Origin of the sequence: Actinoplanes campanulatus, assembly GCF_014647795.1 — a bacterium.
GTDB lineage: Bacteria > Actinomycetota > Actinomycetes > Mycobacteriales > Micromonosporaceae > Actinoplanes > Actinoplanes campanulatus.
The window spans coordinates 1-55977 of record NZ_BMPW01000014.1 but is presented as its reverse complement, the minus strand read 5'-3'; the positions used below and the strand labels follow the sequence as shown (position 1 = coordinate 55977).

Annotated in this window: 55 protein-coding genes (1 of these 55 only partly in view); 27 read left to right on the top strand and 28 right to left on the bottom strand. The window is 71.2% G+C overall.

Features of this window, described 5'->3' with window-relative positions; all coding sequences use genetic code 11:
* Both IEZ13_RS25865 and IEZ13_RS25860 read right to left on the bottom strand, forming a co-directional pair.
* Positions 1-36, bottom strand: partial view of an ABC transporter permease gene (locus IEZ13_RS25865; protein WP_183223639.1) — the beginning only. It extends 732 nt beyond the left edge of the window; only the first 36 of its 768 coding nucleotides appear in the window; it begins with the start codon at positions 34-36; its stop codon lies off the left edge, out of view.
* Complete coding sequence (locus IEZ13_RS25860; protein WP_203834093.1) at positions 33-959, bottom strand: ATP-binding cassette domain-containing protein; 927 nt, start codon at positions 957-959, stop codon at positions 33-35. The genes IEZ13_RS25865 and IEZ13_RS25860 overlap by 4 nt, the downstream gene beginning before the upstream one ends.
* Before the next feature lie 75 nt (positions 960-1034).
* Between IEZ13_RS25860 and IEZ13_RS25855 the strand changes: the two genes are divergently transcribed.
* A complete protein-coding gene (locus IEZ13_RS25855; RefSeq protein ID WP_183223637.1) occupies positions 1035-2159 on the top strand; it encodes a CaiB/BaiF CoA transferase family protein in 1125 nt (374 codons plus the stop codon).
* A gap of 13 nt (positions 2160-2172) precedes the next feature.
* Here the strand turns inward: IEZ13_RS25855 and IEZ13_RS25850 are convergent, their stop codons facing one another.
* Together IEZ13_RS25850 and IEZ13_RS25845 are read right to left on the bottom strand one after the other, a co-directional pair.
* Positions 2173-4275, bottom strand: coding sequence for a sensor histidine kinase (locus tag IEZ13_RS25850; RefSeq protein ID WP_183223635.1), 2103 nt, complete (start codon positions 4273-4275; stop codon positions 2173-2175).
* Between the two features lie 116 nt (positions 4276-4391).
* Positions 4392-5489, bottom strand: coding sequence for a TDT family transporter (locus IEZ13_RS25845; protein WP_183223633.1), 1098 nt, complete (start codon positions 5487-5489; stop codon positions 4392-4394).
* A gap of 112 nt (positions 5490-5601) precedes the next feature.
* On the opposite strand from IEZ13_RS25845, the gene IEZ13_RS25840 reads away from it, so the two are divergent.
* Positions 5602-6522, top strand: a complete 921-nt coding sequence (locus tag IEZ13_RS25840; RefSeq protein WP_221245858.1) for a LysR family transcriptional regulator — start codon at positions 5602-5604, stop codon at positions 6520-6522.
* Here the strand turns inward: IEZ13_RS25840 and IEZ13_RS25835 are convergent.
* Positions 6519-7040: a helix-turn-helix domain-containing protein gene (locus tag IEZ13_RS25835; protein ID WP_183223628.1), complete on the bottom strand. Its 522-nt coding sequence runs from the start codon at positions 7038-7040 to the stop codon at positions 6519-6521. The two genes, IEZ13_RS25840 and IEZ13_RS25835, sit on opposite strands and share 4 nt — an antisense overlap.
* A gap of 66 nt (positions 7041-7106) precedes the next feature.
* On the opposite strand from IEZ13_RS25835, the gene IEZ13_RS25830 reads away from it, so the two are divergent.
* Both IEZ13_RS25830 and IEZ13_RS46785 read left to right on the top strand, forming a co-directional pair.
* Positions 7107-7454: a hypothetical protein gene (locus IEZ13_RS25830; RefSeq protein WP_183223625.1), complete on the top strand. Its 348-nt coding sequence runs from the start codon at positions 7107-7109 to the stop codon at positions 7452-7454.
* Complete coding sequence (locus IEZ13_RS46785) at positions 7451-8671, top strand: alpha/beta hydrolase (RefSeq protein ID WP_203834092.1); 1221 nt, start codon at positions 7451-7453, stop codon at positions 8669-8671. Before IEZ13_RS25830 ends, IEZ13_RS46785 begins: the two co-directional genes overlap by 4 nt.
* A 266-nt stretch (positions 8672-8937) precedes the next feature.
* Here the strand turns inward: IEZ13_RS46785 and IEZ13_RS25820 are convergent, their stop codons facing one another.
* The 3 genes from IEZ13_RS25820 to IEZ13_RS25810 all read right to left on the bottom strand — a co-directional run bounded on the left by IEZ13_RS25820 (position 8938) and on the right by IEZ13_RS25810 (position 11607).
* Entirely contained in the window at positions 8938-9657 is a 720-nt protein-coding gene (locus IEZ13_RS25820; protein WP_183223624.1) for an endonuclease/exonuclease/phosphatase family protein, read from the bottom strand.
* A gap of 21 nt (positions 9658-9678) precedes the next feature.
* The gene (locus tag IEZ13_RS25815) at positions 9679-10353 is read right to left on the bottom strand and encodes a response regulator (RefSeq protein WP_183223622.1); all 675 of its coding nucleotides are present in this window, start codon (positions 10351-10353) and stop codon (positions 9679-9681) included.
* 84 nt (positions 10354-10437) lie between these two features.
* Positions 10438-11607, bottom strand: coding sequence for a sensor histidine kinase (locus tag IEZ13_RS25810; protein ID WP_229795070.1), 1170 nt, complete (start codon positions 11605-11607; stop codon positions 10438-10440).
* Between the two features lie 140 nt (positions 11608-11747).
* Between IEZ13_RS25810 and IEZ13_RS25805 the strand changes: the two genes are divergently transcribed.
* Positions 11748-13853, top strand: a complete 2106-nt coding sequence (locus IEZ13_RS25805) for an MMPL family transporter (RefSeq protein ID WP_183223619.1) — start codon at positions 11748-11750, stop codon at positions 13851-13853.
* A 180-nt stretch (positions 13854-14033) separates the two neighbouring features.
* Here IEZ13_RS25805 and IEZ13_RS25800 read toward each other — a convergent pair whose 3' ends face one another.
* On the bottom strand, positions 14034-15002 hold the full coding sequence (locus IEZ13_RS25800) for a DUF5937 family protein (RefSeq protein ID WP_183223617.1): 969 nt from the start codon (positions 15000-15002) through the stop codon (positions 14034-14036).
* Positions 15003-15068: 66 nt separating this feature from the next.
* On the opposite strand from IEZ13_RS25800, the gene IEZ13_RS25795 reads away from it, so the two are divergent.
* Positions 15069-16289: an MFS transporter gene (locus tag IEZ13_RS25795; protein WP_183223615.1), complete on the top strand. Its 1221-nt coding sequence runs from the start codon at positions 15069-15071 to the stop codon at positions 16287-16289.
* A 368-nt stretch (positions 16290-16657) separates the two neighbouring features.
* Here IEZ13_RS25795 and IEZ13_RS25790 read toward each other — a convergent pair whose 3' ends face one another.
* The 3 genes from IEZ13_RS25790 to IEZ13_RS25780 all read right to left on the bottom strand — a co-directional run bounded on the left by IEZ13_RS25790 (position 16658) and on the right by IEZ13_RS25780 (position 18851).
* Entirely contained in the window at positions 16658-16933 is a 276-nt protein-coding gene (locus IEZ13_RS25790) for a hypothetical protein (RefSeq protein ID WP_183223613.1), read from the bottom strand.
* A gap of 125 nt (positions 16934-17058) precedes the next feature.
* The gene (locus tag IEZ13_RS25785) at positions 17059-17640 is read right to left on the bottom strand and encodes a hypothetical protein (protein ID WP_183223610.1); all 582 of its coding nucleotides are present in this window, start codon (positions 17638-17640) and stop codon (positions 17059-17061) included.
* Between the two features lie 59 nt (positions 17641-17699).
* A complete protein-coding gene (locus IEZ13_RS25780) occupies positions 17700-18851 on the bottom strand; it encodes a hypothetical protein (RefSeq protein ID WP_203834091.1) in 1152 nt (383 codons plus the stop codon).
* Between the two features lie 77 nt (positions 18852-18928).
* Between IEZ13_RS25780 and IEZ13_RS25775 the strand changes: the two genes are divergently transcribed.
* The 8 genes from IEZ13_RS25775 (at position 18929) to IEZ13_RS25740 (ending at position 24801) form a co-directional block, all read left to right on the top strand.
* Positions 18929-19540 carry an alpha/beta fold hydrolase gene (locus IEZ13_RS25775; RefSeq protein WP_183223608.1) on the top strand — a complete coding sequence of 204 codons (612 nt, stop codon included), beginning with the start codon at positions 18929-18931 and terminating at the stop codon, positions 19538-19540.
* A gap of 100 nt (positions 19541-19640) precedes the next feature.
* Positions 19641-20381, top strand: coding sequence for a FadR/GntR family transcriptional regulator (locus tag IEZ13_RS25770; protein WP_183223606.1), 741 nt, complete (start codon positions 19641-19643; stop codon positions 20379-20381).
* A 256-nt stretch (positions 20382-20637) separates the two neighbouring features.
* Positions 20638-21465, top strand: coding sequence for a sterol desaturase family protein (locus IEZ13_RS25765; protein ID WP_183223604.1), 828 nt, complete (start codon positions 20638-20640; stop codon positions 21463-21465).
* A complete protein-coding gene (locus tag IEZ13_RS25760; RefSeq protein ID WP_183223602.1) occupies positions 21462-22097 on the top strand; it encodes a lysoplasmalogenase in 636 nt (211 codons plus the stop codon). The genes IEZ13_RS25765 and IEZ13_RS25760 overlap by 4 nt, the downstream gene beginning before the upstream one ends.
* A gap of 73 nt (positions 22098-22170) precedes the next feature.
* A complete protein-coding gene (locus tag IEZ13_RS25755; RefSeq protein WP_183223600.1) occupies positions 22171-22344 on the top strand; it encodes a hypothetical protein in 174 nt (57 codons plus the stop codon).
* A 98-nt stretch (positions 22345-22442) separates the two neighbouring features.
* Entirely contained in the window at positions 22443-22979 is a 537-nt protein-coding gene (locus IEZ13_RS25750) for a hypothetical protein (protein ID WP_183223598.1), read from the top strand.
* Positions 22976-23872, top strand: a complete 897-nt coding sequence (locus IEZ13_RS25745) for a DUF6895 family protein (protein ID WP_183223596.1) — start codon at positions 22976-22978, stop codon at positions 23870-23872. Before IEZ13_RS25750 ends, IEZ13_RS25745 begins: the two co-directional genes overlap by 4 nt.
* The gene (locus tag IEZ13_RS25740; RefSeq protein ID WP_183223594.1) at positions 23869-24801 is read left to right on the top strand and encodes a serine hydrolase domain-containing protein; all 933 of its coding nucleotides are present in this window, start codon (positions 23869-23871) and stop codon (positions 24799-24801) included. The genes IEZ13_RS25745 and IEZ13_RS25740 overlap by 4 nt, the downstream gene beginning before the upstream one ends.
* A gap of 15 nt (positions 24802-24816) precedes the next feature.
* On the opposite strand, the gene IEZ13_RS25735 is transcribed toward IEZ13_RS25740, so the two are convergent.
* Complete coding sequence (locus tag IEZ13_RS25735; RefSeq protein WP_372441928.1) at positions 24817-25317, bottom strand: GGDEF domain-containing protein; 501 nt, start codon at positions 25315-25317, stop codon at positions 24817-24819.
* Between the two features lie 258 nt (positions 25318-25575).
* Between IEZ13_RS25735 and IEZ13_RS25730 the strand changes: the two genes are divergently transcribed.
* Both IEZ13_RS25730 and IEZ13_RS25725 read left to right on the top strand, forming a co-directional pair.
* A complete protein-coding gene (locus tag IEZ13_RS25730; RefSeq protein ID WP_183223592.1) occupies positions 25576-26757 on the top strand; it encodes a zinc-dependent alcohol dehydrogenase in 1182 nt (393 codons plus the stop codon).
* Positions 26758-26851: 94 nt separating this feature from the next.
* Positions 26852-28480: a substrate-binding domain-containing protein gene (locus tag IEZ13_RS25725; protein WP_183223590.1), complete on the top strand. Its 1629-nt coding sequence runs from the start codon at positions 26852-26854 to the stop codon at positions 28478-28480.
* Here IEZ13_RS25725 and IEZ13_RS25720 read toward each other — a convergent pair.
* Both IEZ13_RS25720 and IEZ13_RS25715 read right to left on the bottom strand, forming a co-directional pair.
* Positions 28473-30110: a sodium:solute symporter family protein gene (locus IEZ13_RS25720; RefSeq protein WP_183223588.1), complete on the bottom strand. Its 1638-nt coding sequence runs from the start codon at positions 30108-30110 to the stop codon at positions 28473-28475. The two genes, IEZ13_RS25725 and IEZ13_RS25720, sit on opposite strands and share 8 nt — an antisense overlap.
* A complete protein-coding gene (locus IEZ13_RS25715) occupies positions 30103-30309 on the bottom strand; it encodes a DUF3311 domain-containing protein (protein ID WP_183223585.1) in 207 nt (68 codons plus the stop codon). Before IEZ13_RS25715 ends, IEZ13_RS25720 begins: the two co-directional genes overlap by 8 nt.
* A gap of 212 nt (positions 30310-30521) precedes the next feature.
* On the opposite strand from IEZ13_RS25715, the gene IEZ13_RS25710 reads away from it, so the two are divergent.
* Positions 30522-32432 (top strand): helix-turn-helix domain-containing protein, encoded by a 1911-nt coding sequence (locus IEZ13_RS25710; RefSeq protein ID WP_183223583.1) that lies wholly within the window; start codon positions 30522-30524, stop codon positions 32430-32432.
* A 98-nt stretch (positions 32433-32530) separates the two neighbouring features.
* Positions 32531-33865 carry an MFS transporter gene (locus IEZ13_RS25705; protein ID WP_183223581.1) on the top strand — a complete coding sequence of 445 codons (1335 nt, stop codon included), beginning with the start codon at positions 32531-32533 and terminating at the stop codon, positions 33863-33865.
* Between the two features lie 45 nt (positions 33866-33910).
* Here the strand turns inward: IEZ13_RS25705 and IEZ13_RS25700 are convergent, their stop codons facing one another.
* Complete coding sequence (locus IEZ13_RS25700; protein ID WP_183223579.1) at positions 33911-35563, bottom strand: DEAD/DEAH box helicase; 1653 nt, start codon at positions 35561-35563, stop codon at positions 33911-33913.
* A gap of 131 nt (positions 35564-35694) precedes the next feature.
* A complete protein-coding gene (locus IEZ13_RS25695; protein ID WP_183223577.1) occupies positions 35695-36210 on the bottom strand; it encodes a hypothetical protein in 516 nt (171 codons plus the stop codon).
* 299 nt (positions 36211-36509) lie between these two features.
* Between IEZ13_RS25695 and IEZ13_RS25690 the strand changes: the two genes are divergently transcribed.
* On the top strand, positions 36510-37034 hold the full coding sequence (locus IEZ13_RS25690; protein ID WP_183223575.1) for a DUF3592 domain-containing protein: 525 nt from the start codon (positions 36510-36512) through the stop codon (positions 37032-37034).
* Between the two features lie 9 nt (positions 37035-37043).
* Positions 37044-37211 carry a hypothetical protein gene (locus IEZ13_RS25685; RefSeq protein ID WP_183223573.1) on the top strand — a complete coding sequence of 56 codons (168 nt, stop codon included), beginning with the start codon at positions 37044-37046 and terminating at the stop codon, positions 37209-37211.
* Between the two features lie 132 nt (positions 37212-37343).
* Here IEZ13_RS25685 and IEZ13_RS25680 read toward each other — a convergent pair whose 3' ends face one another.
* From IEZ13_RS25680 to IEZ13_RS25665, 4 genes are read right to left on the bottom strand one after another with little or no spacing between them, the layout of a single operon-like run.
* Positions 37344-38057, bottom strand: a complete 714-nt coding sequence (locus IEZ13_RS25680; protein ID WP_183223968.1) for an ABC transporter ATP-binding protein — start codon at positions 38055-38057, stop codon at positions 37344-37346.
* Between the two features lie 5 nt (positions 38058-38062).
* A complete protein-coding gene (locus IEZ13_RS25675; protein ID WP_203834089.1) occupies positions 38063-38812 on the bottom strand; it encodes an ABC transporter ATP-binding protein in 750 nt (249 codons plus the stop codon).
* On the bottom strand, positions 38809-40749 hold the full coding sequence (locus IEZ13_RS25670; RefSeq protein ID WP_183223571.1) for an ABC transporter permease: 1941 nt from the start codon (positions 40747-40749) through the stop codon (positions 38809-38811). The genes IEZ13_RS25675 and IEZ13_RS25670 overlap by 4 nt, the downstream gene beginning before the upstream one ends.
* A 12-nt stretch (positions 40750-40761) precedes the next feature.
* Positions 40762-42006, bottom strand: coding sequence for an ABC transporter substrate-binding protein (locus tag IEZ13_RS25665; protein WP_183223569.1), 1245 nt, complete (start codon positions 42004-42006; stop codon positions 40762-40764).
* Positions 42007-42796: 790 nt separating this feature from the next.
* On the opposite strand from IEZ13_RS25665, the gene IEZ13_RS25660 reads away from it, so the two are divergent.
* Entirely contained in the window at positions 42797-42991 is a 195-nt protein-coding gene (locus IEZ13_RS25660; RefSeq protein WP_183223567.1) for a DUF4291 domain-containing protein, read from the top strand.
* 15 nt (positions 42992-43006) lie between these two features.
* On the opposite strand, the gene IEZ13_RS25655 is transcribed toward IEZ13_RS25660, so the two are convergent.
* Positions 43007-43555, bottom strand: coding sequence for a TIGR03668 family PPOX class F420-dependent oxidoreductase (locus tag IEZ13_RS25655; protein ID WP_229795025.1), 549 nt, complete (start codon positions 43553-43555; stop codon positions 43007-43009).
* A 2-nt stretch (positions 43556-43557) separates the two neighbouring features.
* Between IEZ13_RS25655 and IEZ13_RS25650 the strand changes: the two genes are divergently transcribed.
* Together IEZ13_RS25650 and IEZ13_RS25645 are read left to right on the top strand one after the other, a co-directional pair.
* A complete protein-coding gene (locus IEZ13_RS25650) occupies positions 43558-44928 on the top strand; it encodes a glycoside-pentoside-hexuronide (GPH):cation symporter (RefSeq protein WP_183223565.1) in 1371 nt (456 codons plus the stop codon).
* Positions 44929-44931: 3 nt separating this feature from the next.
* Positions 44932-45594 carry a TetR/AcrR family transcriptional regulator gene (locus IEZ13_RS25645; RefSeq protein ID WP_183223563.1) on the top strand — a complete coding sequence of 221 codons (663 nt, stop codon included), beginning with the start codon at positions 44932-44934 and terminating at the stop codon, positions 45592-45594.
* Here the strand turns inward: IEZ13_RS25645 and IEZ13_RS25640 are convergent.
* Positions 45588-46445: a DUF4394 domain-containing protein gene (locus IEZ13_RS25640; protein WP_183223561.1), complete on the bottom strand. Its 858-nt coding sequence runs from the start codon at positions 46443-46445 to the stop codon at positions 45588-45590. The two genes, IEZ13_RS25645 and IEZ13_RS25640, sit on opposite strands and share 7 nt — an antisense overlap.
* 96 nt (positions 46446-46541) lie before the next feature.
* The gene (locus IEZ13_RS25635; RefSeq protein ID WP_183223559.1) at positions 46542-49541 is read right to left on the bottom strand and encodes an AfsR/SARP family transcriptional regulator; all 3000 of its coding nucleotides are present in this window, start codon (positions 49539-49541) and stop codon (positions 46542-46544) included.
* Between the two features lie 96 nt (positions 49542-49637).
* Here IEZ13_RS25635 and IEZ13_RS25630 point away from each other — a divergent pair, with 96 nt between their 5' ends.
* Positions 49638-50084 carry a cellulose binding domain-containing protein gene (locus IEZ13_RS25630; protein ID WP_183223557.1) on the top strand — a complete coding sequence of 149 codons (447 nt, stop codon included), beginning with the start codon at positions 49638-49640 and terminating at the stop codon, positions 50082-50084.
* Positions 50085-50091: 7 nt separating this feature from the next.
* On the opposite strand, the gene IEZ13_RS25625 is transcribed toward IEZ13_RS25630, so the two are convergent.
* The 3 genes from IEZ13_RS25625 to IEZ13_RS25615 form a co-directional block, all read right to left on the bottom strand.
* On the bottom strand, positions 50092-51102 hold the full coding sequence (locus IEZ13_RS25625; RefSeq protein WP_183223555.1) for a zinc-dependent alcohol dehydrogenase: 1011 nt from the start codon (positions 51100-51102) through the stop codon (positions 50092-50094).
* Positions 51103-51241: 139 nt separating this feature from the next.
* Complete coding sequence (locus IEZ13_RS25620; protein ID WP_221245857.1) at positions 51242-51787, bottom strand: phospholipase; 546 nt, start codon at positions 51785-51787, stop codon at positions 51242-51244.
* Positions 51788-52016: 229 nt separating this feature from the next.
* Positions 52017-52973 carry a Gfo/Idh/MocA family protein gene (locus IEZ13_RS25615; protein ID WP_183223553.1) on the bottom strand — a complete coding sequence of 319 codons (957 nt, stop codon included), beginning with the start codon at positions 52971-52973 and terminating at the stop codon, positions 52017-52019.
* 90 nt (positions 52974-53063) lie between these two features.
* Between IEZ13_RS25615 and IEZ13_RS25610 the strand changes: the two genes are divergently transcribed.
* The 3 genes from IEZ13_RS25610 to IEZ13_RS25600 all read left to right on the top strand — a co-directional run bounded on the left by IEZ13_RS25610 (position 53064) and on the right by IEZ13_RS25600 (position 55144).
* Positions 53064-53852, top strand: coding sequence for an RNase H family protein (locus IEZ13_RS25610; protein ID WP_183223551.1), 789 nt, complete (start codon positions 53064-53066; stop codon positions 53850-53852).
* 57 nt (positions 53853-53909) lie between these two features.
* Entirely contained in the window at positions 53910-54485 is a 576-nt protein-coding gene (locus IEZ13_RS25605) for an MOSC domain-containing protein (RefSeq protein WP_183223549.1), read from the top strand.
* An 83-nt stretch (positions 54486-54568) separates the two neighbouring features.
* Complete coding sequence (locus IEZ13_RS25600) at positions 54569-55144, top strand: dihydrofolate reductase family protein (protein ID WP_183223547.1); 576 nt, start codon at positions 54569-54571, stop codon at positions 55142-55144.
* Here the strand turns inward: IEZ13_RS25600 and IEZ13_RS25595 are convergent.
* Positions 55126-55836, bottom strand: a complete 711-nt coding sequence (locus tag IEZ13_RS25595; RefSeq protein WP_183223545.1) for a helix-turn-helix domain-containing protein — start codon at positions 55834-55836, stop codon at positions 55126-55128. The genes IEZ13_RS25600 and IEZ13_RS25595 overlap by 19 nt on opposite strands.
* Positions 55837-55977 lie beyond the last annotated feature (141 nt).

Here is a 55977-nt window from a genome sequence, read left to right as displayed (position 1 = left end):
GAACTGGCGGCGCAGCATGATCAATCCATCGGTCATCGGCCCGCTCCCGTCACCGCGAAGAACACGTCGTCCAGGTCGGGCGTGTGCACGCTCAGCGCCTCCACCTCGACCGCCGCCGCGTCGAGCCGGCCCAGCAGGTTCCGCAGCGTCTGGATCCGGTTGTCGCCCGGCACCCGCAGCACCAGCGGTTCCCCGTCGGGCGGCACGTCCAGCGCCACGGCCGCTCTCTTCAGCGCTTGATCATCGGCGAACCGCAGCTCCACGTGCCCGCCCGGCACCAGCCGTTTGAGCTCCTCCGGGCTGCCCTCGGCGACCAGCCGCCCGTGGTCGAGCAGTGCGATCCGGTCGGCGAGCTGATCCGCCTCCTCCAGGTACTGGGTGGTGAGCAGGGCCGTCACGCCCTGCCCGGCCAGGTCGCGGACGATCTGCCACATGTCGCGCCGGCTGCGCGGGTCCAGGCCGGTCGTCGGCTCGTCCAGGAAGATCACTTTCGGGCGGCCCATCAGCCCCATGGCCAGATCCAGGCGGCGCCGCATGCCACCCGAGTAGGTCACCGCCGGCTTCCGCGCCGCCTCGGCCAGCCCGAACCGGTCCAGCAGATCCTTCGTACGCCGTCGGCGTTCCGTTCGGCCGAGATGGTTCAGATCGGCCATCAGCAGCAGGTTCTCCTCGCCGGTGAGATAGTCGTCGAGCGCCGAGAACTGGCCGGTCATGCCGATCACGGCCCGTACCCGGTCGGGTTCGCGGGCCACGTCGTGCCCACAGATCCGGGCCACGCCCTCGTCCGCGCGGATCAGGGTGGCGAGAATCCGCACCATGGTGGTCTTTCCGGCCCCGTTCGGGCCGAGCAGCGAGAACACGGACCCTTCGGGAACGTGCAGGTCGATGGCGTCGAGCACCACCTGATCGCCGTAGGAACGGCGCAGGCCGGTCACCTCGATCGCCGGGATGTCAGTCATAGTGGGGACCATGCGCACGGCCCGGATCACGGCGGTTTCACCGCGGTTTCACCGTCTCCACCGGGTGGCGCAGCGATGACCGCCCCGCTGTCCGGCCTGGTGGTCGCCGACTTCAGCCGGGTGCTGGCCGGCCCGCTCGCCACCATGACCCTCGCCGACCTGGGCGCCACGGTGGTCAAGGTCGAACGCCCCGGGACCGGTGACGACACCCGCTCCTGGGGCCCGCCGTGGGGCGCCGCCTCCTCCGCGTACTTCGAAGGCCTCAACCGCAGCAAATACAGCATCGCCCTGGATTTCGCCGACCCGGCCGACCGCGCCACCGCCCTGGCCCTGGCCACCCGCGCCGACGTGGTCGTGCAGAATCTGCGCCTGGCCGCCTTCGGCCTCGACCGCGCATCGGTGGCCGCCGTCAACCCCGGCGTCGTCTACTGCTCGATCACCGGCTTCGGCGACGCCGACCTGCCCGGCTACGACTTCCTGGTGCAGGCGGTCGGTGGCCTGATGAGCATCACCGGCGAGGCCGGCGGCGACCCGCTCAAGGTCGGCGTGGCCCTGGTGGACGTGCTGACCGCCAAGGACGCCACCATCGGCATTCTCGCCGCCCTCAACCATCGCCGGACCACCGGCCGCGGCGACCACGTCCAGGTGGATCTGCTGTCCAGCCTGCTCGGCGGCCTGGTCAACCAGGCGTCCGGCTACCTGGCCACCGGAATCGCGCCATCACGCATGGGCAACCGGCATCCGTCGATCGCCCCCTACGAGACGCTTCGCTGCGCCGACGCCCCGATCGCCGTGGCGTGCGGAAACGACCGTCAGTTCGCCCGCCTGTGCGCCGTCGTCGGCGCGCCGTCCCTGGCCGGGGACCCCCGTTTCGCCGACAATCCGTCCCGCGTGGCCAACCGGGAGGCGCTGGTCGAGGCCTTGGAGAAGGCCCTGGCCGCGGCGACCGCCGCCGAGTGGGAGAAGCGCCTGACCGCGGCCGGCCTCGCCGCCGGGGTGGTCCGCGACATCGGCCAGGCGATCGATCATGCCCGCGACCTGGGCCTGGATCCGTTGATCGAGACCGGTCAGACCCCACAGATAAGACACCCCATCCGGTACGCCCACGCGCACCCGAAACCGGCGACCCCACCCCCGGCCCTCGGCGAACACGGCGCCCTGATCCGCTCCTGGCTGTCCGGCGCCACCGACCTGCCGTAGGGGATCAGCCGGTTCAGGCCGCGGCGGGCAGGGTGAAGGTGAAGCGGGTGCCGCCGCCGGGGTTGCCGCTGGCGGTGATGGTGCCGCCGTGGCGCTCGACGGTGCGTTTGCAGATGGACAGGCCGAGGCCGGTGCCGGAGTAGGCCTGGCCGCGGTGGGCGCGGTGGAAGGTGTCGAAGACGGCGTCGTGCTGTCCGGCGGGGATGCCGATGCCGTTGTCGGCGATGGTGACCGCGACGGTGTCGTCCACCCGGGCGCTGGAGATCGTGATGTGCGGGGTCACGTCGGCGGCGGTGTATTTGACGGCGTTGCTGACGAGGTTGTCCAGCAACTGCCGCGTGAGTACCGGGTCGGCGTTCATGGGGTGCAGGTCGGCGGCGGTGATGGCGGGCACGGGTGTGCCGGCGGCGATGGCGGTGTCGACGCGTGCGTCGGCGATGTCGGTGACCATCTGGTTCAGGTCGATGACGGCCGGGGTGAGGGCGGCGTCGCGGGTGGTGGTGTAGGCGAGCAGGTCGTTGACCAGTCCGCGCATGCGGACCGCGGCGCGTTTGACCCGGACCAGGCCGCCGTGGGCGGTGGCCACGGCGGGGTGCTCGGGGATGTCGGCCAGGGCGTCGTCAGCTGTCTCGGTCCAACCCTCGATGGTGGTCAGCGGGTTGAGCAGGTCGTGAGCGACCACGCCGGCGAAACTGGCCAGCGCGTCACGGTGACGGGTTTCGGCGGTGACGTCACGCAGCAGTGAGACGACGCGGTCCATGTAGCCGTCCGGGCCGACCAGCGGGGCGGCGGTGGAACGCAGGATCCGGTCGTGCGGCAGGTCGGGGTTGCGCACGAGCATGTCCGCGACGTGTGGCTGCCCGTCCGCGGTGACCCGGTCCCAGGGCAGGTCGTGTTCGTTCATCGGGGTGCCGTCGAGGTTGCACAGCCCGTAGAAGGCGATGGGGTCGACCGCCTCGGGTGAGCGGATTCGGCCCAGCAGGGTCACCGTGGCGGGATTGTGCATGATCAGACGGCCGTCGCGGTCGTGGACGCCCAGGCCGTCGGACATGGAGTCGACGATCGCGTTCATCAGCTGTGCCTGCCGGGATGCCTGTTCCTTCTCGGCGGTCAGCGCGGTGGTCAGAGTGGCGCGTTCGTCGCGGATCAGGGCCAGGGTCAGGCCGATGAGGGTGGACATGGCGGCGTACACGTGCGCGATCAGCACCGCGGCCTGGGCTGAGCCGAGCGTCGCGAACGGCCCCGACTGGTACAGCGTCACCGCGCCCGCGGCGAGGGTGACGGCCGCGCTGAACATCAGGACGTAGGTGGTGGACAGCCGGACGGCGGCCCACACGGTCAGGGCGAGCAGCGGGAACACCATGGAGATGCCGGGAAGGGCGAACATGACGCCGTAGGCGGCCGCCGAGCATCCGATCACGGCCAGGTACTCGCCGATGCGAACGCCCGGCACCTCGCGCACCGCCTGCCGCCACGCCGCCCGCAAGGTTCCGTGCCGGGCCCGCAGGCCGGTCAGCACCGCCGCGACGTGCCGGGTCATCGCCTCGCAGATCAGCATGCTGGTGGCCGTACTGATCAGCACGGTCCCGGCCTGGCCCCACTGGAACGTGCCGGTGACCGCCCAAAGGGCCGGGAAGCCGACCACAGCGCCGGCGGTGGCGGCGCCGACGGCGGCGGCCAGCTGTGGCCACAGATCCGCGGGGCGGCGCAGCCGGGCACGGCCCACCACGCCGAGACGCTGCGGGTGCGCAAGCGCCAACAGCCGCATGTACACGCCGACCTGGAACGGGGCGAGCAGGGTGCACACCACGGCGACCGCCACGGTCTGGCCGGCGGCCAGGTTGATGCCCACGAGCGCCGCCACCAGCACCATCGGGTCGATCCACCGCGCCGGCGACCGAAGCTGCGCGACGAACCACATCACCGCGACGCCGACCGACGGCCACAGCGAATACAGGTCGGTGCTCTGGGTGAACGGCACCCGGCTCAGGACTTCCATCAGCACGAACAACGACGCGAAGCCGGCAGTGCGCAGCAACGACGCCCGGAGACCCGCCATCGGCTCTCCCGTCCCGGTCGCGCGGCTCGCCGCAGCCGACTCGTTGTGGACCGTCATCCCCCGCACCTCCCGCCGGACGTTGCTCACCAGTCATTTCGGCCGGCGGCTCCGGTCCACCGAGAACCGGTCCGCCCGTGTGCCCGGGTCCGAGGTCCCGAACCGGACATCACGTTTCACACGCCAGCGGGCAGTGGCCGCGGGGCCGGGGCGAACAGGGTGCCGCGGATGCTTCCACGGGCGGTGCGTGCCGCGACCACGGCCCAGGCGACCACCAGGGCGGCGTAGAGGGCGACGGCGCTGACACGGAACAGGGTGGCGCCGGTGTGCAGGGCCAGTCCTGACGTGCCGGTGACCACCGTGCCGACCGGGAAGGTGAACGACCACCAGGTCAGCGAGAAGGGCAGGTGCCGGCGGGCGGTGCGGATCGTGACGGCCGCGGCCAGGGCCGCCCACAGCAGCGTGAAACCCCAGACCGGTACGCCGTACAGCACCGCGAACGCCGCCATCGCCTCCGCGTACGGGGCGGGCAGAGCGGTGGAGGCCACTCCGCCGAGCAGGTTCGCGGCGGTGATCGACTGGCCGAGCGGGCCGAGAACGATCCACAGGGTGGGCACCATCCGGGCCGGCCCGATCTCGTGATGAACCAGCCGGGCCCAGATCATGCTGATGACCACCAGCGAGGCGAGCAGGCTGATCCCGAACATCGCGTAGCAGACCAGGATCATGGTGAGGCGAGGCTGACCCGCCGGCGTGTGCGGCACGAGCATCGCACCCGTCGACGCCGACACCATCGGGGGCACGACCGCCATCAGCCAGCCACCGAACGCGCTGCGCGGATCCACGCTCTCGTGCCGGGTGAACTGTAGGTACGGAATCGCCACCGCGGTGACCAGGCCCGCGAGCGTCCCGGCGGACCACAGCGCCCAGTCGACCGCGACGGCCGCCCGCGGCCCGATCACCTGCGGGCCGGCCAGCAATGTTCCCGCTCCGACCGTCATCAGCGCCATCGGTGGGGCGCCGTAGAAGTGCGCCATGACCGGGTCGAGGTGGTGGCCCCGTGCGGTCCGGGGATGACGGCGCCAATGCACCACCGTCGCCGCGGTCAGCACGATCAGCAGAAGCGCCGCGAGCGCCCACACGCCGGTGGCGAACAGATGCAGGCCGGCGGATTGCAGGGGCAGGCTCGTCGCGGCCGTGGCAACGATGCCGGTCCCCATGACCGAGGCGAACCAGTTCGGGGTCAGATTCCGCAGTACCGAGGTCGTGCTCATGGAAATCACGATTCCGGTCCGGTGAACCGGCCGGTAGCTGCCACGAGCTTGTGAAGTCACAAGCCAGATTTGTGGCTGTGTACGATTCCGGCTTGTGGCCTTGAGCGCGCGGATGCCGGATCTCTCTTCGCTGGAGCTGCTGCTCGCGATCGCGCGTACCGGGAGCCTGAGTGCTGCCGGACGTGACCTCGGCCTTACCCAGCAGGCCGTTTCCGCCCGCCTGGCCGGGCTGGAGGCCCGCACCGGGATCCGCCTCGCCGTGCGCACCACCCGCGGCGCCGTCCTCACCCCGGCCGGCACCGTGCTGGCCGGCTGGGCCGACCGCCTTCTCCAGGCCGCTCACGAGGTCGACACCGGGATCGCGTCACTGCGCGCCGACGCCCAGGGCCGGATGCGGATCGCGGCCAGCCTGACCATCGCCGAGCAGCTGCTTCCGGCCTGGCTGGTGACCATGCGAGCGCAGGCCCGCCACCAGGGGAAGGAGCCGATCGAGGTGGTGCTCCAGGCCACCAACAGCGACACCGTCGTCGATCAGATCCGGGCCGGGGACGCCGACCTCGGCTTCATCGAGGGATCCGGCACGCCGCGCGGGCTGCGCAGTCGTGTCGTCGCCCACGACGAGCTGGTCCTCGTCGTCCTGCCCGATCACCGCTGGACGCGCCGGAGCGCCGGGGTCACCGCCGAGGAACTCAACGACACACCCCTGGTCACCCGCGAGGCGGGCTCCGGGACCCGCGAATTTCTGGCGACCGCGCTCCGGAGCCGCCTGGGCGCGGGCGCCCGCCAGTCGAAACCGGCGCTCGAACTGTCCACCACCGCATCGGTGCGCGCCGCCGTCCTCGCCGGTGCCGGTCCCGCGGTCCTGAGCCGGCTGGCGGTCGCCGACGACCTGCGCGGCGATCGGTTGCACCATGTCGTGGTCGTCGACCTCGATCTGCGCCGCGAGCTGCGCGCGATCTGGAACGGGCCACGAACACCGCCGGCCGGAGCCGTCCGGACCTTCCTGGCCCACCTCGGCACCCGGACCGGTTAATCCGCCGGCATCAGGATGGTGGTCAGCAGCCGGCGGGTGCGGCCCTCGGGTGGCAGTGCCATGCGCCGGGCGAACACCCCGGCCAGCTCGGTGATCAGCTCGCCGAGCTCGTCGTCGGTGAGGTGCAGCGCCGCCTGCCGGTAGCCGACCAGATCGCGGCCGAGATCGATGTCGCCGCGTGCGAGGTAGCGGTCGTAGTCGGCGAGCAGCCCCGCCGCGAACGCGGCGAACGCGGCCCGGTGCTGCTCGACGGTCAGTTGAGCGGCCGCCGCAGCGTCGATGAGCGCGCTCCCGGTGCGTAGCCGGTAGGTGCGCTCGGCCGCGCCGCGCACCCGGCGCTCCTCGGCCACCTCCAGGACCCCGGCCTCAGCCAGGGTGGCCACCTGCCGATAGAGGGTTGCGGTCGCCACGTCGGGGAGCAGCTCCCGCAGGCGCAGCGTGGTGAGGGCGCGATCGCCGAGGAAGGCCTGCACGATCCGCAACCGGACCGGATGCAGCAGCAGCTCCGCCGTGGTCATCTCGGGCACGTCCCTAGACCATTCTCAAGCTTGACATCGTTCGCATGAATGAGAATAGTACAGGGTATGAGCGTTGTGTCCATGACCCCGTCCGCACTCACCATCAAGCTCACCGCCGCCGAGAAGGTCGCCGGGCTGCATGGCGACGTGACCATCCCGCTGACCGCGATCACCGCGGTCGAGGTGGTGCCGGACGCGCTGGCCGCCACGCACGGGCTGCGCGCTCCCGGCCTGTCACTGCCCGGCGTCCGGAAGATCGGCACCTGGCGCACCAGACACGGCGCGGAGTTCGTCGTCGCCGGGCGCGGCCAGGGCGGGGTCCGGCTCACCCTGACCGGCCAGAAGCTCGCCTCGGTGCTGCTCGGCGACGCCGACGCCGAGGCCCTCGCCGAACGGATCCGGGCCGCCCGATGACCGCCACGGTGCGCGAGGTCGAGCTGCGCTTCCCCGGCCCGGACCGGGACCTCGCCGGCACGCTGACACTGCCCGCCGGCGCCGGGCCCTTTCCGGCGGCCGTGCTGGTCAGCGGCTCCGGGCCGATCGACCGGGATTCGAACGCCCCGAGACTGCCGATCGACTCCACCCGGCAGTTGGCGCACGCCCTGGCACGCGCGGGCATCGCCTCGCTGCGCTACGACAAGCGCGGCGTGGGCGAAAGCCGGGTGCTGCGCGACGGCACCACCGAGGGTCGGAGCGGCTGGATGCGGGCCGGGCTGTTCGACAACGCCGACGACGTGGCCGCCGGGTATGCCGCGCTGGCGGCCCGCCCGGAAACCGACGCCGCCCGGGTCTCCCTCATCGGGCACAGCGAAGGCGCAACCCTGGCAGTCATCACCGCCGCCCGGCTGCTGACCCCGCCGGTCGCGGCGGTGCAGACCCCGTCGGCCGCGGCGCAGCAGACCTCGCCGGCCGCGGTGGTGCAGGTGCCGGCGGCTGCGGCGCTGCTGACCCCGCCGGCCACGGTGGTGCAAGTACCGGCGGCTGCGGTGGTGCAGGTACCGCCGGCCGCGGTGGTGCAGGTGCCGGCGGCTGTGGTGGTGCAGGCTCCGCGGGCTGCCATGGTGCAAGATCCGCCGGCTGCCGTGGTGCTGCTGGCCGGCGCCGCCAGGCGCGGGGACGCCCTGCTGCGCTGGCAGGCGAACACGCTCGCTCCGACGCTGCCGGCGCTTGTTCGTGGCCTGCTCAAGGTGCTGCGCACCGACCTGGTCCGCCAGGTCAGCCGCAATCATGACAAGATCCGCGCCACCACCACCGACGTCGCCCGCATCGGCGGCGTGAAGGTCAACGCCAAGTGGACCCGCGAATTCCTCGGCTACGACCCCCGCGACGACCTGGCCCGGCTGACCATGCCCGTCCTCGCCATCACCGGCGGCAAAGACCTCCAGGTCGACCCCGCCGACCTGACCGCGATCGCGCGGCTCGTGCCCGGCCCGGTACAGACCTGGCTCGCCCCCGACGTCACCCACATGCTGCGCACCCAGCACGGCCCGCCGTCGCTCCGCGCGTACAAGGAAGAGGTCCGCCGCCCGGTCGACCCCGCCATCCTCGACCGCGTCACCGACTGGCTGACCACCCAGATCCCAGCCGACAGCCACAGCGCGGCCACCGCGGCCGCCGACGTCTCGTCCTGATCGATGTAGACAATGCCGTAGCCATACCGGACCCGCCTCGGCGCGCCCGGATGCCCGCTCGGACCCATCGAACCGGCACCGGAACTTGTCGGCGGGCACCCGCCGGTCTGCGGCGTTGCTCCACCGGTCACCGGAATATGTCGGCGGGCACCCGCCGGTCTGCGGCGTTGCTTACCGGTCACGGGAATCTGTCGGCGGGCATCCGCCGGTTTGCGGCGATGCACCACTGGTGCCGGAGATCGATCGGCGGGCTCAGCCAGTCGGGGCTAAGGGATGAGGTCGGCCTCCACCCCGTAGTGGTCGGAGAGGTAGGCGCGCCGCCCGTCGGCGAGAGTGACCTCGTCCTGAAAGACCAGGCGGGCGGCCCCGGTCATCGGCGGGCGTACCAGGATGTGGTCGAAGGCGGGCGGGTTCGGCCACCCGGGCGTCGGCCGATAGGTCGGCCGGGTGTCACCGGCGAGCACATCCTGAAGTCCGGTGTCGTTCAGGAACTCCCGCAGCACGACGGAGCCACGTGGCACGTTGAGGTCACCGGTCACCACGACCGGCACCGCCGGGCCGACCGCTGCGACCTGCCGGGCCAGCACCCCGAGTTCCGTCCGCGCGATACCCGTGTACCGGTTCTCCGTCGACCAGTCGCCGTCCCGGTTGGCCGAGAGATGGGTATTGATCACGACCACTTCGCCGTCATCGGTATCGATGGTCACGACCAGTGCACCCTTGCGCATCAGATACTCCGGCCGGGCCGGCGCCGTCAACGGGAACCGGACGAACCGTGACCGCGTCACCGGCCACCGGGACAGCACCACCAGGCCACCCTTGAGCAGGACCGTTCCGGCCGAGACCCGATGTGGATACCGAGGGATCAGATGCCGGTACATGACCTCCTGCAGGCAGACGACGTCGTACCGGGACTTCTCAAGGATCTCGCCGAGCACCCGCAGCCGCGGCCGGACATCCCCTTTGAACAGTGCGTTCAACGTCAACAGTCGCAGTGTGATCCCACCTCATCGAGCGTTCTCCCCGGGACGGACCATACCGGTCTCGTAGGCGAGGATCACCGCCTGCACCCGATCGCGGAGCTTGAGTTTGGGCAGGATCCGCTTCATATGGGTCTTCACCGTCGACTCCTCGACGAACAGCTCCGTCGCGATCTCCGCATTCGACAGACCCCGCGCCACCAGCGTCAACACATCCCGTTCCCGGGCGGTCAGCACCCGCAGCCGCCGCGTTGTCTCCGGATCCGGCGGAGTGGCCGTCGTCATCCGGTCGATGACCGTTCGCGTCACCGACGGCGACAGCAGCGACTCCCCGGCCGCGACCGTGTGAATGGCTTCGATCAGCTGCTCCGGCCGCGTCCGCTTGAGCAGGAATCCGGACGCTCCCGCATTGAGCGCCCCGAACACGTAGTCATCGTCCTCGAACGTGGTCAGGATCAGCACCCGAACCTCAGGCACGACCGCACTCAGTTCCCGGGTGGCCGCTATCCCGTCCTGCTGCGGCATCCGCACGTCCATCAGCACCACGTCGGGCAGGAGCGCCCGAGCCCGCGTCACCGCCTCCCGCCCGTCGGCGGCCTCACCGACCACCGCGATCCGGTCGTCGCTGGAGAGAACGGCCCGCAGCCCGGCCCGCATCAGGTCATCGTCATCAACAACGAGCACCCGAAGGACCTCGCTCACCCTGCCACCCCCCCGTCCCGTCACGAAACCCCGCACCCGCCCGAGGCCCCTCACTCCGCGGAGGGCTGTACCACCACTTTCGCCCTATACAGCGGCCTCCGTGGCCGCGATCGGGAGGCGGGCGTGCAGCCGGAACAGGTTTGGTCCGGTTGTGTCCGCCTCCAGGGTGCCGTCCAGCAGGGCGACCCGCTCGCGCATGCCGACGATGCCCATCCCGCCGCCTGGCTGTGAGACCGAGCCGACCGGGTTACTCACCTCGATCTCCACCTCCGACCTCCCGTAGGCCATCCGAACATCGGCAGTCCCGGAACCGTGCCGGGCCGCGTTCGTCAGCGCCTCCTGCAGAATCCGGTAGGCCGCCCAGGCCACCCCACTCGGCAGGCCCCGTGGCGCCCCGTCGAACGTGGTCGACACCTGCAAACCACCGGCCCGGTGCCGATCCACCAATTGCTCCAGCGCCGCCGTGTCGGCGGGCGCGGGATCGGCCGGCCCCGACTCCTCCCGCAACGCGCGGACCAGCCGGTCGATGTCGGCGATGGTGCTCTGCGCGACCTCTTCGATGGTTTCGATGGCCTGCCGTGACCGCTGCGGATCGCGCTCGTGCAGCAGCCGCGCCGCACCCGCCTGCACCAGGATCACGTTGATCGCGTGCCCGGCCGAGTCGTGCAACTCCCGGGCGATCCGGGTGCGTTCCTGCGCCGCGGCGAGTCGCCGCTGCGCTGCGATGTCCAGCTCACGCAGCCGCGCGTGCTCCTCCAACTCGGCGATCCGCTCCTGCCGCAGCCGGTTGCGGTCACCGGCGACCCACACCAGCAGAACCATCGTGATCCACGCGGCGAAACCGGGAGCGATCGACAGCATGGACCGCGCCTGGTGGTTGACGGCCATCAGGGCGATCGACAGCGCGGGGAACAACATGACCGCTGCCCACGCCGCATATCTGGGGCCGCGGGACGCGCCACCGAACTTCTCGGCCATCGCATAGGTCGCGATCAGGGCGCCCGGCGGAACATCCAGCGGATAGTCGAGGGCGAGCAGGCACAGCGAGGCCACCGTGGCGATCGCGTAGACCGTGGCCGGGAACCGACGAGCGAAGACCAAGGGCAGCGTCGACGCGAGGGCCAGCACCACCCCGAGCACATCCAGCTGCCGGTAGACGCCCTCCTGGGATCCGAGACCGCCCTGCTGGAGCATCACCAGCGTGAACACGGCGGCGAACAACGCCACCGTGCTGTCGACCAACCACCGCCTCATCGTCACGCGACCAGCGTACGACCGCCCGACCGCCCGGCGGATCCTTCACGAGGGGCATCCGGTGTACCCCTCAAGGGGTACGAGCCATGCCCCCTCCGGAGCGATTCGGCCGAGCGTTCATCGTCCCTACCGTCTGCCGCATGACTTCGGTATCGGTGCGCAGAGCCAGCGTCTTCGAACGGCTGGCCGGATGGTCCTATCGGCATCGCTGGCTGGCGCTGCTGCTCTGGGTGCTGGTCCTGGCCGGCGTCACGGCCGGCGCGGGCATCGCCGGCGACGACTACCACAACGACTTCAGCCTGCCCGGGGCACAATCGCAGCAGGCGCAGGACGTGCTGGCCGACCGGGCGCCGACCCGCGCCGGCGCCACCCTGGAGATCGTCGTCCAGGACCCGGCGGGAGTGGAGCGGCCAGCCACCCGGGCCGCCGTTGACGACATGCTGGCCCGGATCCGAAGCCTGCCGCACGTCGCCGACGCGGCGAAACCGGAGGCGGTCTCCGCGGACGGCACGATCACGTACGCGACGGTCGCCCTCGACGTCACGGCCGAGGCGATGCCGGCCGAGGACACCCGGAAGATCATCGACGCGGCACAGGTTCCGGGCCTCACCGTCGAGGTGGGCGGGGAAGCGGCCCGCGCCGCCGAAGAGGCCGAGGGCGGCGCCGCGGAGGGTGCCGGCATGCTGGCCGCGCTGATCATCCTGGTGTTCCTGTTCGGTTCGCTGCTGGCCGCCAGCCTCCCGATCGTGATCGCGGTCTTCGCCGTGGGTTCGGCGATCGGCCTGGTCACCCTCGCCTCGCATCTGGCCACGGTCGCCGACTTCACGGCACCGCTGCTGATCCTGGTCGGCCTCGGCGTCGGCATCGACTACGCGCTGCTGGTCTTCTCCCGCTTCCGCAGTGAGCTGACCGCCGGAGCGGACCGGGAGACCGCGGTGCGCACCGCCCTCGACACGGCCGGGCGGACCGTCTTCTTCGCCGGCACCACGGTGATCATCGCCCTGCTCGGCCTCGTGTCGCTCGGGATCGGCGCGCTCCAGGGCGTCGCCGTTGCCCTGGCCGTCACCGTGCTGGTCACGATGCTGGCCGCGCTGACCCTGCTGCCGGCCCTGCTCGGCCTCTTCGGTGCACGGCTGGAGCGCACGCTGCGTAAACGGCGTCGGCCGGAAGGGCGGATCTGGCGGAGGTGGAGCGACGCCGTCGGCCGCCGCCCCTGGCCGATCGCGATCGTCACGCTGGGCGTTCTGCTGGTGCTGTCCGCGCCTGTGCTGGACATGCGGCTCGGCTTCGCCGACGCGGGCAACGACGCCGCGAGCAAGACCAGCACCAAAGCGTATGAGCTGCTCGCCGCCGGGTTCGGTCCCGGCTTCAACGGCCCGCTCGTGATCGTGGTCGACGCCGCCGGTCAGCCGGCCGAAGCCGCGGCACACGCGGTCCAGCGCGCGGTGACCACCACGCCCGGGATCGCGGCCACCCTGCCACCGATTCCCGCTCCGGGCGGTGACGTGGCCACGGTGATCGCCTACCCGGCGTCCGCTCCACAGGATGAGGCCACCGGCGAGCTGGTCGGCACACTGCGCGACGATGTGCTCCCGGCGATCGCGCGGGACAGTGGGGTGACCGTCCTGGTCGGCGGCCCCACCGCTGCCGTCATCGACTTCTCCGACGCCGTCGCCGCCCGGCTGCCCCTGTTCGTGGCCGTGGTGGTGGGCCTGTCCGCGCTGCTCCTGCTGCTGGTGTTCCGGTCACTGCTGATCCCGCTCAAGGCCGCCGTGCTCAACCTGCTCAGCGTCAGTGCCGCGCTCGGCGTCATCATCCTCGTGTTCCAGGAGGGCGCCTTCGGCGTCCAGCCCGGCCCGATCGAGGCGTATGTCCCGGTCATGATCTTCGCGATCATCTTCGGCCTGTCCATGGATTACGAGGTGTTCCTGCTGGCCCGCATGCACGAGGAGTGGGAGCGCACCCGCGACGCCGCCGGTGCGGTCCGGGAAGGCCTGGCCACCACCGGCCGGGTGGTGACCGCCGCGGCAGCCATCATGATCGTCGTCTTCGGCGCCTTCCTCATGTCCCCCGACCGCATGCTCCAGCAGTTCGGCCTGGGCCTGGCAGTGGCCGTCCTGGTCGACGCCGTGATCATCCGCTGCCTCCTCCTCCCCGCCCTCATGCACCTGTTCGGCCCCCGCGCCTGGTGGCTCCCGAGCCCGCTGGCCCGCCGCCTACCCCACCTGGCACTCGAACACCGGTGACACGCGGTGCCAGCGGCGAGCCCGCCGAGTGCCTGACGGCCGGGTAAGGCGGGTGATGTCGGCTGAGAGGCCGGTGTCGGCGGCGGGCTCGCAAGGTATCTGGTTTTGGGGCGGTGATGTTGGCTGGAGGCTGTGTTAGCGGACGCCGCAGCGCGCCTGTTGCCCTGGTGGAGCGCGATGTCATCCCACCAGGGCGTCGCCCAGGGGCGTTCGTCGGTAGAGCACGGATCGGCCTGCCCTGGCCCTCTCCACCACGCCGGACCGGAGGAGTACGCCGAGATGATCGCCCACCGCACCGACCGCCATTCCGAGGGCGCGGGCCAGCTGACTCGTGCTCGCGGGATCGGCCAGCATTATCAGGATCAGGGCGCGGGAGCGTCCGATCAGTGCGGCCAGGTGTTCCGGCGCCTCGGGTGGCCCCTGTTCGAGCAGGGTCGCCACACCGCGTACCGGATAGACGATGGCCTTCGGCCACGGCTCGTCGGCGAAGACGGCGAATTCCGGCCAGATGAACACCGACGGCACCAGCAACAGGCCCGCGCCGTCCAGCACCGTGGCGTGGCCGCGCCGGCCGATCAGGTCGATTCCGCCGTCCCGCCAGCGCAGCTTCGGGTGGAGGCCGGACAGGGCCGCCTCCCAGCCGGCGCGGCTCAGTTCGCCGGATCGGTGGACGACGTCACGCTCGCAGAGAAGGCGCAATTTCGGCCAGTCCTCGGCGAGCAGGACGGACCAGGCGGCGGCCAGGAAGACGGCCAGCCGGTCCAGGACGTCTGGAGCGGTCAGCACCTCACGAGCGGCCGCCGACGACGATGACCGTGCCAGGTAGTAGTCGATCTCCTCCCGGACGAGCGGGGGCGGGGCGGCTCGTAACGCCGCCAGGTCGTCCTCGATGGTCTGCCCGATCCGCTGCGGTGGGGGACAGATGAAGGTCGCCCCCGACGTGTCCAGGTGCAGCGCGTGAATCGCGTCGAGCACCGGATCGGCCTTCAACGGCTCGAACCGGGGGCGCAACCGGGCCAGCCACGACGCGGGAACACCCCGTCCGTGTGGACCGGCCACCGCGCGGATCAGATTGATCAGATCGAACACCGGCGACAGGGCGAACCGTGTCCGCAAAAGGTCCTCGGTGCCGACGACGAACCGCAACACCCCACGACCTTACGCCAGACGACGAAACATTGGTCCGCCGCAGTGCCCGGGCCGCAAGCTCACGGCATGACCGTCACCGATCGCCCGGCCACCTATCGCGAGGTGTTCGCGGAACCCACGTTCCGCACGCTGTTCGTCGCCCGCACCCTCGCCATCAGCGCGAACTCCCTCCAGATCTTCGCGCTGTCGGTCCTGGTCTACACGAGTACCGGCTCCCCGCTGCTCAGTGCGCTCGCCTTCGGTGCCGGGTTCCTGCCGCAGTTCGCGGGCGGCCTGTTGCTCGGCTCGCTCACCGACCGGCTCCCGGCCCGTCCGCTGATCGTCGCCGGTTACGCCGTGGAGGCCGCGCTGGCGGCGACCCTGTGCCTGGCCGACCTGCCGGTCGTGGTCAACCTGCTGCTCGTGGCCGCGGTCGCCTGCTTCACCCCGGTCTTCTCCGGCGCCGCGTCGAAGGTGATCGCCGAACGTCTCACCGGCGACGCGTACGTCCTGGGCCGCTCGTTGACCAGCATGTCTTCGTCCGCCGCACAGCTTCTCGGCCTGGCCGGCGGCGGCGTCGCGGTAGCGACGCTCGGCGCCCGCCCGGCCCTGATGGTCGCCGCCGTCTGCCACCTGCTCGCCGCGGCCGCCGTCCGCATCGGATTGCCCGCCGACCACGGCGGATTGCCCGCTGACCGCTGCGGCGCCGGCTCGAAGACCGGGGGAGCGGTCCGCGACAGCTGGACCGGCGCGATCTCCATGCTCACCGACCGCACCATCCGGCGCCTGCTGCTCGCCCAATGGCTGCCGTCCGCGTTCGTCGCCGGCTCCGAAGCGCTGCTCGTCGCCTACGCCGCCCGGCGCGGCTTCGCTCCCGGCGCCGGCGCGATCCTGATGGCGGCCCCCGCGGTCGGCATGCTCATCGGCAACTTCGCCGTCGGCCGCCTGCTGCGCCCGAGCGTGCGCGAACGTCTCTCCGCCCCGCTGATCATCCTGCTGGGCGCCCCGCTGATCACCCTGCTGGCACCGCTGCCGCTACCACTGGTCACCGTGGTCCTGGTGCTCGCCGGAACCGGCTTCGCCTACGGCCTCGGCCTGCAACGCGAGTTCCTGGAAGCGGCCCCCGCTGATCGTCTCGGCCAGCTGTTCGCCCTGCTCTCCACCGGTCTGATGGCACTGCAAGGCGTGGGCCCGCTGGTCTTCGGCGCGCTCGCCGAGCTGACCTCACCCGCCACCGCCATCGCGGCCGCGGGCATGGCCACGTCGCTGGTCGCCCTCCCCGTCCACCTCCGCCGCCGCGTCGCCTGAAACCCATTCGGGGGTACGGCATCCGAGTGCCGTCGCCACCGAAACCGCCCGGCCGGATCCGAACGCGGCGTGCCCGTTTTCAAGTGGTTGTGCACCGTGGTCGATCTTGCCCGGCTGGTTGTGGGTGCTGTTCAAAGCGTGCGAGACAGCACTGACGACCGGCCGAGATTACTTGGCTGGCGCTGAGCGCTGTCTCCACGGCGCTGCGGCAGCACTGAGGACCAGCTGGGCAAGATCAGCCACTGTCCGGACAATCACTTCGGGCGGGTGGCGATCAGGACCGTTTGCCGACCGAGGGGTGAACCGGACGCTTGGTCGGCAAGGCTCGGCAGTGGGCTGTCCACCGAGCCTCATGAGAACCCGACCGCTCAGGCGACGAGGGCCCAGCGCTGCTGTGGGCGCTCGCGGCGTGCCGGGTACAGCTGCTCGACGACGCTCAGCGCCCACAGCATCCGGGGGACGGCCACCTCGGGGTAGTCGCCATACTCGGCGGCCACGTCGGCTGCGCAACCGCGGACGCCACCGTGTGTGCGCACCGCGACGCGGATCGCCTCGTCAACGACCTCGTAGGCCGGTCGGCTTCCGGTGGCCAGAGCGGTGGTGAACAGTGCCTCCGCACGGGCGGCGGTCAAAACGGCAGTCATGGTGCTCTCCTCCTTCGCGCGACACTCTCGACCGGTAGACCCTCAAGGTAGCCGTGGGATACGACAACTTTTCCGGGCGTCGTCCCTCGCAGGGGTGAACACCGCCGGACCGCCGACGGTTCACATCACACGGTTTCGTAGGCGACCACCGGGCTCGTCGCCATCCGGTCCGGACCGGGCAGCAACGCCGGGTCCTCGCCGTCGAGCAACCGCGTCGACATGACCGCGTCGCCGATCTCCCGCACTGAGTCCGCCGAGGTGGCCAGGTGGACGACGGCGAACTTCGTGTCGCCGGGATGCCACAGGGTCAGCGTCCGGACCAGGCCGGGAAGGCTCTGCAGCGCCGGCCGGATCCGTTCCGCGCCGGCGCGGCGGATGGTGGCGAGCTGGACCGCGTTCAACGGCCCGTCGAAGTAGCCGATCCATCCGGCGGTGGCCGGCCGGCCCGCCGCCGTACCGGGCCGATCGTCCTCGATCTGATAGATGTCGTCGGTCTGGATCGTCACCGGGCGTGGCCCGCGACCGGCCTGTGAGCGTTCCGAGGCCAGTTCGGCGTCCTCCCGGTTGGTCCACAGCGTGATCAGCGTGCCCTCGAGCAGGATCAGGCCCGCGTTCCCCGGATGTCCGGAGATCATTTCGACCAGCTCGCGGGCGAGCTTGTCGGCGTTGTCGGGCCGGGACGCGGTGGTCTGGATTCGTGCGTACATCGTCGGTCACCTCCGGTGGTCGTTACCGACGATGTTCGGCCCGGTTCCGTCCCCGCACATCAGTGGAAGTACTGACCGCCGACGTAGGCTTCGACCTCACTCAGGGTGAGTGGCTCGGGAAGCGGATGCCGTTGCGGGATAGTCCGCAGCGCGCGCGGGAACTCGAAGAACGTGCCCGGATCGGCCGGATAGCGGCGTGGCGAGACTCCGGCGAACGCGCCTTTCACGCCGGCACGGCCCAGCAGATCACGCCATTCCGCCGCGCTCACCGAACCCGGCGACCCGACGCCGTGGCAGAAAAGGCCCAGGTGCATGAAATCGTACGTGTCCGCGCCGTCCAGATAGCGGTGCAGCCGGTCGAGCGACGGCCGCACCGGGAACAGCGTCCAGTACGGGACGCTGCCGGTGCGCAGCGTCCACCATGGGTCCAGCAGCATGAACGACTCGATCAGCAACCGGTTCGTGGGCCGCCCGCGACGCCGGTACCAGCGACGATAGAGATCGGCGACGAGTGTGCTGAGGTCCTCCGGCTCGTCGTGGACCAGACGCGCCACCCGGTAGCCGCGTTCCTTCGCGAACCGTCGGACGTCGTCACGGAGCCCCGGCTCGAATCCCCACTCGGCCCGGCGCCGTGCCGTCCACGGGCGGCGCCTCCCACCGCCCGGCCGGAACCCGGTAGCGGCGCAGATAGTCGCGGACGCGTGCGCTGCTGTCGACTCGTGCGGCGGCAGGCCACCGACCGCCCCGAACTGGAACACGTGCCGCTCGCCCCGCGACGAGACCGGCCATGTCTGCCTACATTCCGCCAGCAGCACCGTCCCGCCGGGTTCCAGCACATCGGTCAGGAACTCCTCGTAGGCGCGCCCGAGCCGGGTCCGTTTGACCCGGAAACAGGCGATCCGGCGCAGCGTCAGCCGGTCCTGCACCGGGTCGTGCATGTGGTGCAGCACCAGGTCGGGATTGCCGTCCAGCAGGGCGCGAGCGGTGCGGTCGAAGGCGTCTGCCGCGCGTCGCGGTTCATCGGGATTCAAACCCCTTTGGCGTACGGGTATGAGCACGGTCTGCGGCAACCACGGCACGCCGAGCGCCGCGCACAGGTGGATCAGCGGATCGCCCAGTGGCGGGGTGCCGAGCCCGTGCAGGAATCGGGCCAGCGCCACGACCATCCCCGTCGCGGAGTCGAACCCGGCGACCTCACGCGGCATCCCCACCGCCGGTTGATGCCCCGAACCACCGGGTACGAACCGGCTGTGACCACTTCTCCGCCTCGGATCTGTCCACTTCAGGTGTGGTCGATCTTGCCCGGCTGGTCGCCGGGGCTGTCTCGAACGCTCCGAGACAGCCCTCACGACCAGCCGGAACTGATCCGGAGCGCCTATCGGTCGCGGATTACGGGGGTGCGGTCGCCGACTGGCTGGCCGGAAACATGCGGTACCCGGTGATTCTCGCCGGGCACTCCAGCGGAACACAGGTGGCCGCCGAGGCCGCGAGCCGGGACCCGAGGGTGGCCGGGCTGGTGCTGGCGGCGCCGATGACCGATCCCGCCCATCGCCGGCCGGACCGCCTGTTCCACCGCTGGTTGCTGGCCGGACGTCGTGAGGCTCCCGGCGTCCTCGCCACGCAGTGGCCGGAATGGCGGCGTGCCGGGCCGCGCCTCATCGCGCATCTGGTGCGCGTCCATCGACGGCATGTCATCGAGGAGTCATTGCGCGGAGTGACGGCGCCGATCCTGGTGCTGCGGGGCCGGGAGGATCCGATGTGCACGGCGCGGTGGGCCCGGAGTCTGGCGACCGGCGGCTACGTCGAGCTGCCCGGCGCGCACGACTTCTGCTGGGGCGATCCGAACGGCTGGTCGGCCCCGATGCGGGCCTTCGCCGAGGCCGTCGCACGAAGTGGTTGACGGCGTTCGCCGGGCCGTGGGGCGGCCATGGCTCAGAAGTCGCCGGCCAACTGGTCCAACCAGTTGACGGGTTGGTGTGAGGGCGGGCACACTTCCCGGCATGACGTTCGAGCCGATCTCCCGGCAGTCCGTGTCGGATCAGGTGTTCGGGCGGCTGCGTGACGCCATCGTCAGCGGTCGCTACGCCGCCGACGAGGCGCTGCCCAGTGAGCGTGAGCTGTCCGCGACGTTCGAGGTCAACCGGCATGCGGTCCGCGAGGCACTGCGGCGGTTGCAGCAGCTCGGGCTGGTGCAGGTGAGTCAGGGCGGAGCGACCCGGGTGCTGGACTGGCGGGCCACCGCGGGTCTCGACCTGACGATGGCGCTCGCCGGCGCCGAGGACGTGCTGCCCGTCGCCACGCTCGAACGGGATGTTCTGGAGATGCGTGCCTGCATCGGTGCCGACGCCGCCCGGCTGTGCGCCGAGCGGGCCGCACCCGGGGCGCGGGCGGCGATCACCGAGGCCGTCGACCGTTATGCGGCGGCCATCCCCGATCTGGCCAGGATGGGGGAGGCCGACCTGGCGCTGTGGCGGCGGATCATCGAGGGTTCCGGGAACATCGCCTACCTGCTCGCCTTCAACAGCCTCACCGCCGGGGCGCTCGCGGTCGGTCATGTGCCCGCTCCCCGGCGTACCGCTGAGCTCCTGGACGTGGCCGCCCACCGTAGGTTGTCCGATCAGATCGCCCGGGGCGACGTGGCCGGCGCGCAGCGCACGGCCCGTGAGCTGCTCGCGCTGACCGCGATCGGCGCGGCCGCCGCCCACGACGAAGCCGGTGAGACCACTTCCGAACGCGGCTGACGACGGGCGGCGCCGGTCGAGCCCACAACGAAGCCGACAAGCCACCCGAGGCGAGGCAGCGCCCGCCCACGGAAAGCCGCCGACGAAGCCATCCGCGGAGGAACGGCTGCGGCGTCCGTGAAGCACGCCGTGCGGAAACGAAGACGAGACCGTGTGACCGCCTTGGCGGAGACGCGGCGATGACCCCTGTCCCGGTCGGGGCGGTGACCACCGACGACCGCCCCGGCTCACCCCACGGATTGGACAAGCCCCCGGAATGATTCCCGCCGTCCTCTACGCCGTCCCGGCGTTCCTGTTACTGATAGTCATGGAGGTCCTGTCGTTCCGGTTCCTGCCGGACGACGAGGAGCGGGGCTACGAGGCCCGTGACACCGCCACCAGCCTGTCCATGGGTGTGGGCAGCCAGATCATCGGCGTGCCGTGGAAGCTGTTCACCGCGGTGCTGTTCGCCGGGCTCTACGTGCTCAGCCCGGTCAAACTGGACCCGCACGACTGGTGGGTGTGGGTGCTGCTGTTCTTCGCCGACGACTTCGCCTACTACTGGTTCCACCGGCTGCACCACGAGGTGCGACTGCTCTGGGCCGGGCACGTGGTGCACCATTCCAGCCAGTACTTCAACTTCTCCACGGCGCTGCGGCAGAGCTGGACGCCGATGACCTCGCTGCCGTTCTGGCTGGGGCTGGCGGCCCTCGGATTCCCGCCCTGGATGATCTTCCTCCAGCAGTCGATCAGCCTGGCCTACCAGTTCTTCCTGCACACCGAGCGGATCGACCGGCTGCCCCGGCCGATCGAGTGGTTCTTCAACACCCCGTCGCACCACCGGGTGCACCACGGCTCCAACGACCCCTACCTGGACCGCAACTACGGCGGCATCCTGATCGTCTGGGACCGGCTGTTCGGCAGTTTCGAGCCGGAGGGGGAGCGCGTCAGCTACGGCCTGACGACCAACCTCCAGACGTTCAACCCGCTCAAGGTCGCCACCCACGAGTACGCGGCGATCTGGCGGGACGTGCGGGCGGCGACGAGTTGGCGCCACCGAGCCGGGTTCCTGTTCGGCCGCCCGGGTTGGCAGCCGGCGGCATGAGCACGACGACGGCGCGGCGCCTGGACCTGCCGCTCACCCTGTTCGCCGTCGCGGCGGCGGTCGAGATCGTCGCGGTCGCGGCGGACGTCACCGCCCTGCAATGGGTGGCGAAACCGCTGCTGGCGCCGCTTCTCATCGCGCACCTGCGCAAGCCGGGCCCGATCACGCTGGCGCTGGTCTGCGCCACCGCCGGGGACATCGCGCTGCTGATCCCGGGGCAGACCGCGTTCCTGATCGGGATGCTGTTCTTCCTCGGTACGCAGATCACCCTGATCGTGGCGTTCCTGCGCCGGTCGCGGCCACCGGTCGCGGCGATGATCGGGTACGGGGTGGTCTGGGCGGGCGCGAACCTTCTGCTGTGGAGCCGGCTGGGCGCTCTGCGCGTACCGGTGATGATCTACAGCCTGGCGCTGACCGCGATGGCGGCGGCAGCGGCAGGGGTCTCCCGGCGGGTCGCCGCCGGTGGCGCGTGTTTCCTGGTCTCGGACGCGCTGATCGGCCTCGGCGCGGCCGGGTTCGAACCGCCCGGCCACGGCGTGCTGGTGATGGCGACATACATGGCGGCCCTCTACCTGATCGCCACCGGCTTCGATGGGCGTGGGCCGTCGAAGTCGGGGCTGCGATATGAATAGATCTACGGCTTCTTGAGCGTTTTGATTCTTTAGGGTGATTCGCGGAGTCGAACCTCCTCGAAAGGAGTGCACGATGAGCACCCACACCCTGATCAGGGTGGACGAGACCGTTGATCGGGCGGCGGTGACCGAGTTGTCGCGGCGGCCCGAAGCCCCGACGAGCGGCGTCCCGATCGGCCCACCGATGGCCAGCGGCGACCCGCTGATGCTTCTGCTGTCGGCGCCGCGGCCGAAGAGGGCCCGCTGACCGCCGGCTACGAGCAGGCGGTCAACGAGTTGGCGACCCGTGTCGTGGACGGACTCGAATCCGGCCATGACACGGGTTCGCCGGCACAGTTCGTTGCCGTGTGCCCGTCCCGTTCCCGCGCGCTCGCCGCGATCCGCATCCTCGGCGCCGACACGATGGCCGGCGCCGCCCTGCCCGGCCCGGACGACCGCGCGATTCTCATCGAGGCCGTCGGCACGTTCGCACAGCCGGGCCCGGATCCGGTGGCCGACTGGCAGGAGTGGGCCATGCAGCGCGCCGCCGGCGTCACCCACCGGATTCCGGACGCTCTGCCGTTCCACGCGGGCGACTCCTGGAAGACCTTCGCCGGTGCGCTCGTGGCGCTCTCCGCCCTGGCCACGCCGAAACTCGACGGCCCGCTGCACGACGCGGTCCGGGACCGGCCCGCGGCCATCGCCCGAGGGGCGGCGCGAGCGACGATGCGGCGCGATCATCCGACCGCGGCGGCGCTCACCCGCTGGCTGGTCCTCCTTCAGTGGTACGGCGTGCGCGTGCCGCTGGACACCGGCCTCCTGCTCGACCACCTCCGGCTGCTGGGCGGCGCCGCCGCCCGGACCGCTCTCGACGTGGCCGTCTGCGATCGGATGCGGCGATGACCGCCACCGTGGCCGCCCACCGGCTGGCGGAGTCGGCCACCAGTTGGCTGAGCGGCGGAATCCACCATCTGCGCCTGGATCCGGACGACGACAGCACATACAAGTCGCTCGGCGAGACGGCGCTGGCCGCGGCGATCATCTTGCGTGAGGGAGTGGCCGGAGCGGGCCAGCGGCAGGTCGCCCGTGATCTGCTCGAGTACGCCTGGTGGGAGCTGGGCCGCGGCGACGCGCTCTACGCCTGCCAGGCGGAGAATCCGGCATCCACCGACCCGCTGGAGATCTACGCCCATTTCGCCCGGGCAGGTCTACGGCATCCGGCCCTCGAGGAGCTGCTGCGGCATCTCCGGCGGACCCGACCCGAGCACACGAGGGAACTGGTGCCGAACCGGCGCCTCGCGGTGGCGAACGCCGCCCGGATCACCGGCCTGGAGCCGTCCGCCGACATGACGGCCTTAGCGGCGCGAACCTGGCTGGGCGCTGCTACCGCGCCATGGCTCATCGACCGGACAACCGCCTACGGCATGACCCACACGGTCTTCCACCTCACCGACTGGGGCGCCGACCCCGGCGGCCTCACCCCGGAGATGGTCGGCTACCTGGAAGTCTGGCTGCCGGTGTGGCTCGACGTGTGGACCGAGATCGCCGCATGGGACCTGGTCGGCGAGCTGCTGATGGTCGACGCCTGCCTGCCCGCGCCGGTGTGCCCGCCGGAAGCCTGGACCGGGCTGGCGGAGGTGCAGCGCCCCGACGGCCGTCTGCCGCGCGACGCCGAGCCCGGCCCGGACGAGCCCGGCGAAGCCTTCCTGCACGACCACCATCCGACGGTGGTCGCCGCCGTCGCCGGCACCCTCGGCCTGTCCCGTCGCCTGCACGCGCCGGCGGCCGCCGCATGATCGGCCTACCGGCCGGGGCCACCGCGGTCGGCACGGTCACCGTCCGCGACGGTCAGGCTTCCTTCACCCATCGGGGTACGGGAGACCCGCGCACCCGGTACGAGATCGGATCGGTCACCAAGACCCTGACCGTGCTGCTGCTCTGCGACCTGGCCGCCGCCGGCCTGGTGGCCCTCGACGACCCGGTGAACCGCCACCTGCCGCCGCCGGCCCGCCTGCCCGGGCCGCACGGCCCCGAGGTGACCCTGCGCCATCTGGCCGCGCACACCTCCGGCCTCCCGCGCGTGCCCCGCGACCTCTACCTGCGTGCGCTCCCCACGCCGCTGTCCGCCCCGTACGCCCGCTACCCCGCCAGGTCGCTGCTGAGGGCGGCCGGCCGGTGCCGGATCCGCCACGCGCCGGGCAGCCGGACCGGGTACTCGACCTTCGGTATCGGGCTGCTCGGCGAAGCCCTGTCCCGGGCGGCCGGCACCGGCTGGGCGGACCTGATCGCGGCCCACATCACCGTTCCGCTGGGTCTCACCGACACCGGCTGCGAACAGCGCCCGGAGCGGGACGCCACCGGGCACAGCGCGCGCGGGCGGATCCGGCCGCCGTTCCGCATTCCCGGCCTGGCTCCCGCCGGCGCCCTGCGCAGCACGGTCACCGACCTGGGCCGTTATCTGGCCGCGTGGCTGGATCCGGACAGCTCGCCGCTGGCGGCCGCCGTGCGCCTGGCCACCACCGCGGGGATCGGCTGGGAACGCGACGGCGATCTGCGCTGGCATTCCGGCGCGACTCCGGGCTTCACCGCCCTGGCCGGATTCTGTCCGCCCCGGCGTACCGCCTTCGCGGCGCTGACCGACGCCACCCCCGGCCGCGACAGCATCGTGACGCCGGCCTTCGCGGCGCTGGAGGCCTCGGCCCGGACGGTGGACGCCGAACCCTGACCGGCGCGATACACCCTATGCGGCTCTGGAGGGCTCCCCGCGGCGAGCCGCCGGCATCGTGGCCTGGGCGTGACGGCGCTGCTTCACCGCGTACATCGCCTGGTCCGCCTGCGCCAGAAGCTGCTCCGCGGCAATGCGGTGACCGGCGGCGACGCCCGCGCTCCCGCGCACCGGTGTGCCGTCCGCGGCGTGCAGCTCGCCGAGCCGCCGGACCAGCCGGTCGGCGATCTCCTCCGCCTCGATCCGCGTCGTGTCCGGCAGCAGCATCACGAACTCGTCGCCGGCCAGCCGGCCGGGCACGTCGTGGCCGGGCCGGGCGATGGCGTGCAGAGCCCCGGCCACCTGAACCAGGACCTCGTCACCGGCGGCGTGGCCCAGCCGGTCGTTGATCTGCTTGAACCCGTCGAGGTCGAGGAAGAGCACGGCGACCGGATCCGGCCCGTCGCAGCGGTCGCGCAGCGCGGCGGTGAACGCGGCCCGGTTCGGCAACCCGGTCAGCGAGTCGTGCTCGGCCAGCCGTTGCAGCCGGTCCTGCAGGTGGCGCAGCCGTTCGGTGCGCCAGGCCAGCAGCTCGCCGACGGTGAGATGGTGAAGAACGTGTAGATACCGGCTAGGAAGAACATGACGCCGACGGTGAACCCGCTGACCACCGCGGGATGGGGGTCACGGGAGTTGCTACGCACCCGCCGGAGACAACTCACGTGGCCGGAATCGGCGTACGTGCCGCCGACCTGAGACGTGGTTGATCGCGATGTGAGCGGGCATGCATCGACCATGCGAGCTTTGACATGGCAGGGCACCGGCAGGGTCTCGGTGGAGACGGTGCCCGATCCCCGGATCCAGGAACCGACCGACGCCGTCGTGCGCATCACCTCGACCGCCATCTGCGGCTCCGACCTGCACCTGTACGACGTGCTCGGCATGTACATCGACAAGGGCGACATCCTCGGGCACGAGCCGATGGGCGTCGTCGAGGCGGTCGGCGCCGACGTCACCCACATCCGGCCGGGCGACCGCGTGGTCATCCCGTTCAACATCTCCTGCGGGCACTGCTGGATGTGCACCCGCGGCTGGTACGCCCAGTGCGAGACCACCCAGGTCACCGGCCAGGGCAAGGGCGCCGCCCTGTTCGGCTACACCCGCCTGTACGGCCAGGTGCCCGGCGGGCAGGCCGAGTACCTGCGTGTCCCGCAGGCCCAGTTCGGCCCGATCAAGGTGCCCGACGGCCATCCCGACGAGCGTTTCCTGTTCCTCTCCGACGTGCTGACCACCTCGTGGCAGGCCGCCAAGTACGCCGACATCCGCCCGGGCGACACGGTTCTGGTCACCGGCCTCGGCCCGATCGGCCAGATGAGCGCCCGCATCGCCCGGCACCTCGGGGCCGAGCGGGTGATCGCCTCCGACAACGTGCCGGAGCGGCTCGCCATGGCCCGCCGGCACGGTATCGAGGCCCTCGACACCGGCGACACCGACGTGGCCGAAGCGGTGCGCGAGCTGACGCACGGGCGTGGCGCGGACAGCGTGATCGAGGCGGTCGGCATGGAGGCGCACGGCGCGCCGATCCAGGCGGCCGCCGTGAAAGCGGCCGGGATGCTGCCCGACCCGCTGGCCCGCAAGGCGGTCGAGAAGGCCGGCATCGACCGGATGGCGGCGCTCACCACGGCCTTCGAGGCGGTACGCCGGGCCGGCACCGTCTCGATCATCGGCGTGTACGGGGGCAACGCCGATCCGATCCCGATGCTGGACCTGTTCGACAAGGGGGTCACGCTGCGGATGGGACAGGCGCACGTGAAGCGCTGGGTCGACGACCTGATGCCGCTGCTCACCGGTGACGAGGATCCGTTGGGTGTGGACGATCTGGTCACCCACCGGCTGCCGTTGGAGGAGGCGCCGCACGCGTACGAGATCTTCAAGAAGAAGCAGGACGGCTGCGTCAAGGTGGTCCTCAAGCCCTGATCGACGGTCGGATGTGGACGGCGGATGAATTCGGGCCGCCGGGGTGGTGAAAGGTCTGGCCGATCACCACCCCGGCCTGCGAGCCTGACCGTTCGTGCCCCTGGATTTCCAGTCAGTCATCGCCATCCTCAGCGTCGTCGTGCCGCTCGGGGCGTTCGTGTGGGAGTTCGCGATCGTCCGCCGCAAGCGGCTCGGCTATCGCGTACAGATGGACACCCTGCTCACCGGCAAGGCCGGCGCCACCGAGGCCAACGTGCTGGTGCACACCTATCAGGGCGATCGGTCCCGCAACCCGTCGCTGGTGCTGCTGCGGGTGGAGAACGCCGGTTGGACGGAGATCCGCGAGGAGGACTACCTGGCCCCGGTCGGCGACGTCGGCATGACTGTCCTCTTCCCGGAGCGCAAGGTGGTCGGCATGTCGGTGCCCGACTACAGCCAGGACGAGTTGCACCGCTTCTTCTACGTGCCGAACAAGAACGCCACCGGCGACCAGCCCCGGTTCGTCGAGGCGCCCGGCTTCGAGAGCGACAACGAGGGCACGTCGGGCCTGGTCAACCTGCCCAAGGTCAAGCTCAACCCGGGCGAGCACTACAAGGTCATGGTGCTGCTGGAACGCTGGACCGACGACGACAAACCCGGCAGCCCGCCGCCGACGTTCCGCGCCGCGCTGAGCGGACCGCAGAACCGGTGGTTCAAGAGAATCGACAAGGTACGGCTGGCGCGTACCGAGAGTCACACGTTCGCGTCCCGGCCCGCCCAGGTCGGGATCGGTCTACTGGCCGTCGCGGTGCTCGTGCAGTCCAGCCTCGCCCTGTTCCTGCGCGACGACCCGGCGCCGCTGGACTGCGTCGGCGGCACCCTGCACCTGCACGGGTCGACGGCTTTCGGCCCGTCGGTGCGGGCGGCCGCCGAGCGGTACGCCGAACTGTGCTCCGGAAAGGGCGCGAAGATCCCGCTGAACGACGCGACGTTCCAGGGCAGCACCGCCGGCATCACGGCGCTGGAGAAGGCCGGTGAGGACGCCAAGGTGCCCGGCGGCGCGGGGCTGGGCGACCACATCGCGTTCACCGACGGGCCGGTCGAGGGCAGCCACGCCCAGCTGCTGGCCCGGCCGGTCGTCTATGCACTGTTCACCCTGGTCGCGAACAAGCAGGCCCGGATCAACAATCTGTCGACGCGGCAGATCCGTGACATCTACGCCGGGCGGATCGCCAACTGGTCGGAGGTGGGTGGCGCGAACCTGCCCATCCACCTGGTGAGCCGCCACCGCGGATCGGGTACCCGTACCGCCCTGGTCGAGCGCGTGCTGACCGACGGCACGACCCGGATCGACGTGCCGGAGGCGACCGTCAACGACTGCGCCGCCATCCGGACAGACCAGCCGGGCCACTGCGAGACCGACAGCACCGAGACGCTGCTGCGGGAGGTGGCCGACATCCCCGGCGCGCTCGGCCACAGCGAGGTGAGCAGCGCCGCCACCGCCGGGGATGTCGTGCAGGTGCGGATCGACCAGGCGCCGGCCACCCTGACCGGGGTCGAGGACGGCCGGTATCCGTACTGGCAGACCGAGTTCGCGTACACGTACGGGGAATTGCCCGCCGATTCGATCGGGGCGGCCTTCCTGCGCTATCTGACCGACCAGGGTGGCAAGGACATCCTCCGCGAGCACGGCAACCGGCCGTGTTCGGAGACTGAGTTCCCGCTGGTGTGCCGGCCTACCTGACGCCCTCCCGCGGCCGTCCGGGATTCTCGTCGGCCCGGGGCAGGCCGTCGATCAGCTGGTCGAGGCGCTGCATGTACGGGTCGTCCGCGTCGGCCAGGTAGTCGTCCGGCCGGGTCTGGTCGGCGCCGGACGGCACCTTGGCGACCCGCAGGACCAGCGTGACCACGACGGTGACCACCAGGTTCACCACCAGCGCCACGATGCCGACGTAGATGCTGCGGCCGTCGCCCAGTGACCAGCTGGAACCGCCGAAGTGTTCCGCCACGGTCCGGCCGGCGCCGTCGAGCCTCGGGGTCAGGTAGAGCATCACCACGCCGACGGCCAGGCCGGCGATCAGGCCGCTGATCAGGGCGGCGCGGTGGAACCAGCGGGTGATCAGCCCGAGGAGCACGGTCGGGATGGTCTGCAGGATGACGACGCCGCCGATCAGTTGCAGGTCCACCGAGAAGGCCGGGTCGACGGCGAGAATCAGGGCGGCCGCGCCGAATTTGACGATCAGCGACACCCACCGGCTGACCTTCGCCTCGGTCGCCTGGGTGGCGTTCGGGCGCAGGTAGGGGCGGTAGAGGCTCCGGGTGAAGGTGGTCGCCGCGGCGATCGACATGACGGACGCCGGGATCAGGGCCGCGACGCTCAGGGCGGCGTACGCGATCCCCGCCGACCACGGCGGGAAGAACTCGTGGATCATCTGCGGCACCACGGTGTTCAGGTCGCCGTCGGCCGGCCGGACACCGCGGGACAGGGCGAAGAACCCGAGCATCGCCATGATCGCCAGCGCTATGCAGTAGATCGGCAGGGCCGCGGCGTTGCGGCGGATCGTCGCCCGGTCCTTGGCCGCCAGCATGCCGAGCAGCGCGTGCGGGTACGCGAAGATCGCCAGCACCGAGCCGATGACCAGGGTGAGGAACCCGAGGTGGCCGGTGTCCGGCAGCAGCAGCCCGTCGGCCGGGTTCGGGGTGGCCGCGAACCGGGTGGCGGCGCCGTCGAAGGCGCTGTCCCAGCCGCCGTACATGGCGACCATCAGCACCGCGGTCAGCAGCATCCAGGCGAGCAGCACGTCCTTGACGATGGACAGCAGCGCCGGGGCGCGCAGCCCGGACCGGAACGTGCAGATCGACACCACGGTCACGGCGGCCAGCAGCGGCCACTCCCCGCCGAACCCGACCGTGCGCAGCACCGCCTGCAACGACACCAGCTGCACGGCGACGTACGGAATGGTGGCGAGAATGCCGGTGACCGCAACAAGCGCGCCGAGGCCGGGCGAGCCGAACCGGGCGGTGGCGAACTCGCTGTGGGTGAGAAAGCCGTGCCGCCGGGCCACCGACCAGGCCTTCGTCGTGAAGATGAAGGTGAACGGGGTGGTGATGACGGCGAACGGGACGGCGAAGTAGCCGATCGCGCCGACGCCGTAGGTGAGCGCCGGCACGGCGATGAACGTGTACGCGCTGTACATGCTGCCGCCGAGCAGGAACCAGATGGTCCAGTTGCCGAACGCGCGGCCGCCGACACCCCACTCCTCGAGCGTGTGCGGGTTGTCCGGGGCGCGCCAACGGGCCGCGCCGAAACCGGCCAGCACGACGACGGCCATCAGGGCGACGAAGACGCCGACCTCGATGGTGCGGTCACTCATGATCGTCCTCGCGGGTGACCAGGTGGACGAAGGTGATGACCACCATGGCGAGCAGGGCGCAGGCGATCTGGTACCAGAAGAAGAACGGGACACCGGCCATGCGGGGCTCGATGCGGTTCGCGTACGGGGTGAGCAGTGGCGCGGCCGTCGGAACTATCAGCAGCCACTGCCAGTGGCGGGAGCGGGAGCGGGTGGGCATCGATATGTCTCCTGGCGTCGTGGCGCGTCAAGATCAACAATTTGCACGTGGTGTGCCGAAACCGTGGCACCCGTTCTACTCGTGGAGATCCAAATAAGAAAGGCCAAATACGAGACGGTTACCGGCTATGTAGGTCGCGGCCACCAGGTTCCGGAACCACATGTCGCCGCGGCACATATCGAGATCGGCCGACTGCCTCTAAGGTGTCGCCCATGCCGCACGGATGGGAATACCTCGATCTGCTCGCGCGCGAGGCCGCGGTCGTCGAGTTCGAACGCCCCCTGGTCGCCGCGCGCACCGCCGGGCTGTCCGGGGCCGAACTCGCCGACCTCGAACAGGCCAAGGCCATGGCCCTGCGGGTGCGGGCGCTGCTGGAACGCCGCCGGCGGCGCGAGGAGGAACTGTCCGCCCTCTACGAGACGGCCGGCGACCTGGCCGGGCTGCGCGACGTCGACGCCGTGCTGCGGGCCATCGTGCACCGGGCCAGGACACTGCTCAACGTCGACGTGTCCTACATGACCCTCAACGACCCGGAACGCGGGGACACGTACATGCGGGTCACCGACGGCTCGGTGGCGGCCAGCTTCCAGAGGCTGCGGCTGCCGCCCGGCTACGGGCTCGGCGGGCTCGTGGCGCTGACCGGAACCCCGTACGCCACCGCCAACTACGCCACCGACGAACGCTTCCAGCACACGGCCGAGATCGATCAGGGCGTCGGCGAGGAGGGCCTGGTCGCGATCCTCGGCGTGCCGATGCGGCTCGGATCGACCGTGATCGGTGTGCTGCTGGCCGCCAACCGCACCGAACGGCCGTTCGCCCGCGAGGAGGTCGCGCTGCTGCTGTCCCTGGCCGCACACGCCGCGGTCGCGCTCGACACCGCCCGGCTGCTCAGCGAGACACAGGCCGCCCTGGCCGAACTGTCCGCCGCCAACGCCGTCATCCAGGCACACAGCGAGTCGGTGGAACGGGCCGCCGCCGCCCACGAGCGGATGACCTCGGTCGTGCTGCGCGGCGGCGGGGTCGGCGACGTCGCCGCCGACCTGGTCGACGTCCTGCACGGGGCCCTGCTCGTGATCGACGCCGAGGGCCGGCCGCTGGCCACCGCCGCCAGCCCCGGCTGCGCCACCCTGGACGGGCCCGGCGACACCACGGTAGGTGAGGCGGTGGCGGCCTCCCGCGGCGAGGGACGCAGCGTACGCCGCGGCGAGCTGATCATCGCGGCGGTGGTCGCCGGCGCCGACAACCTGGGCGCGCTCGTCTTCCGGCCCGACCGGACCCTGTCCGAGATGGACCAGCGCATCCTGGAACGCGCCGCCCAGGTGACCGCCCTGCTGCTGCTCTTCCGGCGCACCGTCGCCGACGCCGAGGCACAGGTCCGCGGCGACCTGCTCGACGACCTGATCAGCCGCCCGGTCCGTGACCCGGCCGCCGCCCGCTCCCGCGCCGCCCGGCTCGGCCTCGACCTGGACGCACCCTTCGTCCTGGTGGCCGCCGGCGACGGCACCGGCGACGGCCCCGGCCAGCGCGCCACCTCCTGGGCCCGGACCTTCGCCGCCGCCCGGCACGGGCTCGCCCTCACCCGCGACGACCGGGTGGCCCTGCTGCTGCCCGGCGACGACCCGGCCGGCACCGCCCGGCAGGTCGCCCGCGAACTCGGCCGGGCCCTCGGCCGGACGGTCACCGCCGGCGGCGCCGGACCGTCCCGCGGCGCCGCCGCCGTCGCCCCCGCCTACCGGGAGGCCGGCCGCTGCCTGAGCGCGCTGGTCACCCTCGGCCGCGCCGGCACCGGAGCCGGCACCGCCGAGCTCGGCTACGTCGGCCTGCTGCTCGGCGACCGCCGCGACGTCGCCGGGTTCGTGACCGCCCTCGCCGGACCGGTGATCGACTACGACGCCCGCCGGGGCACCGCCCTGATCCGCACCCTGGAGGCCTGGTTCGACGCCGGCGGCGCCCTCGGCCGGGCCGCCGAAACCCTGCACGTGCACGTCAACACGGTCACCCAGCGCCTGGAACGGGTCGCCCAACTGCTCGGCGAGAACTGGGACGAACCCCGCCGCGTCCTCGACCTGCAACTGGCCCTACGGCTGCACCGGCTGCGCGGCCCACTCGAGCCGGTGGACTGACCACACCGGCACGCACCTCAATGTGTGGATCCGATCCATGGGCTACCGGACCCGGAAGACCTACGGTCGGCGATACCCCGCTGGAGAAAGGACCACCCATGCCCACCATCGCAGCGGCGCGGGCCGGAACCGACCGTGCCCCCATCGTCAAGGTCGTCTTCGCATCCCTGGTCGGCACCGCCGTCGAGTGGTACGACTTCTTCCTCTACGGCTCGGCGGCCGCCCTCGTCTTCGGCGCCCTGTTCTTCCCGTCGTCCGACCCCGTCACCGGCACCCTGCTGTCCTTCGGCACCTACGCGCTCGGCTTCGTCGCCCGGCCCCTCGGCGGCATCGTCTTCGGGCACTTCGGCGACCGGGTCGGCCGCAAGAAGATGCTCGTCGTCTCACTGTTCGTGATGGGACTGGCGACCGTGGCGATCGGCCTGCTCCCGACGTACGCCTCGATCGGTGTCGCCGCCCCGATCCTGCTGCTCGCCTGCCGTCTCGCGCAGGGTTTCGCCGTAGGCGGCGAATGGGGCGGCGCCGTGCTGATGGCCGCCGAACACGGCGACGACGCCCGCCGCGGATTCTGGTCCTCCTGGCCGCAGGCCGGCGTCGCCCTCGGCAACCTGCTCGCCACCGGCATCCTCTGGCTGCTCGCCCTGGTCCAGTCGGACGAGGCGTTCAAGGCGTGGGGCTGGCGCATCCCGTTCCTGCTCAGCGCCGTCCTCGTACTGGTCGGCCTGTGGGTGCGGCTCAGCATCGAGGAGTCCCCGGTCTTCAAGCAGGCGCAGGCGAAGCTCGGCGACCGGACCCACCAGCCGCTGCTCGAAGTGATCCGCCGCTACCCGCGCGAGGTCCTCATCGCGATGGGCATGCGGCTGGCCGAGAACATCGGCTACTACCTGGTCACCGTCATCTCCATCACCTACCTGACGACGTACGCCGGAAGCGCCGCCGACAAGAGCATGATCCTTTCCGCCCTGCTCATCGGCTCGGGTGTGCAGTTCTTCGTCATCCCCCTGGTCGGCGCCCTCTCCGACCGGGTCGGCCGCCGCCCCCTCTACCTGATCGGCGCCGTCGGCCTCGCCGTCTGGATGTACGTCTTCTTCGACCTGATCGGCAGCCGCGACTCAGGAAAGATCGCGATCGCCGTCGTGGTCGGACTCCTCCTGCACACCCTCATGTACGCCCCGCAGGCCGCCTTCTTCTCCGAACTGTTCGGCACCTCGGTCCGCTACACCGGCGCGTCCGTCGGCTACCAGCTCGCCTCGATCCTGGCCGGCGCCCTCGCACCGATCATCGCGCTCAAACTGCTCGGCGACGTCGACCAGCCGAACACCACGGCCGTGGCCGTCTACATGACGATCGCGTCGGTGCTCACCATCGTGGCGGTCCTGGCCGCCCGCGAGACCGCCCGGACGTCACTGAACCACGACCGCACCCTCGACTGACCCTCAGCCGGCCGCCGTGACCAGGTACACGGCGGCCAGCCCCTTTCAGCGGGCGAACCGCTCCCGGCGGACCGTCGGGCGCCGGCCACGGATGGTGGCCCGCTGCATCGCCGCGATCACCCGGTCCGCGGTCTGCTCCGGCACCTCCACCAGCGAGAACCGGTCGGTGATCTGAATCGCGCCAATGTCCCGGGAATTCAGCCCGGCCTCACCGGCGATCGCCCCGACCAGATCCTGCGGACGAACCCCCGCCCGGCGGCCGACCCCGAAGAACAGCCGGGCCACCTTTCCGCCGGGCGCCCGGTTGTCGCGGGCCGGGGCCCTACGGCCCTCCGGCGGCAGCGACGGCGTCGGGATCTCGTCCTCGTCACGGTCACCGCCCGCCGCCTCGTGCAGCAGTTTCACCGCGGCCAGCGCCACGTTCTCGACATCGAACTCGTCGGTCAGCGAGTCCAGCACCACCCGGAACCGCTCCAGATCATCGCCTTCCAGGCAGGCCTGCAACGCCGTACGCGTCACCTCCAGCCGCCGCGCCCGCAGATCGGTGACCGTCGGCAGCTTCTCCAGAGTGATCCGCTGCCCGGTGAGCCGCTCGATCGCCTTGAGCATCCGCTGCTCACGCGGCTCCGCCAGGGTGATCGCGCACCCCTCGCGCCCGGCCCGCCCCACCCGGCCGATCCGGTGCACATAGGCCTCAGGCGCCACCGGCACGTTGAAATTGATCACGTGGGTCAGCTGCTCCACGTCCAGCCCGCGCGCCGCCACATCCGTCGCCACCAGCAACTCGGTGCTGCCGCCGCGCAGCCGGCCCATCACCCGGTCCCGCTGGTCCTGGCTCATGCCGCCGTGCAGCGCCTCCGCCCGGTAGCCGCGCCCGTTCAGCGTCTCGGTGACCTGGTCGACCTCTTCGCGGGTCCGGCAGAAGACGATCGCCGCCGTCGGCGTCTCCACATCGAGGATCCGCCCCAGCGCCGCCGCCCGGTGCGCCCGCGCCACGACATAGGCGCTCTGCCGGACCAGCGGCAGCTCACCCGGCTCGACCGCCTTGCGGCCCATCGTGATCCGCGTCGGATTCCGCAGGTGTCGGCGGGCGATGCCGTCGATGCGGGGCGGCATCGTCGCGGAGAACAACACCGTCTGGCGGGATTCCGGCGTCTCGGCCAGGATCGCCTCGATATCCTCGGCGAACCCCATGTCGAGCATCTCGTCGGCCTCGTCCAGCACGACGGTCCGGATGTCGCCCAGCCGCAGCGTCTCCCGCTCGATGTGGTCCAGCACCCGACCCGGCGTGCCGACGACCACGTCCACCCCACGGTTCAGCACCTGCAACTGGCGGCCGATGGGCTGTCCGCCGTACACCGGCAACACCCGGACACCCAGGTCACGGCCGTACCGGTGGACCGCCTGCGACACCTGCTCAGCAAGCTCCCGGGTCGGCACCAGCACCAGTGCCGACGGCCCGGCGTCCCGCCCGGCGGGCACCAGCCCCTGCAACAGCGGCAGCGCGAAGGCGGCGGTCTTACCCGTACCGGTCGCGGCCTGCCCGACCAGGTCGTCACCGGCGATCAGCGGCGGGATCGCCCCCTGCTGGATCGGTGTCGGTTCCTCATAGCCCAGATTGGTCAACGCACGGAGCAGTTCCGCCCGCAACCCCAGTCCGGCGAAACCCGCTTCGGACTCAGACGGATCACGTTCCATGCCCAAACCCTATTCCAGACCGAAACCCGACCCATCGGTACGGGGTATCTGGCAGCTCAGTCGCATGGGAGGCCGGCCTCGGGCGAACGTGGGGAGGCCCCGGATCGGTGTGATCCGGGGCTTTCCCACGTTCAGGCGGTCGGAGCGGTGAACCGCAGCCCCAGACCCGGGCGCAGGACGGGCGCTCGGTAGGCGTACTGGATGGCTGTCGTCCCGTCCTCGTTCTCGATGCCGATGGTGGCGCCGCCGCCCGTGCCGTCGATGTCGGCGTAGGCGAACCGGTAACCGCCGCCCTCATCGATGATCAGCTGGAACGACACCCGGGTGTTGGGGTCCTCGTAGGAGGCCACGTTGCGCCACTCGACGACGAACTGCCGGGCCGGTGCCGTGCCGCGGGTCGCGGTGCGGACGCTGGCCGAGGAGTCGACCACCCAGTCGTGCCAGAACGGGTAGACCGCGTCGTTCGGCTCCTCGGGGTTGCGCGGAGACGGGATCGGCCACGCGTCGGACGACGGTGTCCCCGGGTCGGTGTAGGCGACCAGACCGTTCGTGTCGACCCACATCGAGGTGTAGGTGTTGCCGTAGTGGGTCACCGGGAACGGCAGGGTCACCTTGGTCAGCGCCTCGTCGCCGGTGAGCGCCAGCACGGTGCCGGCGGGTGTCCATCCGACGGCTTCCTCGGTGACGGTGTAGCCGCTGAGGGCCGGCGTGGCCGCGAGCCCGAAGTCGGTGGGACAAGGCTGCCGTCGGGACCGCGATCGGCGGAGGGGTTGCCCAGACCACCTGGTGTGCGGCGGCTTGCCCCAGCGGGGTCCTGCCGTACGACATCCCGTTCACCGATCCGTTCAAGTGGCCTCTGGTCGAACAGAAGCCGGGGCAATAACGTCTCTCCGGACGCACGGGTGGATCTCTGCTCGTGCGTCCGGACCGTAAGGGAGCTGTGCCGATGGGAGAGCCGAAGCCGGGGGACTGGACCTGGCGCTCGCGCCTACTGCTCATCCTGGGAGCCGTCGTCTTTCTGGGCGCGGGGCTGACCGGGCTGGTCGGCGGGATCGGGGTCAAAGTCGGTTCGACGGTCAAGGCCGACCGGCTGGAGCGGGAGGGCGAGGCGGTGACCGCCCGCCTGAGCGACTACCGCTCCAGCCGGAGCAAGGGTGCCCCACCCACGGTGTGGGTGAGCTACGACTTCCAGGGCCGTGCTTACCGGGTGCGGACGGAGTGCCGGGTCGACGACCTCTGTCGCCCGGAGAACGCGACGACGATGGAGCTCAAGGTCGACCCGGTCCGGCCGGCCGAGTTCGTCACCGCCGTCGGGGGCGCCGACGACTCCCTCCACTGCCTCAACTCCTGGAAGATGATCATCCTCGGGCTGTTCGTCAGCATCATGGGTGGCGCCCTCGCCTGGGGGTGGGTCTATCAGTTTCGATGGGAACGGCGGCAACGGCGGGGCGCCGTTCCGCCTCAACGCTGAGGAGTATCGATGGCAGACCGTCGCCGTCCGTGGGAAGACCCGAAGAGCTACGCCCTCTCCATGCTCGGCATCGGCCTGGTCGGGCTCGGGCTGACGGTCGCCGATTCGGTGGTGCTGGTCGCGATAGGCGCGGCCCTCACCCTGGCCGGTGCGGTGGTCGCCCGCCGCACCCGTTGAGCCCTCTGCTCCGCATTGCCCTCTGGCTGAGCACGACCGCGCCGGCCGGCTGCCGCATGCGCATGTGCCGGCGCTCCTGGCGCGACAGCAGTTCGAGCACTGAGTACTCCACCAGGAACTGCCGGTCCGCGGTCAGGCGGGGCTGCTGTCGTGTGTGGGGGACGCGCCGAAGTAGGCCTCGGCGACGGCGTTGCGGTCGGCGCGTAGCTCGGCCGCCGGACCGGTCAGCACGATCCGGCCGTGGTGCAGGACGACGGCGCGGTCGGCGATCGACAGGGCGAGATCGATGTGCTGCTCGACGAGCAGGACGCCGACGGAGAACCGGTCGGCCAGCGCCCGGATGCTGGGCAGCAGGGCCTGGACCGCGACCGGCGCCAGCCCCATGCTCATCTCGTCGATCAGCAGCACCCGCGGCCGGTGCACGAGCGCCTTGGCGAGGGCGAGCATCTGCTGTTCACCGCCGGACAGCCGGCCGCACCGGCGCCCCATCAGCTCGCGCAGCGCGGGGAACAGGTCGAGGACCTCGTCCAGGTTGTCGTTGCGGCGCCGGGCGAGGGTCAGATTCTCGCGGACCGTCAGGCTGTGGAAAACACCCCTTGTGTCGGGCACCAGGACCAGGCCGGCGCGCGCGTTCTGTTCCAGCCGTCTGCGCAGCGGCCGGCCGAACGCGGAGACCGTACCGGTCATCGGCGTGAGAATGCCGGCCGCGGTCCGCAAAGTGGTCGTCTTGCCGGCGCCGTTGGGGCCGAGCATCGCCACGATCTCGCCGGAGGCGACGCTCAGGCCGATGTCGCGCACGGCGGGGATGCCGGCATAGCCGGCGGTGACGGCGTCCAGCCGCAGCATTTCGGTCACGGCACGAGCTCCGATCCGAGGTACGCGGTCCGCACCGCGGGATCAGCGAGGACCTCGCCGGGCGTCCCGGACGCGATGACCGCCCCGTAGTCCAGCACGTACACCCGGTCGCAGATCGCGGCCACCAGCGTCATGTCGTGGTCGATGAGCAGCACGGCCCGGCCCGTTTCGGCGACCGCCCGGACGTGCGTTCCGAATTCGGCGCTCTCGTCGGTGTCGAGCCCGGCGGCCGGCTCGTCGAGCAGGATCACGCGGGTCGCTCCGGCCAGGGCCCGGGCCACCCCGACGATCTTCTGCCGGCCGAGGCTCAGCTTGCCCGGCCGGCGGTCGGCGACCGGCAGCAACCCGAACGTCTCCAGTACGGCGTCGACGTCGTCGCCGGGTTCGGCGCGGCCGATCAGGTCGTTGCAGAGGTTGCGCAGCGGTCCCCGGCCGCCCGCGACGGCGACGTTCTGCCGGACCGTCAGATCGGTGAACAGCTCGCCGGCCTGCCAGGTCCGGGCCAGGCCGGCGCGCCGGCGCTGGTGCGGGGCGAGCCGGTCGACGCGCCGTCCGGCCACGCTGACCGTGCCGTGGGACGGGGTGAAACCGGTGACGGCGTCGACGAAGGTGGTCTTGCCGGCGCCGTTGGGGCCGATCAGCCCGACCACCTCGCCGGCCCCGGCGTGCAGGTCGATGTCGGTGTTGGCCCGGACGCCGCCGTAGTGGACGGTCAGCCCCTCGGTGGCCAGCAGCGGTGGGTTCACAGGACGACCTTTCGAGGGGTACGGCGGTGCAGCAGCCCGCTGGTGCCCCCGGCGATGCCGACGGGGTTGAGCACCGCGGTCAGGACCAGGGCGCAGGCCGCTATCAGCGTGTAGTAGTGGCCGAGGCCGAGCGTCGTGTTGAGCAGTGTGTAGAGCACCCCGAGCGGGGCGATCAGCCCGGCGATGAGCGCGCCGCTGACCCGGGTGATCCCGCCGACGTACGCCATGCACAGGACGCTGAGCCCGACGATGACGTTGAACGATTCGACCGACAGCTGGGAGCGGCTGTAGCCGATGAGGCATCCGCCGACGCCGGCGAGGAAGGCCGACAGCGCGAAACCGGCGAGTTTGACCCGGGCCACGTCGATGCCGACGCTGGCCGCGGCGCGTTCGTTGGAGCGGACCGCCAGGAACGACTGACCGGTGAAGCCGGCCAGCAGGCGTACCACGGCCATGGCGAGCACGCCGACGATGACGACGACGGTCGCGGCGAACGCCGATGTGGTCAGGTCGGTGCCGTCGCGTACCGCGAGGTCCCAGCCGAACAGGGTGGGCCCGTCGATGAGGTTGCCCTCGAAGGGGGTCAGTGCCGGGTTGGCGAAGGCGGCCTGCTGTACGGCGACCGCGCCGGCCAGGGTCACCACCGCCAGCTGTGCGCCGCGGACCCGCAGCGCGGGCAGGCCGACGAGCACGCCGACCAGCGTCGCGACACCGGCCGAGAGCAGCACCGACAGCGGGAACGGCACGTTCCAGGCCATGGTGGCGCGGGACAGGATGAAGCCGCCGGTGCCGGCAAAGGCCATCGAGGCGAGCGAGATCTGTCCCAGGTAGCCGGTGAGCACCACCAGGGACAGGGCGATGAGGGCCATGATGATCGAGGTGACGACGCCGAACCGCCAGCTGCCCGAGGTCAGCCCGATGGCGAGGGCGGCCGCGGCCAGCAGCACCCCGGCCGTCGGCCACGGGCGGGTGGGCAGGGCGACGGCCGGCATGCGTACGGTGCCGAGCGCGCCCCGCGCCGGAAGGCGGCGGCCCAGGATCACCAGGGCGACGACCACGATCACGAACGGCACCGCGTCGCCGAGGCCGGCCTGCGCCCAGACCGGCCAGCCGTCGAAGGTGCTCAACAGCAGCAGGATCGACTGCAGGACGCCGATGGCCAGGCCGGCCAGGCACGCCACCATGATCGACGTCAGCCGGGCCAGCAGCGCGGCCGCCAGCCCGGGCAGCACGTAGAACATGTAGCCGATCGGATCGAGGCCCAGCGTCGGCGCCGCGAGGATCGCCACCAGGGCGGTCGCCGCGCCGGTCAGAAGCCACATGACGGCGGCCAGCCGGTCCGGCGACAGCCCGGTCAGGCGGGCGGCGAGCTCGTCCTCGGCGCCCGCCCGGGTGGCCACGCCCCACCGGGTGAACCGGAGGTAGGCCGACAGCGCCGCCGCCACCGTCAGAGCCGTGGCCAGCAGGATCAGGTCACTGACGTTGATCACCGTGCCGGCCGCCTCCAGGGTCCGCTCGGTGAGAATCGGCGGCGCGAGCACCCCCTCGGTGGAGAACCGCAGCGGCACCAGCGAGGCGATGGCCAGCATCAGCCCCACCGAGGCGACCACCTGCGCCAGCGGCGGCGCCGTCCGCAGCGGGCGGAACACCAGCAGGTGGGCGGCCAGCGCCAGGGCGGCCACGCTCAGGACCCCGAGCCCGGCAGCGGGCCACGCCGCCATCGGCCCGGATCCGAGCGGGATCGAGCCGACCGGCAGCACCAGCGTGCCGCTGTGCCGGAGTTCGGCCACCACCCACACTCCCCACAGGGCCAGGGAGCCCTGGGCGAAGTTGAGGACGCCGGTGGCGGCGTGTAGGGACACGATGGACGCGGCGATCACGGCGTACACCGCTCCGCCGGCGAAGCCGAGCGTGATGAACAGCAGGACCTGATCCATGATCCGGGGCCTCTACACCGCTCCGGGAATGGCGGCCAGGATCTGGTGCACCGGTGTGATCCAGGTTTCGGTGACGGGCTTGACGGAGCCGTCGGACTGCACGCCGAACAGCAGCATCTGCGTGGTGCAGTTCGGTGAGGTGGCGGAGCCGCAGGTGATGTTCGGTCCGAGGAAGCTGGGGAAGTCCTTGAGACCCTTGAGCGACCTGAGCACCCCCGGGCCGGTCAGTTCGGTCTCCGGCGCCGCCGACATGGCCTGGGCGAACGTGGCGAAGAGCGCGAACTCGCCGTACGCGTAATAGCCGGGAACAGCGTCGGGAACGGCCTTGATGTACCGCTGGGCCAGCGCGAGTTCGGTCTTCGCCTGCGGCGGCGCGTACGCCGACGCGGCGGGCAGCCAGTTCGACGAGTACAGCGCGCCCCCGGCCGACTGCTGCGGAGCGGCCTTGATGTAGTCGGTGCACGCGGCCGTGAAGATGGTGCCCTGATAGCGCAGTTGCCGCAGCGCCTTGACCAGCGCGGTGCAGACCGCCTCGCTCGGTGCCGCGATCAGCCCGCCCACGTCCGGGTTGTCCTGGGCGATCGCGGAGGCCACCGCGGTGAAGTTCGGGTTGGTGGGGGAGAAGTAGATGCCCTTGGCCTCGATGCCGAGCGCCTTCGCCACCACCGGCAGCAGCTTGTCGATCGTCTGATGGGATGCCGGGGTGTCGGCCAGCGCCAGCGTGACCGACTTCTTGCCCGCGCTCTGGAACGCCTGGAGGGCACCGACCAGGAAGGATGCCTGCGGCGCGGCGAAGAACACCCGGTTCTCGGCCTTGGCGCCGGTGACCGAGTCGAACGGGATCATGCCGACGAGCGGGATCTGTGCCGCGGTGAGCGCGGGCAGGGCGGCGCTGGAGGACAGGTTGTAGCCGTCCATGACGGCCACCACCTTCTTCTCGACGAACGTGTTGGCGCAGGACTGGGCCCGTTCCGGCGTGGTGTCGGTGTCGCACGACACGAGTTCGATCGGATGGCCGTGAATGCCGCCGAACTCGCCGTTGAGATAGGACAGTGCCGCCTGGGCTCCGGTGTCGGCGCCGGGCTGGGGGACCGGTCCGCCGGACGGATTGAGGAAGCCCACCCGGATCGGTGGCTCGGTCAAGGTGGACGTGGCGGCCGGGCCGGCCGGCGCCGCGGCGTTGCCGCAGCCGGCGGCGGGCAGCAGGGCGACCGCGAACAGGGCCAGGGTACGGAGGGCAACCCGATGTCTATGCATGGCTCTCTCATTTCGATGCGATGTCCGGCCCGGCGATGTGCCGGTGAACGGGCCGTCGGGCAGGGGCCGGTAGAGACGTCGCCGTGTTCGGCGTGCGGTGGGAGCCCAGGACGGCGCACCGCCGAACCGGTCTGCTGCCGGTCGGGCGGTACCAGAGGAGCGTGGGGCCGAACAGTCCGCGGCCGGACTTGTGGGCGGCGTCACGGTGCTTCAGGGCACTGTAAATCAGCAATAACTTAGTTGGGAAGGCTGGCATCCTGATCGATGCTTGGCCGCGTCGTCACCGCACCCGAAAGTGCGCATACATCCTGATAGGAGGGATAGAACGGTGGTATTGACTTGCGGACACAATGATCATTGGGGGATGGAGTTCGATGTTGTGAGGCGTCAGGTTCAGAGAATGTCTCTTAACAAGAGACTCCTTGGCCGCGGAACGCGACGAGCTGTGGACACAGGCCAAGGCCGGGGCGCTACTCCTGTACCTTCGGCAACTTGCCCCAGACAAGGAGGCCTGCTCGCGGACCCCTCGACCGATCTTGATACCGCGAGATCAGCGATGAGCCGGCGCGGCGAGGACGTCGTCGGCCTCGACTTCGGGCGTGGTGAGGTGTGGTGAGCGGCGAGGCGCTCGCCCTGGACCGCCAGCTCCACGATCATCTGCCCCGGGCGGATGATCGCCAGGCACCCGCAAACCCGCCACCCGTCGTACTCCCACCTGGCCACCTGGCAGCATGTGCTCGAACAAGCGCCCACCCGTGTGCAGTAGGGCCCGGAACGGATCTGCACCTGCGTGAGCTGCCCCGCCGTTTCCTGCGACTCGGCCTCGGTGGTGCCGCTCCACGTCGACGGGTGGATCACCGGGATCGTCGACGTGACCCCACTGGTGCGCCGCATCCGGGGCCACCTCGACGTCCGTGACGTGGACGCGGCGTCGGTGCTTCTCCCGGCGGAACGGCTCTACCCGTACCCGGAGAATCGCGTTTGACGTGGGGTCGCGTGGTCAGGGGCGCCAGGCTGACCAGCGGGTGACGGTGATCTCCAGGAACGGGCCGGGTGGTGGGGTGTCGCGGTACTGCGGATAGCGGGCGGTCAGCGCGGCCAGGCCGATGGGGGAGGAGTCGAGGATGCGGGCGGTGCCGTCGGCGCGCACCCACCACAGGGCCGACCAGTCGTCGTCGTAGTGGTCGGCGAGCACGCACACGCGCGGGTTCGCCGTGATGTTGGCGAGGCGGCGCAGGTGGCGGCTGCGTTTGGGTTTGGCGTCGACCGCGGTGTGGATGAGGTCGCCGGTGACGGCGAAGACGATCGGGACCAGGTGGGGGACACCGTCGGCGCCGGCCGTGGCGAGCCGTGCCACCCGCGCGGACGCGAACAGTTCGGCGGCCGGCTCCATGGCCTGATCGTAGGTCGCCGAAGACTCCGGCACGCTACGCCGGGCGCGGTTCATCCGTGCCGTGGCCACCTTGACGGTGGGTTCGCTCAACCCGTGCCGGACCCGGCCGACGGTAGGGACCACGTCACCGCGAATCCGGCCCTCCAAAAATGTCACACGTGTGTTATTTTTCTGCGCGCTGCGCGCTGCGCGACGGCGTCCGGGAGGCGATCGTGACATTGAGCTGGCAGAGCAAGCTGGCCTACGGCTGGGGAAGCCTGGGCAACAACATCCTCTACGGCTTCGTCGCGACCTATCTCGCGCTCTTCTACACCGACGTGCTCGGCATCGCCGCCGCCTCCGCGTCGCTGCTGTTCCTGGTCGTGCGGGTGGTCGACGCGCTGTTCGACCCGGTCATGGGGATGCTCGTGGACCGCACGGCGTCGCGGTGGGGCCGGTTCCGGGCGTACCTGCTGTTCGCGCCGCCCGCCCTGGCGCTGCTCACGGTGATCGCGTTCTCGGTGCCGCGGCTGGACTCCGCCACGACGCTCGCGCTGGCGTACGTGACGTACCTGCTCTGGGGGATCGCGTTCTCGGCGATGGACGTGCCGTACTGGTCGATGTCGGCCGCGCTGACCCTGGACGCCCGGGAGCGCACGTCGCTGGTGATGGTTCCCCGCACCCTGGCCAGCGTCGGCTTCATCGGCGTGAACATCGTGACGTTGCCGCTGGTCGCGGTCCAGGGGTGGCGCAACGTCGCCGTCCTGTACGCGCTGATCGCTGTCGCGCTGACCTGGATCACGTTCGCCCGGGTGCGTGAGCGCGACGACTACGTGCCGTCGCCGCGGTACGCGGCGGGGGAGATGCTGCGCCTGTTCCTGCGTAACCTGCCGCTGCAACTGCTGCTGGTCGCCATGCTGACGACCGAGGTCGCCTTCACCGTCCGCAGCATCATCCCGGCCTACTACCTGCGGTACAACTTCGACGCCGAGGCCCTGGTGCCGCTGTTCGTCGGCGTCTTCGCCGTCACCACGATCACCGGTTCGCTGCTGAGCCCGCTCGCCGCACGGCTCTGGGGCAAACGCGGGGCGGCCCTGGCCGGGCTCGCCGTCACGACGGTCACGTCGGTGGGCTCGTGGCTCACCGGTTACCAGTCGCTCGCGCCGATCCTGGGGTGGATCGCGTTGACCGGGATCGGCTACGGCGTCACGAACATCACCCTGCTGTCGATGCTCGCCGACACCGTGGAGTACGGCCACTGGCGGACCGGCCGCCGTACCGAGGGGCTGGTCTTCTCCAGCAACATCTTCAAGACCAAGGTCGCCTCGGCGCTGGGCGCCTCGCTGGGACTCGCGCTGCTGGCCGCCTTCGGGTACGTAGCCGGCGCGCGACAGAGCACCGCGGCACTCGACGGCCTGCACGCCACGATGACGATCGTCCCCGGCGTGATCGGAGCCCTCGCCGCGATCCCGCTGATCTGGTATCGGCTGGACGAGCGCCGGCACGCCGAACTGGTGCGTGAACTCGAAGTACAGTCCGCGGGCGCCTGAGCGATGGGCGTACGGGAAAGAAGGCGCGCGGCGCTGATCGCCGCCGCCTACGAGCTCTTCCTGGACCGGGGCGTCGACCACGTCACGATCGACGACATCGCCGATCGGTGCGACGTCACCCGGCGCACCGTCTACCGGTACTTCGCCACCCGGGAGCAGGTCGCCCTCGCCGTCGAGGTGGAGATCCTCCAACGATGGGCACGCCTGCTGCACGACCTCGGCGCCGCCTGGGAGGGCACCGGAGCCGACCGTCTCCGGGCCGCGCTCGCCGACGTCGAGCAGGTCATCGACGACGCCGCCGACGAGGTCCGCTTCACCCGCGTGTTCGACGCCGGACCGGCGGGCGACGACGACAGCGATCTCGGCGCACAGTTCCGGGCCGCCGTCCGCGATCTGCTCGCGCCGTTCGTGGCGATCCTCCACATCGGCAGCCGGGACGGCACCCTGACCCTGACCTCGTCACCGGAGCTGACCGCTTCCACGCTGACCAACGCCTACCTGGGCCTCGCCCAACGGGTCTACGGAATGGGGGACCGCCTCGCCGAGGAGCAGCTGATCGAGCCGCGCCGGATGCTGACCGAGTTGTCCCGCCTCTACCTCGCAGGGCTCAGCGCCGGCGGTGGGCACACGGCCCACCACCGGCGCGACGGCTCAGGTGATCAGTAGGTGGTGTCGAGTGCCACCGCGATGTCGGACACGTCCAGCGGGAACTCGCCGACGATCGACGCCGCCCCGGTGAGCAGGTCCACCGTGTACAGCGTCTGATAGCCGCTGGCCGGCGTGAGCACGGCGAACGCCGTCGACGACACGGTTTTGCCGTTGCTCAGGTCGCTGAAGATGTCGAAGCCGGCGTCCGCCGCGGCGTCGACGCCCAGGTTGCCGGTGGCGACCAGGAAGCCCTGGTTCGCCGGGGACTGGATGACCACCTGGTCGGACGTCGTGTTGATGTCGAACAGCGTGGTGTTGGTCGTGGCGTCCAGGTCGTTGTTCGTGTACGCCGCCGCGGTGACCCCCTTGGCCGGGCCGGTCGCCGGCGGGGTGGTCAGCGTGGTGTCCGCGGTGGTGGTGTGGTCGCCGAGGTTGTGCCGCAGGTTCTGGCCGTTGTCGCTGATCACGCGCAGCCGGTCGGCGGCCGGGTTGAAGTCGACGCCGAACCTGGTGCCGTACAGCGTCTCCGTCAACTGGGACACCTTCGTCGCGATCGTGCTCGGGATGCCGATGGTGTAGATCCCGCCCTGGTTGCCGACGGCGTACAGCGTGTTGTCCTGGACCCGGAAGTCGATCCCGATCACGGACGTGTCGCCGACCAGGCCGGTGATACGGCGTACCCAGTCGTTCTGTTCCGGGGTGTTGGTCTTGAAAGCCAGCATCCGGGTGCCGTTCTGAGCGATGCCGTAGGCCTGGAGGCCGGGGGTGGCGGCGGCCGAACCACTGCCCGGCCGCGCCGCCACCAGCGTGGTGGTCGCGATCACCAGAACCGCCGCCGACGCGGCCCACTTCTTCATCCGTGCCCTCATGAGTGTTCCCCTCCGATTCCCTTCGAGCGGCTTGCGCATCGAAAGTTAGGAATGCGGAATGGACCCGGACTGGACGCGGAATGGACCTCCGGACAGTCAGCGGTCGATGAGGCGGCGGATGTCCTCGGCCTCCGGGGCGCCGATCTCGGTGTAACCGGTCCACGCCTGGTTGCGGTGCCGCTCGGCGGTGTCCGGGTCGCCGAGCATCTCGGCCGCCCGGGCCAGACCGGCGTGCGCCCGCGCCGACTCGTACCGGTCGCCGGTGCCGGTCGCCAGAGTGAGCGCCGCCAGATGCCGTTCCCGGCCGTCCGCCGGCCGGCCGGTGGTGGTGAGCGCCTCGCCGAGGCTGTTGGTGACCCGGGCCTCGCCGGCCCGTTCGCCGAGCTGCTGGAAGATCTCCAGTGCCTCGCGCAGGAAGACGACATCGTGGGTGACCGCGCCCAGCCCGTCGAGCGCCAGTGCGGTGCCGGCGCGTTCGTTGGTGCGCCGGAAGATGTCCAGCGCCTCGCGGTGGGAGCGGGCCGCGCGCCGGCTGTCGCGCTGCCGGGCGGCGATGTCGCCGAGGCTGACCAGGGCGTACCCCTCGCCGACCGGATCGCCGATGTCGCGGCAGATCCGGACCGACTCGCTCAGGTACGCCGCCGCCTGCTCGTCGAGGCCCTGCCGTCGCAGCACCTGACCCAGGTTGCCGAGCGCCCGCGCCTCGGCCGCCCGGTCACCGGTGAGCCGGCACAGCTCCAGCGCCTTGCGCAGGGAATCGGCCGCCTCGCCGTAGCGCCCCTGCCACTGGTCGACGTGACCGAGATTGCCGAGCGCCCGCGCCTGGACCGCGTGGTCGCCGCACGCCCGGGCCAGTTCGACCGCGCGCCGCAGCACGGTGTCCGCCCGTTCGTAGTGCCCCTGCTGCACGTCCATGACCGCGAGGTTGGTCAGCAATTGCGCCTCCGCGGCGGCGTCCCCGGTCAGCCGGGCGGCCCGCACCGCGTGCTCGTGCATGACGACCGCCTCCGGGTAGTGGCCGCCGCTCTCCAGGTAACGCAGCAGGGTGAGGGTGAGACCGACGGCGTGCGCGGGCCGATCGTGGACGGCCGCGTGCGCCACCAGCGCCACCAGGTTGTCGCGTTCCCGGTCCAGCCAGGCCTGGGCGCCCGCGCCGTCGCCGACCGGCGGGATAGGCGACCGCGGCCGGACGGCGCGGACCCGCCGGTGCCGCTCCGCCGGATAGAGCGTGTCCATCGCCTCGGTCGCGGTGAACAGGGTGGCGTCGGCGAGCCGCTCCAGTGCCGGGTCACCCTCACCCCTTTTCAAACCGAGATCGATCGCGTACGCCCGGAGCAGGTCATGCTGGCTGTAGCGGTCGGCCGTCACGTGCTGGACCAGGTGGGCCCGGGCCAGCACCTCCAGCAGCTTGCCGGCCTCGGCGACACCGGTGTCCAGCAGCGCGGCGACCGCGTAGCCCGCCACGTCCGGGCCGGGAACCAGGCCGAGCAGCCGGAAAGCGCGCGCCGCGGCCGGTGCGAGCTGCCGGTAGGACCAGGAGAACACGGCGCGGACCCCGGTCTGCGGGTCGCCGCCGGCGTTCAGCAGTTCCAGGCGGCGGCTCTCGTCGGCGAGTTCGGCCACCAGCGTCCGCAACGGCGCCTCGGGCCGCCCGATCGCCAGCTCGGCGGCGACCCGCAACGCCAGCGGCAGCTGGGCACACCGTCCGATCAGGTCGGCCGCGGCCGCGGGATCGTCGCGCACCCGGTCGCCGATCAGCCGGGTGATCAGGATCAGCGCCTCCTCGGCGGGCAGCAGCGGCACGACGAGCCGGCCCGCGCCGTGCCGGGCGACCAGGCCCGGCAGCATGTCCCGGCTGGTCACCACGACCGTGCAGGATGTCGTGCCGGGCAGCAGCGGCCACACCTGGTCGACCGACACCGCGTTGTCCAGCACGACGAGCATCCGGCGGCCGTCGAGCAGGCTCCGGTAGGCGGCGGCCCGCTCGTCCCGCCCGGCCGGGATGTCGTTCCCGGCCATGCCCAGGGCCCGGAGGAACCCGGCGAGCGCGTCCTCGGGCGTCATCGGCTGTTCGGAGTCGTAGCCGCGCAGATTCACGTGGAGCTGGCCGTCCGGGAACCGGGAGCGGGCCCGGTGCGCCCATCGCACCGCCAGCGCCGTCTTGCCCACGCCCGCCATGCCGGACACCGTGACGATGGTCTGATCGCCGGCCGTGAGCAGCCGGTCCAGTGCGGCGAGTTCGTCGGCGCGGCCGGTGAACCCCGGCACGTCCGCCGGTAGCTGGGCGGGCGCCGGCCGTACCGGAAACGGGTTTGTGATCTTGATCTGCGGCGCCGCGACGGCCTCGTCGGGATCGCGCAGCAGGGACGCGTGCGCGGCGGACAGTTCCGGGCCCGGATCGACGCCCAGTTCGTCGGCGAGCAGGCGGCGCGTGTCATGGAACGTCGCGAACGCCTTGGCCCGGCGGCCGGCCGCCGCGTAGGCGCGGATCAGCCGGGCCTGACCGGCCTCGTCCAGCGGCTGGGCCGCCGCGGCCTCCTCCAGCGCCGGCAGCGCCTCGGACACCGCGCCCAGCATGATCATGAGTTCGCCGTAGCGGCCCAGGGCGGCCCGCCGCTCCTCGATCAGGGCGAGGACCTTGGGATGCCCGGCCAGCATCGGCACATCCATCAGCGGCGTGCCCTGCCACTGCGCGAGCGCCCTGGCGGACAGTTCGGCCGCGGTCCGGTGATCCCCGTTCTGCCGCGCGGCGGTCGCCTCGGCGAGCAGCCGCCGGAAGCGCAGGAGATCCAGGCTGTCATCGGACACCCGCAGGGCGTACCCGTCCCCGACGCGGGGAAGGCGGGCGCTGTGCGAACGGAACGCCCGCCCCGGCTCCAGGAGCCGGCGCAGATGCTTGACGTGCGTCTGGATGATGTTGGCCGCGCTCGGCGGTGGCTGGTCGCCCCACAGTGCGTCGACCAGCTCGGCCTGGCTCAGCGGCTGCCCGCCGGCCACCGCGAGCAGGCCCAGCACGGCGCGCCGGCCCGCCGAGGTGAGTGCCACCGGGTCGTCGCCGAGCCATGCGCGGACCGGGCCGAGCACTTGGATCCGCACGCTCTCACCCCCGGCACAGGGTGGGGGAGCGACGTCGTCCAGTCATCGTCCAGTCAGGATCCAGTCTGGTGGTCCACCCTGCTCAAGGAACCTTAGGTGGACCTGTCCCGATACCACAAGCACGGGGAGTGCATCGTCATGCATCGATCGATGGCGCTTGTCGCCGGTCTGGCCGCGGCCCTGCTCACGCCGTCCGCGCCGGCGGCCGCCGCGGATCCCGCGGTGTGCCATGTCGGCTATGTGACCAACGGCGACTCGTGGTCGTTCAACGGGCAGATCACCATCACCAACACCAGCGGGCTCACCCTGTACGGCTGGACGCTGAGGTTCGCGCTGCCGGCCGGGCAAACCCTCCGCAGCGGCTGGGAGGCGACCTTCACCGTCACCGGCCAGGAGGTGACCGCGAAGAGCCTCGCCTACAACAGCGACGTGCTCTCGGGCAAGTCGGTGTCGGTGGGCTTCCACGCCTCCGGCGACGTGAAGGGCCCCTATCCGGCCGAGTTCCGGATCAACGACAACCTGTGCACGACCGGCCCCGCCTGATCCGACGTCAGAACTCCAGAACCAGCCGGGCCGGCACCCTTCCCGCCAGCACATCGTCGAAACAGGCGTTGATGTCGTCGAGTTTGCGGCCCGTGGCGATCACGCTCGTGCGCCCCGCCTGGTGAAGTTGGAACACCTCGGCGAGGTCCTGCCGGGTACCGACGATCGAGCCGATCACGGAGATGCCGAACAGGACGGTCTCGAAGATCGGCAACGTGATGTTGCCGTCGGCGGGCAATGCCACGCAGACCAGTCGGCCACCCCGGCGAAGGCTCTGGAAAGCCTGCTCGAACGAGCGCGGGGCCGCTGCCAGCGCGACGGCCACGTCGGCGCCGCCGAGCTTCTTGATCTCCTCGACGGGATCCGACGTCCGCGCGTTCACCACGTGGTCCGCACCGAGCGACCTGGCCAGATCCAACTTCGGCTGCTCCACGTCGACGCCGATCACGATGCCGCCGACGATCCGGGCGTACTGGAGCGCGAGGTGCCCCAACCCGCCGATCCCGAAGATCGCGACCCGCTCCGCAGGGCGGACCCGGGCCATCTTGATGGCCTTGTACGTGGTGACCCCGGCACAGGTCAGCGGGGCGGCATCGAAGGCGGTGACCCCGTCCGGGACCGGCACGGCGTACCGGCCGTCGGCCAGCGCGTACTCCGCATAGCCCCCGTTGATCGAGTAGCCGGTGTTCGCCTGCTGCTCGCAGAGGGTCTCCCAGCCGCTGATGCAGTAGTCGCAATGCCCGCAAGCCTTGCCGAGCCAGGCCAGCGCCACGCGTTCGCCGACGTGACGTCCGGTGTCGCCCGGTCCCATCGCCTCGATGACACCGACGGCCTCGTGCCCGGGGATGAAGGGCGGCGTGGGCTTCACCGGCCAGTCTCCGTGTGCGGCGTGGATGTCGGTATGGCAGACGCCACTCGCCTCGATGCGGACGAGGATCTCGTTGGCGCCCGGTTCTGGCTTGGGGAGGTCCTGGATCCGAAGCGGTGCCTTGAACTCGGTTACGACCGCGGCCTTCATACTGTTCGCCCCCTGACCGGTGCGGCCTGGATCTGTCGGTATGTCAGCGTATGCCCGCCCAGTGCGGGCGGTTTCCTCTATTGATGAGGTTCGCCGCAGAGCCCGGCGGCCGGGGTCGCCGGGCTCTGGGCTTAATCGGTCAGCGAGCGGCTGCCTCGCCCGCGGCCTTCAGCTCGGCGGCGGCTTCCAGGTCGGCGGTGCTGACCGCGGCGAGCGAGCCGGCGATGGACACCGCTTCGTAATAGGTCCAGGCCAGGCTGTAACAGGCTGGGCGGACGGCGGCCGAGTAGGTGGCGCACTTGCGCTTCAGGTCCTCGTAGAACATCGAGTCGAGACGGCTCTTGTTGGCGCTGAACGTCCCGATGGCCTTGTAGTTGCGGTAGCCGAAGTCGTGCCGCCAGCAGGACAGCTTGAAGTCGAACCCGAGGGGGTTGTCCGGGCTGGACGAGCAGTAGTCGGTGCTCCAGACGAACGCGTAGGCCGCCCAGGCGCCCTGGTTCTGCCGCGCGGCGTTCCAGGAGTTGTAGCTGCTCACACTGGTCTGGGTGAAGGAGGAGAGAACGGCCGCCTTCTCCGCGGCGGTGACGGCGTGGGCCGGGCTCGACACGCCCAGGAGGGCGACCACGGCGACCACGGCGGCGAGGACGGTACGCAGGGGGCGGGGGATCGGGACTGACGGGTTCATCCTGCTCCTCATGAGATATCCGCCCCGGTGGTGGGCGGATTTGGGGATGGCACCGCCCGGGAACCGCCGATTGTTGCCAGCATGTTTCCCAAACGATGACTAAGTTGAATGCCTGAGCGGGCGACTTCCCGTCCCTCGATCGCAATTTGTCGATGTGTGCAAAAACGGACACGAGGGTGCTCTCTTCTCATCACCGCAGCGCGCACACCACCTAACGGTGTGCTTCTGGTCACGGCCGGGCGGACATGCCCGCGGCCGTGTAGATGGCGTCGAGGGTGCGCATCTGGGCCACCGCCTCGGCCGGGCCGGTGCCGCGGTCGTCGCCGTCGCGGAACGCCTCCAACTGGAACGCGTAGGTGGAACGCCGGTCGGCCGCCTCCACCCGGCTGCCGTGGCGGCCACGGACGCGGATCCTCCCGCGGATCTGCGGGTGGTAGGGCCAGGAGACGCGCATCCGGCCGTCCGTCCCGGCGACCTCCAGGGTGGCGCCGATCAGGTGACGCGACCAGATCGACGACACGATCCGTCCCTCCACACCGGACTCGAACCGCAGCGTCGCGGTGACCAGCCGATCGACGCCGCCGCGTTCCCACGCCCGGGCCCCGGTGACCTCCGGCGCCGGCCCGAACAGGTCACGCAGCTGGCGGACCGGGTAGTAGCCGACATCGAGGAGGCCACCGCCGCCCAGGGCGAGATCCCAGCGGATGTCCCGGCCGGGCGGGACCGGCGCGCAGAACGTGGCGCGGGCCGAGGTGATCCGGCCCAGCTCACCGGAGGCGATGATCTCCCGTAGCCGGGCCTGCAGCGGATGATGGTGCGAGTGGTAGGCCTCCATCACGACGCAGTCCGACGACGCGGCGGCCTCCGCGACCCGCTCGGCCGCCGCGGTGTTGCTGGTGAACGGCTTCTCGCACAGCACGTGCTTGCCCGCTTCGATCGCGGCGATCGTCCAGGGCGCGTGCAGGGCCGCGGGCAGCGGGATGTAGACGGCGTTCACCACCGGGTCGGCCAGCAGCGCCTGGTACGACGGATGCACGTGACCGATGCCGTGGTGAGCCGCGTACCGCCGGGCCCGGTCCTCGTCGCGGGCGGCGATCGCCACCACCTCGACACCGTCGACGGTACGGGCCGGATCGATCAGGGCGCTCTTCACGATGCGGGCGGCGCCCAGCACACCGATGCGCATCACCGTCTCCCTTCTCGATCTTGTCAGGGCCGGAGCGTGTGTCTTAGATGGATACCGGAGCGATTCTCACAGGTGGGCTCGGGCGGGGGCATGGACGAGCAGGAAGACGCCAGGATCTGTAGTACCTGTCAGGTGGTCACGATCTTCGAGGCCGCATCGGGCCGGTGGATCCATCCCGATCCGTACCGGGCGAAGTTCTCCCGCGACGTCTGCGACGCCCCGGCGCCGGGACGCCCGGCCAAGGGCGCCGAACGCAGGTTCGGGCGGGGCCGGGCGTACCGCCGCGACCGATGGACCATCACCGGAACCGTCGCCGACACGGTGCCGGACCTGGACGAGCCCATCGCCATCGGCACGGACAGCTCCTACAAACCCGTGCGCACCGAGGCCGGCGTCCATCGGCCGATCTCCTGGGGATTCGTGACCACCTCCGGCCGGTACGGCATGGGCGCGAACGACAGCCGCGGCTCGGTGCCCGGCCGTGACCGCGTGCTGCAGGGCGAACTACGCGCGATCTGGTGGGCGCTGCTCGAGGTCCCCGCCACCCACCCGATCACCGTCTACACCGACTCGCGGGACGCGATCGACCTGCTCACCCGATGGCGCAACGGGGACCGGGCGATGCCCGCCGGGTACACGGTCGAACGGGCGAGCGGCCGGGAGGCGACGCTGGTTCAGCTGGCCGGCCGGGTCGAGCGGGCCGGCCACCGGCTTCGGGTGACGTGGGTTCGCGGGCACACCGGGCATCCGCTGAACGAGTGCGCGGACGCCCTGGCGAAGCTGGCCCGGGCCTGGGCGGATGAGCGGCTGGCCAAGGGGACGGCCGAGGCGGACGCGCGGCGGGCGGTGCGCAACGCCCTGACCAGGTTCGCCGGATAGTCCGGGTGCTGGGAAACGGCGTGGACCACGGTTGCGGGCGTGGGGCACAGTCCAGTCGTGGACGACACCATCGCTGTACGGCATCGCTCGCTGGACGAGATCCTGGAAGGCCTGCACCTGGTGCGGCAGTCCCCGCGGGGCGCGGGCACCCTGGAGCTGGCCGTGCGCCGGCCCTCGACCGGCGCCCGCGAAGTGCTGGCCCAGGCCGAGCTGCACCGGGAGACCGGGCTGGTCGGCGACAACTGGAGCCGGCGGCCCAGCTCCCGGACACCCGACAACACACCCCATCCCGACATGCAGCTCAACGTCATCAACGCCCGGTTCGCCGAACTGATCGCCGGCCCGGATCGCGACGCCTGGGCACTCGCCGGCGACCAGCTCTACGTCGATCTCGATCTGAGCTTCGACGCTCTGCCGGCGGGCTCCCGCCTCGCGATCGGCGACGAGGCCGTCATCGAGGTGACCGAGCAGCCGCACACCGGCTGCGCCAAGTTCGCCGCCCGGTTCGGGCGCGATGCCCACAAATTCGTCTGGACCGACGAGGCCAAGAGCCTGCGGCTGCGTGGCCTCAACGCCCGGGTGGTCACCGGCGGGACGATCACGCCCGGCGACACCGTGCGGCAGGTCCTCTGATTGTCGTTTCCGTCCAAGACGGCGGCCGGGGCCACGCTCTAGCGTGGACCCCGCAGCCCGCCCGAGCAGGAGGAGACAGCATCATGCGCGATCTGGTCTACACCGGTTTCATGTCGCTCGACGGCGTCGTGGACTCGCCCGGCGGGCCGGAGGAGGGACACCGCAGCGGCGGCTGGGTGGTCAAGGACCTCGAGTTCGTCCCCGAAGCCTGGTCACTCAAGGGCGAGGAACTCGCCGACACGACCGCGCTGATGTTCGGCCGCCGCAGCTACGAGGTGTTCGCGCCGGTCTGGCCCGGCTCGGAGGACCACGCCCCCTACAAGGACCTCCCCAAGTACGTGGTGTCGGCCACGCTGTCCGACGATGCCCTCGTCGACGGGTGGGGGCCCACGACGATCCTGCGTTCCACCGACGACGTCGCCGCGCTCAAGAACGGTGACGGCGGCGCCATCTTCATCCACGGCAGCGCCGAACTGGCCCGGCGGCTGTCCGACGCGGGCCTGATCGACCGCTACCACCTGCTCGTCTTCCCCGTGCTGCTCGGCACCGGCAAGAGCCTGTTCGGCCGGGCCGACCGCGACAAGCACATGCTGACGCTGCGCGAGTCGCAGGCCTACAGCAACGGCATCCTGAAACTCGTCTACGACGTCAAACGCTGACCCAGGTCCAGGCCGATCGCGCCGCCCGTGCCGGCACGCAACTGCCGGGCGGTGCGCCCGACGTACGAACGCAGTGCCCGCGCCAGGTGCGGCTCGTCGAAGTAGTCGAGCTTGGCCACGACGTCGGCGACCGCGTCGCCCACGGCCAGCAGCTCCGCCGCCGTACGCGCCCGCTCGATCTGCCGGACCGCGCCCCGGGTCAGACCCGTCGCGGCGCGGAACCGGCGCTCGACGGTCCGCCCCGAGACGGTCGGAAGGTCGCCCCGCAGCACCTCGGCGACGAGCGGATCACGAACCACAGTCCCGGCCCGGACCAGAGCGTCGACCAGCGCCTCGACGTCGTCGGGGCCGGGCGTCTCCCAGCGCACGCCGTCCAGCCGGAACGTGCGGCCCGTGGTGTCGGGCAGCTCGATGCCACCGTCGACCAGCGCCGGCGTGGACACGTGGCGCAGCGAGGTGCCCACCGCGAAGTCGATGCCCGTGAAGGTCGCACCCTCCGGCACCGGCGCCGTCCTGGTCCGGGTCTCCGGGCCGGTGACACTCGCGAACGCCCGGCCCTCCTGCTCGTAGAACACCAGGCCCCAGCGCACCCCCGCGACCGACGTCATCGCGGTGACCTGCTCGCTCACGCACGTCCACACAGCGTCGACCCATGGCGAATCGGACCGGCGTGTCTCGAACCGCAGCTCCACGCGTGAAGGCTACGCGGGTTCGGTAAACCCGGCGTTCTCGTGGCCGATCCTCCGTGGCGAGTCGCTCGCCCCGGGGCCTGTTTGGCCGCAACCGGGTGGCACCGGTTCGGGTCCTTGGGGTGCACCTGCCGCCCTGGAATC

What these genes read in the sequence shown, in the direction of transcription:
- IEZ13_RS25610 (WP_183223551.1), top strand. Translation starts at nt 53,064, where the DNA reads ATGGACGAGCAGGAAGACGCCAGGATCTGTAGTACCTGTCAGGTGGTC.
- IEZ13_RS25785 (WP_183223610.1), bottom strand. Translation starts at nt 17,640, where the DNA reads ATGTACGCACGAATCCAGACCACCGCGTCCCGGCCCGACAACGCCGAC.
- IEZ13_RS25690 (WP_183223575.1), top strand. Translation starts at nt 36,510, where the DNA reads ATGGGAGAGCCGAAGCCGGGGGACTGGACCTGGCGCTCGCGCCTACTG.
- IEZ13_RS25720 (WP_183223588.1), bottom strand. Translation starts at nt 30,110, where the DNA reads ATGAGTGACCGCACCATCGAGGTCGGCGTCTTCGTCGCCCTGATGGCC.
- IEZ13_RS25765 (WP_183223604.1), top strand. Translation starts at nt 20,638, where the DNA reads ATGATTCCCGCCGTCCTCTACGCCGTCCCGGCGTTCCTGTTACTGATA.
- IEZ13_RS25730 (WP_183223592.1), top strand. Translation starts at nt 25,576, where the DNA reads ATGCGAGCTTTGACATGGCAGGGCACCGGCAGGGTCTCGGTGGAGACG.
- IEZ13_RS25805 (WP_183223619.1), top strand. Translation starts at nt 11,748, where the DNA reads ATGACTTCGGTATCGGTGCGCAGAGCCAGCGTCTTCGAACGGCTGGCC.
- IEZ13_RS25860 (WP_203834093.1), bottom strand. Translation starts at nt 959, where the DNA reads ATGACTGACATCCCGGCGATCGAGGTGACCGGCCTGCGCCGTTCCTAC.
- IEZ13_RS25760 (WP_183223602.1), top strand. Translation starts at nt 21,462, where the DNA reads ATGAGCACGACGACGGCGCGGCGCCTGGACCTGCCGCTCACCCTGTTC.
- IEZ13_RS25620 (WP_221245857.1), bottom strand. Translation starts at nt 51,787, where the DNA reads ATGAACCCGTCAGTCCCGATCCCCCGCCCCCTGCGTACCGTCCTCGCC.
- IEZ13_RS25685 (WP_183223573.1), top strand. Translation starts at nt 37,044, where the DNA reads ATGGCAGACCGTCGCCGTCCGTGGGAAGACCCGAAGAGCTACGCCCTC.
- IEZ13_RS25790 (WP_183223613.1), bottom strand. Translation starts at nt 16,933, where the DNA reads ATGACTGCCGTTTTGACCGCCGCCCGTGCGGAGGCACTGTTCACCACC.
- IEZ13_RS25600 (WP_183223547.1), top strand. Translation starts at nt 54,569, where the DNA reads ATGCGCGATCTGGTCTACACCGGTTTCATGTCGCTCGACGGCGTCGTG.
- IEZ13_RS25745 (WP_183223596.1), top strand. Translation starts at nt 22,976, where the DNA reads ATGACCGCCACCGTGGCCGCCCACCGGCTGGCGGAGTCGGCCACCAGT.
- IEZ13_RS25835 (WP_183223628.1), bottom strand. Translation starts at nt 7,040, where the DNA reads ATGACCACGGCGGAGCTGCTGCTGCATCCGGTCCGGTTGCGGATCGTG.
- IEZ13_RS25710 (WP_183223583.1), top strand. Translation starts at nt 30,522, where the DNA reads ATGCCGCACGGATGGGAATACCTCGATCTGCTCGCGCGCGAGGCCGCG.
- IEZ13_RS25855 (WP_183223637.1), top strand. Translation starts at nt 1,035, where the DNA reads ATGACCGCCCCGCTGTCCGGCCTGGTGGTCGCCGACTTCAGCCGGGTG.
- IEZ13_RS25830 (WP_183223625.1), top strand. Translation starts at nt 7,107, where the DNA reads ATGAGCGTTGTGTCCATGACCCCGTCCGCACTCACCATCAAGCTCACC.
- IEZ13_RS25840 (WP_221245858.1), top strand. Translation starts at nt 5,602, where the DNA reads ATGCCGGATCTCTCTTCGCTGGAGCTGCTGCTCGCGATCGCGCGTACC.
- IEZ13_RS25740 (WP_183223594.1), top strand. Translation starts at nt 23,869, where the DNA reads ATGATCGGCCTACCGGCCGGGGCCACCGCGGTCGGCACGGTCACCGTC.
- IEZ13_RS25615 (WP_183223553.1), bottom strand. Translation starts at nt 52,973, where the DNA reads ATGCGCATCGGTGTGCTGGGCGCCGCCCGCATCGTGAAGAGCGCCCTG.
- IEZ13_RS25755 (WP_183223600.1), top strand. Translation starts at nt 22,171, where the DNA reads ATGAGCACCCACACCCTGATCAGGGTGGACGAGACCGTTGATCGGGCG.
- IEZ13_RS25645 (WP_183223563.1), top strand. Translation starts at nt 44,932, where the DNA reads ATGGGCGTACGGGAAAGAAGGCGCGCGGCGCTGATCGCCGCCGCCTAC.
- IEZ13_RS25700 (WP_183223579.1), bottom strand. Translation starts at nt 35,563, where the DNA reads ATGGAACGTGATCCGTCTGAGTCCGAAGCGGGTTTCGCCGGACTGGGG.
- IEZ13_RS25625 (WP_183223555.1), bottom strand. Translation starts at nt 51,102, where the DNA reads ATGAAGGCCGCGGTCGTAACCGAGTTCAAGGCACCGCTTCGGATCCAG.
- IEZ13_RS25680 (WP_183223968.1), bottom strand. Translation starts at nt 38,057, where the DNA reads ATGCTGCGGCTGGACGCCGTCACCGCCGGCTATGCCGGCATCCCCGCC.
- IEZ13_RS25770 (WP_183223606.1), top strand. Translation starts at nt 19,641, where the DNA reads ATGACGTTCGAGCCGATCTCCCGGCAGTCCGTGTCGGATCAGGTGTTC.
- IEZ13_RS46785 (WP_203834092.1), top strand. Translation starts at nt 7,451, where the DNA reads ATGACCGCCACGGTGCGCGAGGTCGAGCTGCGCTTCCCCGGCCCGGAC.
- IEZ13_RS25640 (WP_183223561.1), bottom strand. Translation starts at nt 46,445, where the DNA reads ATGAGGGCACGGATGAAGAAGTGGGCCGCGTCGGCGGCGGTTCTGGTG.
- IEZ13_RS25845 (WP_183223633.1), bottom strand. Translation starts at nt 5,489, where the DNA reads ATGAGCACGACCTCGGTACTGCGGAATCTGACCCCGAACTGGTTCGCC.
- IEZ13_RS25705 (WP_183223581.1), top strand. Translation starts at nt 32,531, where the DNA reads ATGCCCACCATCGCAGCGGCGCGGGCCGGAACCGACCGTGCCCCCATC.
- IEZ13_RS25810 (WP_229795070.1), bottom strand. Translation starts at nt 11,607, where the DNA reads ATGAGGCGGTGGTTGGTCGACAGCACGGTGGCGTTGTTCGCCGCCGTG.
- IEZ13_RS25795 (WP_183223615.1), top strand. Translation starts at nt 15,069, where the DNA reads ATGACCGTCACCGATCGCCCGGCCACCTATCGCGAGGTGTTCGCGGAA.
- IEZ13_RS25670 (WP_183223571.1), bottom strand. Translation starts at nt 40,749, where the DNA reads ATGGATCAGGTCCTGCTGTTCATCACGCTCGGCTTCGCCGGCGGAGCG.
- IEZ13_RS25715 (WP_183223585.1), bottom strand. Translation starts at nt 30,309, where the DNA reads ATGCCCACCCGCTCCCGCTCCCGCCACTGGCAGTGGCTGCTGATAGTT.
- IEZ13_RS25850 (WP_183223635.1), bottom strand. Translation starts at nt 4,275, where the DNA reads ATGACGGTCCACAACGAGTCGGCTGCGGCGAGCCGCGCGACCGGGACG.
- IEZ13_RS25665 (WP_183223569.1), bottom strand. Translation starts at nt 42,006, where the DNA reads ATGCATAGACATCGGGTTGCCCTCCGTACCCTGGCCCTGTTCGCGGTC.